The following is a 55484-nucleotide window of genomic DNA, read 5'->3' on the forward strand; positions in this document are numbered from 1 at the left end:
CCAAATTCACCTTGCCCGATGGCCAGATGGCGACCGTGCATCGAACCTCGTTGGACCCCGTCAAGCCGATGAAGGCGACCATCATCAGCAAGGACGGGGAGGTATTGCCCGCCAAGCGCAATGACGTGTCGGCGTTGCCGCTCGCCGGCGGCGCGGTGCGGCTGATGACGCCTCGTAACGGTGAGATCGGGATCGCGGAAGGGCTGGAGACTTCCTACGCTGCCTACATGCTCTTCGGTGTGCCGATGTGGTATTGCCTCAATCGCGTGCTGGTCAGCCAGTTCGTTGTGCCAGAAGGTCTTGGCATCCACACCGTGCACATCTTTGCCGACTTTGATGCAGTGGATCCAAAGACGGGAAAGTCGCCGGGAATGTCCGATGCCTTGACGCTCGCCAAGCGCTTGCGTGCGGAAGGCTTCACGGTTGTCATCCATCGGCCGAAGCTGCGCGGTACAGATTTCTGTGACGAGTGGTGTGCTGAATATCAGTCGCGCGCTGTGCATCACGAGGCGGTTGCCGCCTAAGTTCGTTGCCGCCTTCGGGTGGCATTTTCTCTTTACTTCTGCCCTGTGGGTTCGTCCCACAGGGCGAATTCCCTGGGCGCATTCTGGAGTTCGCTATGCCCATGAAGGGATTCATTCAAGTGGTCGGAAAACTGCAGATCCACGCGATGCGCATTGTCGATTCGCTGGAGGTTCCAGCGGGCAAGTCTGATGCGCAGTGCTACCACGTCTTTCGCCGCAGCGACGGCGGCAGCATGGAGTTCGTTGGCAAGGACAGCGATCTCGATTTCGTCGAGACGTTCTGTCTGCAACGTGCATCGCTGCACTGATTGAAGTACCCAACCCTAACGAAAAACGCCCGGCACTGCCGGGCGTTTTTTTTCGCCTTCGATTCGTGATTCGCCGGGCCGTTACTCGTGGCCGACGGGCCGCTGGGCAAACCGGCCGAGCACGACGCGCGCGGCTTCCAGAATTGCCATGCCGGTGCCGGCGATCAACCAGAATTTGGCGGTATTGACGTAGTTGAGGTGAGCGAAGAAGTCAGCCATTTCAATGCCTCCTGAAGGGTGTGAGGTTACACGAACGCGGTTGCCTTTGACCGCTTGATGTCTTCAGGATACCCGGGCTGTCGCCATGTCAACCTTTGGCGCCGCTACGCTGCAGGGTTAGTTTGGAAAGAATCGCGCCATGGCTTCACCGAGGTGCTCGGCCATCGCCGTTGGCAGTCCATCAGGCGAAGGCGAGTCGGACTCGGACAAGGCGGCCGGATCGAAAGCGGGGGCGGGCGAAGGATTTGGCCGTGCCACAGACTCCGCGAGAGCGAACGGCGCTGGTGCTGCAGACACGAGTGTGGCGACAGCCGGTGCAATGGCCTGTGCCGGCACCAGATTTGTCTGCACCGCTTGCCTAGCCAGGAACGCGGTGTAGCCGAGTTCTGCCATGTGCCGCAGCGCGTGCGCGCGTTGTTTGGAATCCAGGATGCCGGCCAGATAGGGGAAGAGAGTCGGCGCGGTGACGGGCGTCAGCGTGACCTTGATCGAGAGCTTGTCCATGGTGGAATGGCGCCCCCGATTACTTCTGCTTCACCGGGCGCGTGCTACCAATGTCGTAGAAGCCGCTCACATTAGCGAAGCACGGGGAGGAAAGGGCATGGATGGGGGTGCGCGGGAACGCGGCACGAATGGCAGGCACATAGAGTGCGCTGCCGCCGCCGGCGAGGATGATCGCGCGGATGTCTTCGGTTCGGCCGACGCGGGTCTGGATTTCCTTGACGGCGAGCTGGCAGACGCTGCGCGCTTTTTCCAGATACGGCGTGAGATCGATCTCCTTGTCGAAGAACAGCATCGGCTTTTTGTCGCGCAGGCACTTGTCGATGCGCTCAATGCCGGTGACAGGCTCACCCTCGTCCTGCTCAATCAGCGATGCGATCTGCTGATAGATCTTGGACGAGCCGCCCGGTACGCCGCCGCTGCGATTGTCGTCCATCGTGAAGCCCTGGGCGACCACCCAATCGGTGGTGAAGTAGCCGACATCGATGACCAGGTGCGCGTTGTCGGCATCGAACTTGGTGTTCTGTTGGCGCATAAACGTCACCAGCGCGCCGAGCGGTTGCGGCAAGCAGATGACCGATCCGATCTCAACGGGTTCGCCCCCGAAATCAAGCGTTCCTGTGAAGCGATCGCGCAAGTAGGAAGCGTATTTCTGGGTCGTGTGAACGGGCAGGCCTAGGATCAGTTGGCCCACCTCCGATACCTGGGCGAGGCGCAGGGCGCCACCCAGCAGCGCGGCGTACTCGTCTTTGGTCACAAAGTCCTCCGACAGCGTGCGGCCGGTCTGACCATATGCCGAGGAGAGCGACACACCGGGGCCGACTTCGTATTCCACGCCGTCAATGGCAATGGTGATTACGTCGCGCGCTTTGAAGAAGCCGTTCCCGTGGTTGGCAAGCGCGCGTGGCGCGGCTTGCGGCGCGAGGGACGGGAACATGTTCAGCTTGGTCTCGGAGCCCATCGGGAACGCGAACTTGGTGTTTCCGTATCCGACGTCGACGGCAACGGTGGCGGCTTTCATGGTGCAGACCTTGTGTTGGGGCGGAGCAGCTTCCGCCGGGGCAGTGGAATGACGCGTGAGGGCGACATGACACGTAGCTCCCCCTTGCGGGAGACGTAGATGTCACGACGAGCTGGGCGAGATTGGTCAGCCTCTGCTAGTGACACGTAGCTGCACCGTGCGGTGCACGTGAGTGTCACGTGGTTCAGCGCATAACCGATCGGTGCCCGCCGGTGACACGTAGCTTCCCCTTACGGGGTATGTACGTGTCACGTCGCCTTACGTTGGGACTGTACGAGGCTGCGCCGGCTGTTTGATGGAAGAAAGCCCGTCAATCTTGCGTAGCTTTCGTGCGGCGCAATTCACTGGGCTGCCCTATCCTTGAGTCACCACACGCGTCCCCCGACGCATCGATAGCTCCGCGAAGACCGCGGAAACTCAGGGTGAGCCGGCGACCAAGAGGTTGTTGGGCACCAATGTTCGTGCCGGATAGTCATCCGGCATTTTTTTCAAGCAAATCAAGTGGATGGGGCCGGAGAGTGAGGCCACCGGACACCGCGATACCAAAACGATCAGCGCGCTGGCTGTGAAGCTAGACCGCAGTGCGTACAAATCCGAAGCCGAACACCGAACAGTGTTTGTGGATGGAACGCGATAAGACGCACCCGTTCAGCCAGAGGGCTGGGCACGAATCACAAGGCCCGATACACAGCGGCGGAGATGGTTCGGCTTGTGGGTGGGATACGAGAGCGACCCGAGCAAGGGTGACCGCACGTATCTGAACGTGACGACCGGTAGGCGCAGCCGGCACCAGAAATGCGCAAGGAGAATCTCACACCAGGGCAAAAGCCTGTGGGCGAGTGAAGGCCGCGGAGTCGCGTGCCTTGCTCGTGTCGGCAGGAAGGCGTCGCAAGATGCCGGCCGGTGTGTAGGCCGCGAAGCGGTGAGTCAGCGCGCAAGCGCAGGCTCGCTGCAGGACGGACAGTCAGAACGCATTGCTTCCATGCGTCGGGCTGATCGATTGGAATCGCTAAAGGCGGGGAAGTTGGGCCTGGCCGGGGGAACCGGCAGCCGACCGTGGTGGGTCGGGTAAAGGGGAAGCCAGCACGGGGGTGCGGATTCCGTGAGTGCGGCGCGGTTGCCGGCGGGGAAACCTGCGTCGAGGACGTGCGCGCTGCGCAACCAATACTCGGAGTCACGGTGCAGACGCGCATCAATCTCAAGCCGATCCTGGCGAACTACTCGCTGCCGGAACGGTTCAAGTCGGAATTCGCGGTCTTGGCGGGCGAGAACCTGCACAAGCCGCACAGCCAGACCCGCGTCAGCGGTCGCGCGCTGTCGTCGATCTCGCAGAAACAGCGCGCGCAGATGTTGCTCAGTCTCGCAGTGGAGCTGCGTGAGGGCGGCTTCACCATCATGTCGCCCTACAACCTGGCGGAGAAGCACCTGCGATGGTTGGTGCAGCGTTGGGTGACAGAACGAAACCTCGCGGTGGGCAGCGTTGAACTGCGCCTCTCACACCTGCGCGCGCTGTGCTCGTGGATGGGCAAGACCAACATGGTGGGCGGCATCGATGACTACGTGGAGAGGCCGGCAGGCTACACGCGCAGCTACGCCGCCGAGACCGACCGTTCTTGGGACGGCAACAACATCGACGCGCTAGCCAAGATCGAGGAGATCGCCCAGACGGATGCCCACGTCGCAATTCAACTGAAGCTTGAGGCAGCGTTCGGGTTGCGCGCGAAGGAAAGCTGGCGACTGCGCCCAGCGCGCGACCTACTTCCATCGGGCTATCTGCACGTGCAGGACGGCACCAAGGGAGGCCGGCCGCGACAGGTGCTGATCGAGTTCGATTGGCAGTACGACCTGCTTGCGGAGGCGGCTGAGTTGGCCGCGTGCACGAATCCCGAACGGGGCTCCCTGATCCCGGCGACCTATACGCAGGTGCAGTGGCGCAGGCGCTTCTATACCGTGCTGGAAAAGCACGCCGTGACCAAGCGCGGCGACGGTGTCACCGCCCACGGTCTACGACACCAGTTCCTGCAGCAGATGTACCAACGGCTGACCGGTGAGCAAGCGGCCATCAAGGGGGGCGCACGCGTTCTCGACCGTGAAGCGCACAAGGACGCCATGACGCGGGTGGTGGAAGCCGCCGGCCACAGCCGCAAGGAGAAGGCCAACGCCTACCTGTCGACGCATTCCGCGATCGCAGCCCGGAGCCGGCCCGTCGTCACACGTGAGATGGCCGTCGCGGCGGTTGCCGCGGCCAATGGGGTCAAGCTGAAGGCGGCAGAGGCCCTGGGCATTTCGCGCCCCGCACTGTATCGCCTGCTTGCCAAGCCCGCCGAGGCGGGTACTGCGGCCGGCCATCGGCACTTCACGGGATGAGGTCGTGCGATGACTGAAGATGACGCAATGGCCGATGGCGATTGGGATACCTACCTGTTTCCAGAGCCAGAGCTGCGGGCGTGCACAGACGAAGAACTGTACACACTCATCCGAGAGAACCTGCCAAACGCGACCGCGGAGACTGACGGCACCGACCTGTTGACGGACGTGGCCATCGATCACGCTCAAGACCTGATCGAGCAGGCCCGCGATTTGCTGCTGGCTCGTGGGGCTGCTATCTCGCCGCAATGGCGCGCAGCGCTCCGCTTCCTGCGGTGGCCGCTGAGCCCAGCGGAAGTCACGGCCAACCAAGCTCGGCGGCTTCGCGAGATCGAGGAGGATCGGCTTCGGCGGGCGCACGCCGCGAAACTCGGGGTGGACATCCTCCAGGCAATTCGGACGGTGATGGACGGCGGCCGGCTACCGCTCTCCCTCTCGTTAGAGGGGGTGACTGTCAGCATTGGCTGGGGCCTGCGGACATCGGATGGTGAGCGCAGGAGCATCAGCCCCAGTGGGGCCGAAGTTGTGCGTATGCGGGACGCACTTGCCGCAGCGGGGTGCTGCCACTGTCAGATCCACGGCGCGTCCCAAGATGGGATTCCATTCGAGGAGGCGCCTACGCCGGAGTGGTCTCTCAACTTCAGTGTGCCGACGAATCGTGCCGGGTGGGATCTGCTGAAGCAATGGTGGAAGGAAGGGCGGTTCAGCCACGCGCCACACGTCTGGATGTACCGGCCAGAACTTGGCGACCCCGAGTTCTTCTGGCACTGGCCACTCGATGCGTGTTGGCCGGGCAGCGCACCTGCGTGGCGGCGCCTGTATGGGCATCTTGGTTACGTCGACCTCCCTTGGGTGCGCTTTCATCGTCGGGTGCACGGCAATTGCTGGGAGCGCGACGAAGTGAGAGTGGAATGGGCTGCAGGAGAGCTCCGGTACATCGAGTGCGCCGAAGAGGCTGACCGAGAGGCTCAGCGGTTGATCACGTCGGGCGAGATACTCGCCTACAAGATCTCGGCCAGAGCTGCTATGGACGCACATGCCGGTGCCGGTGCCGGTGCCGGCCCGGCCCCGGTTGTGCGATCGCGACTCGCAGAGCTGCTCGCCCGGGTTTGCGGAATGCTTGGGCGTTCGTGCTCATCGGGCGCGGCCGACCCAACGAAGAACTGATCGCGCGCTAGACGCGTTCAGGACAAATAACGCAAAAGCCGCCAACGGTGTGGCGGCTTTTGCGGGATTGGTCGGCGGGTTAGAACGGCGGGCTGGTCCCGGCGATGTAGGAAAGGTACAGCGCGACGGCCACAGCGATCAGCCAGAAGCTGACACGACGGCCCAGGGTTTGGGGAGATCCGTACGGTTGTTGGGCTTTCATGGGATGCCTCCATTTAGATTCCATCTTAGCGAACGGCGGCGCTGATTGCGCGGGCCAGCCGCCATACGTTGGGAACGCGGGCCACGGCAGTCGGTCCGACATCTTCCACCTCCGCTGCCGGCGCGCGGCTCAAGAGATCGTTGAGGGTGGTCTGCCGACCAGCCTTCTCGTGCGGATGCGGGGTGGGCGGCGGCAACTCCATCGCCTGATCGCGCGTCGCGGCCGGCAGCCGGGGGAACGGGTCGACGCCGGTGAATTGTGCGAGTTTGGCGATGCTGACCACCGCATATTTCGGCGTGGCATCGTTGGGTGCGATGTAGGCTGCTGCGCCGACGCCCGGGACGTAGATCGCTTTCCACAGATAGTCGGGTACCCGTACATGTTCGTTGAGGTAACGGGCCTTGCCGTCCGTGAATGCTGGGCCGGTCACCACGTAGGCTTCGCCGGTCTGCCGTACCAGGCGGCGGGTCGACGTCTCCAGGTGGCTCCACATGCGGCGGTTGCTGACCGAGTTCTGCGGGACGACGTTGGCCAAGCTGAAACTTTCCTGTTGCGATGCCAGGTCGCCGAAGTCCCCGCTTGGCGACATGTGGCCACGGTCAATCTGGACGTGCGAGCTACCGTGGTAGTCCTGCAGGGTGGCGCGGGCGGTTGCCGGCAAAGACGTCTCTTCGAAGAAATCGCTTTCGCGCGGCAGCTCACGCGCCTGGTTCACCGCCTGCGCGGTCAGGTGTTCGGCTGACCACAGCGGTGTCCGGGTCGCCGAGGACACGAGCACCGCGTAGGCGCGGTAGCAGAGCAGGTGGCTGGCGCCAGCGTGCTTGCTGGACAGCACCTTCGGTTGCGCGCCGTCCGCGACCGATGCGCCGCAGTGATCGGGAGAGGCGCCGGCGACCTGGAGGAATGCAGAGAGGGCAACGAAGAGCAGGGTTTTTTTGAGCACGGCAGTTGGGATCCGGGTTGACCTAGATCCATCGTGCCTTGTAACGGGCAATGTCAAGTACCCGAAAGCGAGAGCTTCTGCGGGCCGATTTGCGTGAAGGGTTTGGGAGTGCTGGGCACGGAACGAGATCCGGCCGGCCAAAGCATGGCCGTTACCGCACGGTCATCTACCGCGCGTCGACGCCATCGTCAGTTGGAAGGTCAGCGCCTCGCCGATCGCGCGATCATGGTGGCGAGGGGCGCTAGTCGAGCTGAGGCTCCAGGGCATCCACCGCACGCGCGACGAATACGTCCATGCGCGCGAAGGCATTTTCTTCGCCTTCAACCAGTTCGGCGTCGAACGCGTCGAGTGGTTCGAAGCGGATCCAGGGACGGCCATCGACGTAGATGACCTTGGCCAATCGCACGAGCTTGCGATACCGGCCGGCGTCTTCAAGGACGGTGGCCATTGGTACTTCCGCGGCGGCGGGGGAAGCGGGCCTGCTGAGCTGGGCGGCCATTGCCGCGAATATCGGTCCGCGGGTTTCCCAATCCATGGCATTGCGGGCGATCGCGTCCAGCAGCATTGGGATGTCCACCGGCGTCAATTGGCGACGCGCGATCGAGGCCAGCTCGTGTTGATCGGTTGGGCGATACTCGACGCGTCGGTTCCAGATCAAAGCCAGCTCGTCGTAGGCCGCTTCTTTGGAGGTTCCGATTTGCACGGGCGGCGTGCCAATGCCGCACTGTGTACACACAATGACGGCCTCCTTTCGGCCAGCGAAGAACCTGGCCCGTCCGCCGCAGTGACCACAGCCGATCAGATCGTCAAACATACCGTTGGGTCTCGATGATTGGATTTTAAGTCCGGATTATGCCTGTCGCCGAGTTTGTTGAACCACCACTGCAGACGGGTTTATGTTGCAGCGGCTCCAAAATATGCGTGAGACGTCGCCAAAATCCTGATGGCGGCGCTTTCCATGAAGCCTTGGATGATGGCTTCAGCCTCGGCGCGGGCGCGGCCGAACGCCCAGAACTCGTGCAGCCAGTGGCCTCCTGGGCTGTCTGGCCCCTGCTGGAGGCCGATGGACAGGGCGCCGCGCACGGCGATGATCGTTTCAGGGTGGGGAAATTCGGAGGAGAGATCTGCTGGGGGCATGTACTACGTTATTTGGTAAAGGCCAACTTCCTCACTGCGCTTTTGAGGAATGGCTGGAGATAATGCGGAGAATAGCTGGGCGGCACCAGAATGTATGTTCATTGTGCGTGCCGATTGTTGCTGTTGTGCGGGATCAAGTCAGCGAGGCGACGTGGACGGCGCCGCGGGTTTGAGCAACTGGTCGAGCATCCGGCAGCGAAGCTCGCAGGCTGCTTTGCCCCAGGCGCTACCGCTCTACCTGTGGCGTTCGGCGAAGGGAAGGCCGGTCGTCGGGCTGCGACCACTGAAGATGCTGCGGAGGTTGACGTGCTCACGCATGGCCGCCGCCGCCCACCGGGGCGCTGGCATGTGGCTGGCCGGGAAGGCTGGGCCACATGCTGCTATCCGCTCCGGAAATGTTCGTGTGCCAGTTGGCGAGTGCCGCAGCGGTCGTGATCGTGTGATGCAGCGCCTTGTCAACGTTGCCGGCCTGCAGGTACATCATGGAGCGGGTTTCGAGGTGGCCAACGAGAAAGACCCAGTCCGCTGGCGACTTGTCGGCGTCCTTGGCAGTTCCCCAACGCTGGCGCTGGTGGGCGGCTTCTTGCACGACCCCGCGGGCAAAGTCATGCAGCTCGGGGCTGTTGAGCAGTTGCTCTGCATTCAGTGCCCGGGCTCGCCAGTGGTCGAGCTCTGCGATCTGAGGGCGCGTGATGTCGAGAGAATGGCGCAGTGCATGCCAAACATGCGAATCCAGAGATCCCCGCTTGTGCGCGTAGACCGACTGGGCGAGCACCTTGCGATCCGAAGTGCAGCGGCGCAGTGTCACCCAGGTGGAGCCGTCGTCATCGGCCACACTGATTTCCCAGCCGGGAGGTAGCCATGGCGCGGCATTGTTGGATTTCTGGCATGCCCGGCAGGGAACCTTGCCTTTGTACACCGTCAGCTCGCTACCGAAGCCGTGGCAACTCGCACATGGCGCCTCGGGCATTGCCGTTGCCGCCGGCGTGGTGGTCGATTCCCCTTGTGGCCAGCCAAGAGCCTTCTGAGCCCGGTCAAAGGCGGGGCGGACGGTATCCGGAATGCCGTCTTCCTGGCCCGCCCACCATTGCACTGAAAGAACGAGGTCGGCAAGCAGCGTCATGGCTTCGTGTTGAGTTGTTGCCGGGGAAGCGTTCTCATTCGTCTGCTGCATCGTTGACCTCCGTCGTCGTTGCTGTGCTGTGTGGAGCGGCCTTGCCATTGCCTCGTTGGTAGCCTGGACACCCACCGCCCGAATAGTCGAAGCCGGAGCAACCATCGGTTGCGTGTGGGCACAGCGCGGCGCCGCATTCCTTGCTCATCGGGAGTACCTTGTGGCCCCTTGCCTTGTCGATCGTCAGCTTGGTGCGCGCCTCGGCTGGCGTGAGCGAGCGCCCGGTGGCATCACGGAAGAGGCCAATGTAGTCGTCCGGGTACGTGCTGCTCCGCACGAAGCCCTCGATGTCCAGGTGTATATGGAACCCCCACATCAGCGTGGGCCCTCGTCTGCGTCAATCGACGCAGCACCGGGCGTATCGCGCAAAACTGTGTGGCCATCGGCGTCAGCGTTGGCCGTGCCGACTCCGTCAGCGCACAATCGCAGCTCCTGGGGTCCTGGGTAGAACTCGACCACGTCGTAGCCATGCTCCTTCCAGTCGTCGGCGATCGCCTTGCTGTCGGTGATGGGCACGCACACAGCGGGATGCGTCGTTTTCCAGATCGCGGGCCGTGACGTGTCCGGCCGGCCCTTGTCGGCCAGCTCGTCATCCACCGCCGTTGGCCCCAGCCACTGAGAGCCCTCGCCGGGGCACTCGACGTCCCAGGCGAGCAGTCCGTCCTTGTAGGGCACAACGGCGACCTCTGCGTCGTGACCACCGAAGAACTGCTGCAGGCTCTCGGCCTGGCGGAGGGTGATGAGCAGCATGGGGCGCCGCGCCGGTGTAATGCCCGCAGTTTGATGATCGCGGATTCGCTGCAGCACAGCGCGGGTGCGGGGTCCGCAATGGCCTTCGTCGAGACACCAGTCGATCTCGGCAGCCAGCGCGGCATTGTCAACCTCCAGCGTCGCCGGAACGACAGGGGCGCCACTCAACGCCGGTGGCCACGGCTCCGGCATTAGGTGCGTGACGTTGCGTGCCGGCTCGGTACCGGGCTCGCCGTTGCGGTCCGGATCAAGCTCGTAGAAGTCGGTGGCCTTCAAGGTATGGAACCGCTGGCCACCGTACAAGGGGTACACCTCGACTTCACAGCCACGGCCTCGGAAATGCTTCGCGGTGTCGTCTGCTTCACTGCGCGTGCGTACCAGCAATACTTTGTATCCGCTCACAGCCACGTCGAACGCCCTCGGCTCGCCCTGCTGTAGGTCGGAGTGGTGGGGGCAATCATCGTTCGTGCACTGAAACTCCTCGCCCATCTCGGCCAGTGCGCTTTCGATCGTCGGATATGCCGCTGTGTCCCAGCAGCCCGGGTAGTGGATCGCCGCCGCCAGACTACTGCCCAGGACTTTGCGGACGGCGGCCAATGCTCCGTTCCAGCCTTCGTTGTGGTGCTCGGTTGCAAGATAGGCTTCCGTGCCGCTCCTATGCGGGTTGTGATGTTTTTCGCTCAGCATTGCGCTTGTTCGCTGTGGTTTTCTTGAGGTCCGGCCGAACGGCTGGTCCCCATTCTGAAATGGGCTGTCAGGAGGCAAGGCACCGCAACCGTCCTCATGGACAAACAGCTCGTGAACGCCGCGCAGCGCGTCCATGACGCCTTTCGCATGCGCATCGGACAAGGCGATGGCGCCAGCTGGCGCCTCTTCCTCGGCTGCGCGCCTCTCGCGGTCCACAAGGTCCAGCATGGACAGGCGACGTATCACATCGTGGCCGTCAATCTGGCCGACGACCCTGATGGCGGCCAACATGTTGCGAAGGGTGGAGGGTTCACCGGCACCGGCACAGTCCGCGGGAACTGCTGCCGCGGGTGGCATGCTGGCTTGCGGGGCGTCGGCACGCCGCCATTTGTCGAACTCTCGAAGGAAGACCGTGTCGGCGAGCAGGCCAGCGATTGCGTTGGCAATCAGCCCGCGTTCCCGTGGAGTCGGGACATGGGACCCCAGCGTGCCGTGTAGCTGGTATCCGGACACAAACTGGTCGACCACCGCTTGCACCGGCGCGTACGCTGGTTCCTGTCGGTCAGCATCATCTACGGCGGTCACCGCATTCAGCGCGGAGTGGTAGCCGCAACGAAAGCCTGGCACAACGAGTGCGCCATCTGGCACGCATTCGACGCAAGCATGATCGAGGGTGCGGTCTCTGCTGAGCAGAATCCATTTCGCCATGGTGAGCGTGGCGTTCGCGCGGGCGCGGCCATCGGGACCGCATGCGACTGCAGGGCTGGAGGATGCGGAGGTGTTCATCGTCAATTGTGTGCGAGGCGGCTGGCCTCGGGTGGCAATGGATTCAGATCAGCGTAGCCAGCCCAGTACAAAGTCAAGGGATGGCACCAGCCGCTCGGTGGTCATGCCGTCGCGAGTTGCGCGTCAAGCGTGTCGAGTGCCGGAACAGGCAAACGTGGCGAGCCAGTGGTCGGCCCAGCGCGAGGGCGTTCGGTCGACGCGTCGAAGGCCGCCGATTTGTCGCGCGTCAGAAGCTCCCCCAAACGAGAGGGAAGTTCTGCCAACACGAACGCGCATAGGTTCGTGTCTTGATCATCCAATGCACTGGCCGCGCGGCGCCGACCGTCGGTGCCGGCGTTCGAGCGCCGGCAATGTCGATCCCCAGCGCCAGCCATCCGAGCCAGTAGCGGCTGCGCTTCGGAGGGAACCGGTGCGGCGCGATCCTGCACCACCTGGAGCACCCGCAGAAGGTCTGACGCTTGCTCACGTGCGCGTTCCAAGTCAGTGAGGTAGGCCCGCAGGTGGGCAATTTCAGCGTCGAATTCCTTCAATTCCTGGTAGCGGATCTGACTGAGATACGCCGTAAGCGCGTATTGGAGGATCGACAGCGACTCACGGGTTTGCTTGCGGGGAAACACCGCAAGGAATTTGCGCCCGCGGTGGAATTCCGCGATGACGTCGGAGGTCATGAATGCGGGGAGCCTGACCTGAAGCGAACGAACAACCGACCGAGAGACGGCCGGCACCAATATGCCGACCTGCGCGGCGAGATAGGCCGTGCGAATACGCTGCGCAGCACAGAGCTGTGAGTGCACCCGGTCGGCACGACGGCTCAGTGCCGACAGCGCCTTGGCCAGCGTGCTTTGCGCTGCGTCGATCAATTGCTCTGCCATTCCATCCTCCGATGTCGTGTACGCCCGGGAGTCAGTCGTTCAGGCCACCTGCAGGTCGCCGGCGGCCAGCGCTGGCACGCGTGTCACCATGAAGCGGCGCACCGCGCGCAACCCCTGAGCCGAGTAGAAGGCCTCATTGGCCACGGATATCGGAAGCGCAATTACGTAGCAGGGATTGCCGTTGGCAAACTGGATCTGGGTCGACCCGTTGGGCAGCGCCACGTTGTGCTCGCGCCCACGCAAAAAGACGACTGCCACGGTGGGTTTGCCGGGCTCCTGAAACAGTGCATAGGTGGGTTGAGTCGCCAGCACATCGGCCGGCAGGCCCGGCTCCTCGGGATCGCCTGGGAGGAAAACGCGCCGCTCGTCGGACCAGACGTAGATGCGAAGCGCGCCGGCGTGGCGCATGCCGTCGGGTGCCGCGCCGTTCCACCAATCGCATAGAACGCGCACGGCCGGGTCAGCCTCGTAGTCGCTGCCACGACTGGGCATCTCGCCGCCGGCGGCTGTGAGTGCCTTCACCAGTGCGTCATAGTCACCCGTGACCGTCTGGTTGTCGCAGGCCTGCTCGAGGTCAGCGCGCCGGCGCTTCTTGGCCAGTGAGACCGGAATGCCGTGGAAATCAGCCAGGCTCGTCAGGTTGATGCGCTCGACGATGGGCCGATCTGCATTCCAGATGCCGGACAGCCATTCGTCCGTGCGATACAGCAAAACGAATTTTTGGCCTGCATCCGTTTGCGGAGTGGCCGCGAGCGCCTGTTCGAGGTCGCTTGCCGCAATCTCTGACTCCTTGAACCAGCCCAGGAACGCATCGTCGGGCTGCATGAGCATCAAGAGATCCAGGATCAGCCCTACCTCTTCCGGGTCGCAATAGAGCGACGCAAAACGAAGAGCATTGCTTTCGAGGTTGGGCGAGCGCATGACGACCCCGTACACGCTCTTGTCGTCCCGCTCGCTCAGCACCAGCACCGGCCAGTTCGAGAGGCTGTCCTTGGCAGTCAGGCCCCACTTGACCGGCCAGCTGTCCTTGAGCACGTCGTGCTCTGCAAGGTGCAATTCGGCGGACCGGAAAGGCGATTGGGCCAGCAGCTCGCGCACGATGTCGTCGGGCTCGGCAGCGAACGTGCCGGTAATCGGAACCGGGCGCGCCAATGCATAGTGGACCGTCGCGCTTTTGACATCGCTGTCGTTCGGAACAACGGCCACGTAACGGAACAGGCGTGCGGTGCCGGTCACCCTGTCATGCTGGTCAAACAGCCAATCACGAATTGCCAAGCATTGCGTGTCTTGCATGGGGGGTTCCTTGTTGACGATGTTACCGGTCATCGCCGGCGACTTGAGTGAGCTGAGCGGGGCGCCTGGTTGCATGCGTGCGCCATCGGCAGAGCGGTTCAGTGGAGTCTTCATCACCGGTCTCGATGTGTCGGCGGGAGGCGGGTGTCCGCTACGGGGTGTTTGTTCGGGTTCCATTCGACCAACCGGATACCGTTGGTCGCGTAGTACTCGCGCTTTTCCTGCATCCGCCGGTCGTACTCGCGGTTGCCGGTCATGCCGAGCACTTCGATAACGGTGCGCTGGTCGACATCCTTTAACTCGAAGTCCGGGTGGACTGCGGCGGCGCCCACATGGCGCAGTGGCTTCTCGAACCTGCGCTGCAGGCGAATCAGGTGGTCGGCCATGACTGCCTCGTGCGACGAGTCGCATGGCAGGAAGGACGAGTTGGTCAACATGGCTGCCATGTCGGCGACGTGCAAGTAGCCATTGGCGGTCTTCTCGACGGCCAGGACCGCCACGCTCCGCAAATCCTTGCGGCCGAGACCGGCCAGCGCAGTCGCGTAGGAGCGTGAGACCTTCTGAAACAGCGCATTGGACATGAAATACCGCTGGTGGCTTTGGCGCAGCACCAGCATGCCGCCGTGAGCGCTCGGTTTGAACTCGCCGACCTCGCCGATGATCAGCCCCCGGTGCGTCGTGGTGCCAGCAGTGGTCAGCCGCGCGACGAATGCATCGAACTCGGCAAGGATCTCGGCCTTATGTTCCGGGTCCCACCTGCGCATGATGTGCAGCACATCGGCTGCCGGGCGGCCGTTGATTTTCGCGTCGGCGAACTCGGCACTGAGCATGGACCAGCATGCATTCCAACCGCGGTATCCCTGATCGGCCCACGCGTGCAATCCAGCCGCCTCCCAGGCGTATTCGAGAAATGCGAGGAGAGGTGCCGATCGGCGATGCGCTCGCGGCGCACTGGAGGCCTGGGGTGATCGCGGGCCAGGCTGGCCGGTGCCGGGCTGTGTAACCTCCAAGGACAGATCAAGCTGAATGAGGTGCTTGCCGTTCCGGGTTTGGAATGGGCCCTTGGTTCTTGCCGTCGCCGTGGCGTGGCCTTTGCGTTCCTGAAACGGGCACCCCTGACGATGCTTGTAGTTGGCATCTGGCCAGCGCGCCAGGATGAACGCCGACCGGAGGCGCCGGATGACGAGCTTCGGCCGAGGGGCATGCTCTGTGCAGCCGCACTCGGCGAACCCTTGAATTCGCTTGGCGCGCTCGAGCTGGGTTGTGTAGCGGCCCGGGTTCTCCAGCACCTCAGCAAGGTCGAAGTCGGACGGGCCGATCCGGATCTTGATCATGGTGTGCCCCTTTACACCCCGGCATCCCGGAACATTCTGTGCATGTCAACTTGGATGGCAGTGATGTCCAGGTTGCGCTTGGCGCGCGTGAGTGCGACATAGAGGAGGCGCTTCTCTTCCGTGTCCATCGTGTACTTGCCGTCGTCGTCCGTCTTGAACCTGAAGTCGCCGGCAATGCGGACCGAGTCGTACTCAAGGCCCTTGACCTGATGGATGGTCGAGACCACGTAATCGGCTTCGGACTCTGGGCTGACAGTGCTAAGCAGCTGGCGGACGTAGGGGATGCCTTCATCGTCGATCAGCTTGACGAACGGCTTCAGGTCTCGCCCGGCAAACGAGTCGGCGTAGTCCTGCACCTCCGACCAGTTGGCGAACAGGGATAGCGCGGTCGGATAGTCGGTCCGCTGGCCGCACATCAGCCGTTCGGCGCCGTCCAGGAAGGCCATGATGTCGCGGATATTGGCGCGGATCGCGACCTTTTCGCCGCGTTGGAGACCATCGGCGACATAGGACAGCACCGTTGCATTCTTGCGGCAAAGCACGGCGTTGACCTTCAGCTCGCTCGGCGAGATGTCCTTGTGGATACGCGATGCAATGCTGGCCTGGCCCCTGACGGGCACTTCCTCGTCCATCGTGCGCAGGATGCGGGTCGCCAGCGCAGCGATCGGCTCGCCAAAGCGGAAGGACAGCGTCAGCGCACGCTTCTGCGCCTTGATGTGGTCCATCGCGTTGACGGCACCGCGCCACTCGTAGATCTGTTGGTACGGGTCGCCGACATAGATCACCTGGGCCGATTGGCGTCGAAGCACCGAAAGCATCAGGCCGTTTGCGTCTTGCGACTCATCGAATAGGATGTAGTCGGCAGGGATGGTCGGCCGGCTCAACTGCCACAGCTTGACGTACACGTCGTGGGAGATAGCGCCCGGGGATTGGGGGTTTTGTGATTCCTCCCAGAGCTTGACGACCGAAGGCAGCAGCGCATGGCGTAGCGCTTCAGCCGCTTGCTCGGTGATCAGCGGATCGACCGGGATGTGCCAATCGAGCGGCGTCGGCTTGGCAGAGCCACAGAACCTGGCCAAGCCGTCTCGCACCATCCGGCCAAGCTTGGCGGAGGTCAGTTCAAGGTTCTTCCCGATCGTTGTCGGGACCTTGATAGGCTGTAGGCCGAATCGCTCTGCGAGGAGGTAGTTGGGCTCCAACGGATTACGGAGCTTCCGGGTGATGTCGGCCGATACGGATCTGTATGCCTGGGAGTTGACCGTTCCGCACCGCACGGACAAAGGGAACTTGCGCTTGGCCTCCTCCGCAATGAGGCGATTGAAGGCCAAATAGACACCACGAGCCCGCCCTTTGGCGGTCGAGACGAGGCCTAGGGTGGAGGTCTTGCCGGCGCCCGCACGAGCGTCAACCTTCAACGGTTCGCCATCCAAGGACGCATCAACGACAGCGGTTTGCTCTTCGGTAGGCTGCATGTCAGGCGAGGGTCAGTTGTGTGTCAACGAGAGACGCGCGAAACGCCGCATCCCTCTCCCGGATCGCCGCACGGCGGCGCTCGCCCTCGCCGGTTTGCTGCTCAACTACATAGATGAAGTTGTTGGGAGTGGTGGGGCCACGCCATGCTCGCCACGCTTCCTGGATGTGGGCACGAACGGCCGCCGGTTGGGCGAAGTACATGCTGCGACCTTTGCGCCAGTGTTTGGCCTGGAGCGCGCGCATACGCAGCTCCAGACTGTCGGAACGACGCTGGCGCAGGGCGATTTCGTCAGCGACGGTGCGTTGTGACTCGGCTATGTGCTCGGGAAACAGGGGATAGCGCGCACGCTCGCGGGCCTGCTTGCGAGCGAAAGCGGCCTCGCGGCGCGAGGTAAAATCGATCGGGTAGTAACGGAGATAACGTGTGAAGCGCATGTCGGAAAACCATCGGGATATGGTTCCAAGTTACCGGCATGGCTGCGAAGTCAATGGCGCCGGTTGAGCGAACTGGCCGGTACGATTTTGGGGCGGGCAACGACGATCGAATCAAGCAAAAGCTCGATATTCGCGTGGGCTTTCGCCGCATTCCCACACCACAGCACACGACATGCGAGAAGTTGAAATAGGCGGCCGCCCAAAGGCCGAACCCTGCTCCCAGTTTGGGGAGGCTGAAGACCAGGCACTGGCCAGCATTGAGGCGCAGGCCTTCGCGCGCATGCTGGATCGCGTCTTCTGGTTCCCGGAGCCGCATGTGCTGCGGTTCGAGGCGCGCGTGCATTCGGATTCGCAAGGCATACACCACACTGTGGTGGGGGTTGTTGGGCACGGCGGCGAAGCGTGGTTCAGCGAGGACCTCATTCCAGCTCGTTGGGACTATGTGGCGTTCAAGGAGATTGGCTGGAGCGTCTCCAAGCTACTACGCAACAAGCTCATCGCTGACGGCGTGCTTCGTGAGGACGCACCGGGCCTGCTGGCGGGGTTGATGCCAGACTTCTCAGGGATGCAAGAACCAGAGGAGAAGGACCACTATCGCTGGGCCGTCGTCAATCGCTTGCGGAGCGCTGCAATGACGCGGCCGATGCCAGGAAGGTGGTAGCGGGCTGGGCGCGCGTGCGCGCAGCTGCTGGAAAATGCAGAGCAACTGCGATATTCTGAAACGGTTTGCCGCGTCTACGACGCATCGATTTTGACCGCCATCTGGGCGGCCTACATCTTGTTTCCCCCACAGCTGTAGGGTCCGGTTTCATCTCCGACACTGCACGTGTCGGCCTATCGTTCGCATTCTGCGGCCGGTCTTTCCCTTGAACACCTGAGCGAACTTCGCTACGTCGCGGTGTGCCTACGCACGCCGATTCGTTAGCGCTGGTCGGTCAGGTCGTTCCATCTTCTTCCCCGCTGGGAGCCGTCCCAGCAGGGACGTCTCTCGTCCATTTTCTGGAGACGTTCCATGTTCAACGCCGTTATTCAGCGTTTCAAAGAAGCACAGCTCAAAGCCTTCGAAAGCTACCTGGTGGTGGCTCGTTTCGAACAGGAGGCCTTGCCAATCCTCGATCCATCGTTGCGTGCAACGCGGATCAGGAAAGAAGCTGAGGTAACACACGAGTTCGAGCTGTTCTGTGTGCGAATTGCACGTGCTGTTGTGGAGACTGTGCGCAGCAATGCTTCGACTAGTGTGGCATCGACTATCGATGTGGAATCGGAACTCCGGGTCGCTGAAGCCGACATCAAAGCCGCTCTGGCTATTGGCGCGGTCCCCGACATGGATGCCTTTTGCGCATCGCTGAACCAGCGCTTCAATGTGCGAGTTGGGGCTCTGCAATGAGCAGGGCAGCACAACGCCGGCACCTGGAGACCGCCGACGAACACCAAAAGGCCTTGGTCGATTTGATCAAGGCCTTCGGGTACCGTCACCGCGCAAGCGATGTGTTCTCCGACTTCGTTGAGATGTCCGCACTGAGCCTCAGCAATGCGGTCGATCTCGCTCAGCGAGACGGCCGAGAGGCTCGGTACATGGAGATCGTCAAGAAGTACACCAAAGAAGAAGTGGACCAGTTCCCGAAGATGCTTGGCCACCTCGTGCTCACTTACGAGCGCCGGATGACTGATGTCCTTCCCGGGTCGCCGGCGCCGGTCAGAGTCGCCGGTGGCTTTGGCGATGTGCTTGGTCACACCTACATGCTGCTTGAGCTGGGCAACGATAGGGCGGGGCAGTTTTTCACGCCCTATTCGGTATCCAGCATGATGGCTGCGATGCAGGTCAATGACCATGATCCGGACGTCGCGGAACATGGCTTCATCACCGTGATGGAGCCAACCTGCGGCGCTGGTGGCATGGTGATCGCAATGGCGGAGGCTATGCATCAGGCGGGCCACAACTACCAGACGGCCATGCATGCAACGTGCATCGATATCGATCCACGGTGCGTACACATGACGTATGTGCAGCTGGCCTTGCTCCATATCCCTGCGGTTGTCATCCTTGGCAACTCATTGATGCTTGAGGAGCGCGAGGTTTGGTACACACCAGCGCACGTGCTTGGCGGGTGGAACCGGAAACTGGCTGCGCGTGAGCGTAGCCAGGAAACCTCCCCGCCCGTTGATTCCGAACGCAATTTCGTGCCCGCAGAAATGGGTACGGTCCTGTCGATTCTGGAGGCGATTGAACCGCCGCAAGCGCCGGCCATCATTGAAGCGGTGCCGCAACAGCACGCTGAAATTGCCCGGCAACGTGAGCAATTGTCGTTGTTCTAGGTTGGCCACTGGCCGGCCTCGCGCAAGAGCGGGTCCCCATCTGCGGAGGGGGATCCGCTGTCTGGCACCGCAGACGTGTTTCCGGTATTCTCAAAGCTCACTCCGCGTCTTTGACGCATCGATCTCCTGATCGCAGGACGCGCAGCGTCTCGCGGTTGTCCGAGGGCCAGCGGTTCGGTGGCCCTCGCTTTCATTTTCCATCCCATCGGGAACCTGTTCCCGGTGCGGCAACGGGTTCCCCTTTTCCATCCCTGGAGAACCCACAAATGCAAGAAAACCAACAGAGCGTCACCGTCAAACTCGGCCAAATCCGGCCGGGCAAGAACCCCCGGAAGTACTTCGATCCCGCGAAAATGGCGGAGATCACGGAGTCCATCCGTGAGGATGGCGTAATTCAACCTGTACTGGTGCGCCCTCTTGAGGACGGCACCTACGAACTGGTCGCTGGCGAGCGCCGGTACCGTGGGGCGAAAGCTGCCTGCGGTGACGATTACGACATGCCCGTTGTCATCCGTGAGATGACGGAAGGGGAAGCGCGCCGGCTGGCGCTCATCGAGAACGTTCAGCGCGCCGACATGGCGCCGTCTGAAGAAGCCGTTGCGGCCGCGGACATCGTTGGGGACCTGAAAGGTGACCGCGATGAAGCTGCCCGCCAACTCGGCTGGCCGCGATCGACCCTCGACCGCCGGCTGGCGCTAATGAACTGCAGTCCTGCGGTGCTGGACGCGCTGAACACGCGTTCCATCCAGCTTGGGCATGCCGAGCTGCTTGCGACCCTGACGAAGGAAAAGCAGGACCTGTTCTTGCCGATCATTCTGCAAGAGAAAAAGACGGTGGCGGACCTCAAGAAGGCCATCGAACAAGCTGCCTGCAACCTGAAGGACGCGATCTTCGACAAGAGCGAGTGTGCGACATGCGCGCACAACTCGGAATTGCAGTCGGTGATGTTTTCCGAGGCGATTTCCTCCGGTAGCTGTACCAACCCGACCTGCTACAAGGGCAAGACCGAGACGCAGCTGGAAGGTATCTCGTACGGCCTGAAGGACGAATACCCGGTTATCCGTATCGTCCGCGCTGGCGACAACCACACGCGCGTGCAATTGCAGGTGGAGGGACCGACGGGAGTCGGTGCCGAACAGGCGAAAGCATGTCACGGCTGCCAGAATTTCGGCGCCGCGGTGAGTGGTCTGCCGGACAGCCTGGGCAAGGTCTTCCGTGGTCAGTGTTTTGATCCGTCCTGCAATGCCAAGAAGGTTGCAGCGAGGATCAAGGCCGAGCGCGCTGAAGCGCCGTCTACTGTTAAGGGCCCCAAAGCCGCGCCGGCCAAGGAGGGCGCGGACAAGGGCGGAAAGGCCGAACACGCGGCCACGTCGATTGCCGAGTCGGACAAGGTGAAGACCTACCGACAAGGGGTGTGGCGCAAGGCGCTACGCCGGGAGGTGGCGGCCAACGAAGCAACGGCCAACCACTATCTCCTCGCACTTTCGCTGTCCGGTCATGCACGCACCATCACCAGCGACAAGATGGGGACGCTCTTTGAACGGATCGCGGACGAGACCAGCTCTCCCACCGATCTCTCGAAGAACCTTATCTCTGTGGCCGGCCTGGCTACTGACAAGCGGCTCAATCTGACGATCTCGCTCGCGCTTGCCGCGATCGAAGGAATCGATGTGCCTGTCTTGACGTCGCTCTGCAAGTACCACGCGCTCGACCTGACCAAGCACTGGAACCTTCAGAAATCCAAGGATTTTCTGGAACTCCTGACCAAATCGGAGTTGAAGGCTCTCGCCGACGAGCTGGGCATGCGCAACGCGCTCGGCGATCGCTTTTCCAAGCTGTTCAACCAATCGAAGCTCGAAGTCATTGAGGCCCTCCTCAAGGTAGACGGGTTTGACTACACGGGCAAGGTGCCCAAGGTCTTGAAGTTCTGACCACGCCTCGCTTCCCCATCCCATTCATTTTCAAGGAAATCCCTATGTTTCAAGAACTGGTGCCGCTCGTGAAGGCGAGCGACAAGGTTGTTATCACCCTTTCAATGCAGGGTGACGAGATGACCGTGGTCGTCGCGCCGACCGTCAGCAAGCCGGACGACGCAGCCCTGGTTGCGCCGATTGCTCTGACGGCCACGCCGGCGGAGTTGGATGCTGAGTTTGCCAATGCGATCGGTGGTGTGACGCAGGCCCGCCAGGGTCTCGCCGAACAGGTCGAGTCCACGAAGGCGGTGATTCAAGCGGCTACCGCTGCTCAGTCGAACAAGGCGACCAAGGCCCTCGCGACATCCAATCGCGCCAATCCGAAGTTGCCGGCGCCCAAGTCGAAAGGCATGGACGACGACGATGACGATGGTGTGGTCGATGTTGAGGTCACTGAAACGACGTCCGGTAGCACGAGTTCGTCAGCTAAAGATGCGCAAGGCGACAAAAAATCGTCTGGCACCTCCCTCGCTGATCTGCTCGGTTAAGGAGAAGCCATGGCTATCACCATCAACACGGTCAAGCGCGAGTTTTCCTACAACGGCATGACGCTTGCCGATCCGGGAACGCAGTTCACTCCGGACCAAGTGCGCGACATGTACACCGCCCAGTATCCCGAACTCACCACGGCAGCCGTGGAGGGTCCGGAGTACAAGGGGGAAAACGCTGTGTACAAGTTCGTGCGTGCCGCGGGCGCAAAGGGCAACCATGCGTAAGCGCGATCTGATGAATGCGTTGGCCGATCCGGTCAGCATCAATGGAACTGAGAAACCGCCCGATAGGGCGGTTTTTCTACATGATGAGGAGGTGGAATCGTGTTGTTCGATTCTTGCCAAGGTTTATCAGGCTTCAGTGAAAGCCTCACCGGCGGGGCGGCATGTCGATTCGATTCCCCTGCCGGACATAGAGCTGCCGATGGTTTTCTAACACTCCCGGCCATTTCACAATGCGTTCCAGCGATTGCACGCCTTCGGCATACCGACGAGGGAGACCTTACCGGTCTGATACGGGCGCATTTCGAGGCTGGTCCGCTCTCGCCGCGCGACGCTCGCTCCAGCGGCAATGCTGGTGACATGTTCGCAGAGGCGATGTTCGCGTGGCTGCGGCGACGCACACCGACGTGCAAGCGGCTTCTGTTTGGGTTCGCTTTGCTCGACCAGGCGGCAGCACGCGATCAGGTCGATCAGTTTGGATGGGAGACGGACCTCTCGGCGCCGTTGTACTTGGCGATCGAGTTGCCTCATGAGCAGATCTTCGAGATTGGCGCACGGATGCACCCACTGCAGCGCGCCCACCCCGGGCTCTTGTGCTCTGTGATGGCGCTGATCAACGAAGCGTCCTGCAACTCGCTCTTCTTGCGCACACCGAGTTACTTCCTGGAGATGTTCGCCAGGTGGTGGTGGGATTGGGATGAGGGTGTGTCCGACGAGAACGCGAGGGAGAGTCTTGCTGATCGCCTTGGGGCTGACAGTGAGGACATCGAGCGCTACCTGCCTTCCAATGTTCGTCCGGTCCTGGCGCCGGAAGAAATGTTCCCCGAGCGCGGCAAGCGCAAGGGCCGGAAAGGCCCTCGGCGGTCCGTTCTCAAGAGGTCGGAGGTGCTGGAGCTGGCGCGTTCGTCAAGTCGCTGGATTCAGCGGGTATGCCGCGCGATGCTGCAGCTGGAAGATGCACTGCAGCGCGCCAAGGGCTCGAAGCTCTTCGAACATTCGCAATGGGCCGAACCTGCATATTCGGCCGCTTCCATTGCGGTGTTTTCCGAAGAGTGGATCGGCGAACTGCTGGATGACCATTTCGAATGCATTAGCAATAGCGGAGAGGCGACGATGTACCAGGTGCTGATTCCGCTGGCGAGCGACCCGCAACAGGTGCCCAAGCAGTATGAGGACCTGTCGCGCATGTTCGAGATCGTAAAGGCTCTCGACCAATTACTGACCATCATTTCACGATAGGAGGCCCCATGGCCAAGATCTTGACCGCCAGTCGGTCTCATGACGTGGCCCTGCAAGGGGCCATTTTGCTGTATGGGCCGGCCGAGGGGCAGTTCACATACTCGACGGCACACCGCATCACTCACGAGGCGGGGACTCGAAAGCCTGCAATCGGCCCGGGTGTTCCGCTCAATCGGCGAGCACTCATTCACGCTGTGACCCAGGTTGCTTTGTCAGCGTTGCCGAAGGGCGAGTTCCTGACGCCGAACGTACTGTCCGTGAGCACGCGCGCCGTAACGTGGTGGTGCCCGCCGGCGATTCGCCGGGTGTTCTTTCAATGCAAAGAATTGGGTACGCGCAGTGCGGTAGTGCCGCACCCGGGCTTGGTGTTCCAGGCGGCCAATGACGGGTTCAGCGTGTTTGCCTTGATGGAGGACGTCAGGCCGACGCCGGAATCCATGCTGCACGAGCCGCCGTACTTCAATACGTGGGACGTGGGAAGGATTTGCATCGGCTCTGCGCAGGTTCCGAAGCAGATCGATGTCGCTTCGATTGCCGGTTGGGAAGAAGCCTTCTTCTCGTCGGCCTTCACGCATCCAAACCGCGGCGCCCAACGCGTCAAGTTCGAAAGAGGTGTGTACGCCTTCTGGAAGGAGATGCTCGATGGCAACTTTGCCGAGTACCCGAAGGAAGTGCTCATTCCGTTGAAGAAATCGCTCGGTGATCTCATCGCCGGCAAAGTTGGAGGTTGAAATGCATCCGATGGACATGACGCTGCAAGCGTCTTTCCCGACGATCATGGTGCCGAAATTCGGTAGCCTGACACCATTGTCTGGTAGTGGTGAACGCCTGCTGGTGGGAACCAACGGCGTGTTCCTCGAAGTGGTTCGCCCGTGGCTGCGGGTAGTTCGCAAGATCGCAAGCTACGAAGTCGAAACTGCCGTCCCCTACGGGACTGTCAATGAGGAGACCGAGTTGCCATGCGGTCAACTTCCAGCTGAACTGGTTGGCCAGTTTGGCGAGATGGCGCGTGCGTCGATGCCGAACGAAACCGGTGCTTGGATCGTCTGGAATGGCGTCTCGTGCGAGTTCCGGCTCGTCCCTGTCGCAATCTTGGATCACGGCTCCGGACATCTGCGTTACGACCGGCCGGTGCTGCAGGAAAACGAGCACTTGGTCATGGACTGCCATTCCCATGGCACGTTTGAAGCCTTCTTCTCGGGAACCGACAATCAGGACGACAGGCACGACGTGAAATTTGCGTTCGTGCTGGGCAACTGCGCAAGCATTCGCCCGTCCATGGCGTTAAGGTTGTGCGTCAAGGGCATCTTCGAACGTGTCCACGACATACCGGCCGCCTGGAGGCAGAAGTTCGGCATTCGGGAGGTTGTGTGACCAAAATGACGCATAGCATCCCTCGCGCGATGACAGAGCGGGCATGGCGCATTGCTGTAGTAGGCGCCGGCGGAACGGGGAGTGCGGTTATCCCAAGTCTGGCGCGGCTCCATCACGCCATGCTCGAACTTGGCCATCCCGGTGGTATCGACTGTGTCGTCTATGACGATGACACGGTCAGTGAGAGCAACGTCGGCCGCCAGGGCTTCTATCCAGCGGATGTCGGTCGGCACAAGGCTGCTCTTCTGGTCAATCGGTTGAATGTGCTCATGGGCACCAACTGGCAGGCGGAAGTGCAGCGTATCAATGCCAATGATCGGTTCTGCTGTGATTTGGTCGTTGGATGTGTGGATACGAGGGCGGCGCGAAAGGCCATCCTCAAGGCCATGCAACGCGGCACGGGCGGCTACTATCTCGATTGCGGCAATGAGACCGATCGTGGTCAAGTCATCCTTGGCCAAGTTCGCGGCCGGGCTGAACATCGCCTACCTCACGTCGGCGACCTGTTTCCTGAGCTGATTGATCCGAAGCGCGATGCAAAGGACACGGCGCCGTCTTGTTCGATGGAGGATGCGCTGCGCAAGCAGTCGCTGGTCATCAACCAGGCGATTGCAGTGCAAGCCTTCAATTTGCTTTGGACATTGTTCCGCACCGGGACGCTGCAGTACAGCGGTGTGTTTGTAAATCTCGAAGCGGGGCGCACGAGTCCGCTCCCGGTAGACCCGGAGGCATGGGCGCGATTCGGGTACGTGCCGAGTATGCGCAAGGCGCAGAAGCCGCCGCGAATTGCTGCTTGATTGAACATGGCCATCCTCCGAAGGATGGCCTTTTTTCTTTCTGAGCGGCATTGAGAGTCGACCGGGATGTTGTGCTGCAGCCGCTGCGCGAGGTTGCCTAGGAGTGCGCAGAACGTGCCTCTGGTGCGTGTTCCTTTGCATCGAATATCCTGCCTTCTTATCTCGCGCTTCTCGCGCATCGATTCCGCGCCACACGGTGCTACCAACAGGCCTTGCCACGTTCTTCGGGGCATCTTGGCTTTCATCCCACCGGGAACTCATTCCCGGTGCGGGCATGGGTTGCCTCGCATTGACGCCGAGATAGAGCGCACCAACGCGGAGCTGGATGCGCACATTGCCCAGTCCACGGCTTCCGCCGAGCAGAGCGCGGATCTGCTCGCCCTGCTTGGGCAGGTGAAAGCCAAGAAGGTGCCGTTGCCCGCCCAGGCAGAGGCACAGATCAGGAAGATTGCCGATGTTGCTCGCGAGAGGACAGCATTGAATTCTCGTCGTCAGCAGACCAGTTCAATGCCTTCCAGACAGCAGTTCGTCGGAAGCGACAAGCTGTCCAGCGACAGCGATGATTTTGATCTCTGGCTGTACATGGCGACAGATGTTCCGACCAGCCTGAGAACGCTGCTACTCAGTGCGCTCAACTCGTATCATCATGGCATGCCGACTGATTCACATGGACAATTCTCGGGCGCTGGGACGTCCGGGAACTGGGGCGATGACGCTCCGGATCAGAGAGCCTCGGATGCTGCTGCAGCTGCCATGGGGCTCGAAGCGCTGGCTATCTCGACAGATGACAGTCTCGGGCGCTACTCCTGACACGTTCGAAATCTTGAGCAAGCGGGGACGCGAGATGATCGAAGAGGCGAAGAGCGAGAACGCACCGAGCTTCTTCCTGCCGCCTGGGGGGAGCAGCTACTGCCGGACGCGTCCTCGGTGAAGTGCTCGCAGTGCCAGTGTTCGGATAGTGGGCCGGCCAAGCCCATACCCGATGCCAGCCATTGAATCCGAAGAAAGGCGGCAGAAAAAACAGGGCTCTTGTCGATCATTCTGTTCTGCGCGACAGACATAATCGTGTTGCGGCGGTGCCAAGGTTTGCGCGCACAACGCCGTTGCCCCCAAAGGGTTTGCAACTCCTGACCAGGAACATGTTCCTGGCAGTGCAGAACACACAAGAACCTGGATTTCTCTATGGATTACCTCCTCGGTCATATTTGGCAGATTGTGGGTGCAATCGCAGTGATCAGTATCGCAGCAGCCTACCGCCAAGTGCTCTGGCTGTTTGGCGTCATCATCGTCCCCGATGACAGCATTGGCGTCGTGACGAAGAAATTCGTTCTCTTCGGCTCAAACCGCAGTCTCCCCGACGGGCGCATCTTGGCGCTGACCGGCGAAGCTGGTTACCAGGCGGACACGCTCGCCCCGGGCCTCCATTGGGCGCTCTGGCCGTGGCAGTACGCAGTTGAGCTGAAGAAGTTCGTGACGATCCCGGTGGGGAAGGTTGGGGTCGTCGAAGCCTGTGACGGCCATCCTCTGCCGAGCGGCCGCATTCTTGCGAAACGCATCAACTGCGACATGTTTCAGGACGCGCGGCAGTTCCTCGAGGGAGATGGCCAACGTGGCCCGCAGATCGATGTAATTCCGCCGGGCACGTATCGGGTCAATCCCCTGCTGTTCAAGGTCACGCTCGCGGATACCATCACGATCCCGCCCAGCCAGATCGGCGTCGTGGAAGCCCGTGACGGCTCACCGTTGCCGGCGGGCCGCGTAATCGCCAAGCAGGTAGTGTGTGACTCCTACCAGGATGGCGCTTCGTTCCTGGAAAACGGTGGTGAGCGTGGGCCGCAGAGTGGCATCATCGCCCCGGGTTCCTATCGCATCAACCCGGTACTCTTCGATGTCAATGTGGCCGAAGTGGTGGACATTCCCGACAACAAAGTCGGCATCGTGACTACGCGCGAAGGCAAGCCCTTGGGGCGGGGCGAAATCGCTGGCCCGGAAGTGCCTGACCACAACATGTTCCAGAATCCGCAGGCGTTCATCCAGAACGGGGGCTGCAAGGGTTTGCAGGAACAGGTGCTCCTCGCCGGCCGCTACTTCATCAACCCGCGCTTCGCCACCGTTGACGTCGTCGATATGACCGAGGTACCGATTGCCCACGTCGGCGTGGTGATCGCCTATGTCGGCAACGAGGGACGGGACGTTTCCGGCGATTCCTTCAAGCATGCCAACCTCGTCTCGCGTGGTGAGAAGGGAGTATGGGCCGAGCCGCTCGATCCGGGCAAGTATCCGATCAATCCCTACACCCACAAGATCCGCAATGTGCCGACCGCAAACGTCGTGCTGAACTGGGCGGCAGGGAAATCGGAGGCCCACAAGCTCGACGCCAATCTGTCGACCATCACGGTACGCTCGGCAGATGGCTTCAAGTTCAACCTCGATGTCAGCCAGATCATCCACATTCCGCGCAACGATGCTCCGAAGGTCATTGCCCGATTCGGTGATATGTCCGCGCTGGTGACGCAGGTCCTTGAACCGACCATTGGCAACTACTTCCGTAACAGCGCCCAGGCCTCCGACATCATCGACTTCCTGCGTGAGCGGTCGAAGCGTCAGGACGACGCCCGAAAGGCCATCGGTGACGCGCTGGCTGAGTACAACGTCGGCGCGGTTGACACGCTGATCGGCGACATCGTGCCACCCGAGCAGCTGATGCAGACCCTGACCGACCGGAAGCAGGCCGAGCAGGAGAGAGTCACGTTCGAAACCCAGAAGCAAGCCCAAGCCGTCCGTCAGGAGCTGGAGCAAGCGACGGCCCTGGCCAATACCCAGGCGAAGGTGGTCGACGCAGAGCGTCAGGTGTCCATCTCGGAGTTCAACGCTCGGGCGGCGGTGAAGCAGGCCGAGGGTGAAGCGCAAGCTAAGACGATCAACGCGGAAGCGGACGCCAAGGTGGTCAGGCTGGTGGGTGAAGCGGAGGCCGCGAAGGTCGAGGCCATCGGTACCGCGGAGGCCAGCGTCATCAAGCAGAAGATCGACTCGATGGAGAGCGGCAACTACGCCGTCGTCCAGGTCGCGGAGGCGCTTGCCGGCTCCGGGATGAAGCTGGTGCCGGATGTCGTTGCAACCGGCGGCAGCGGTAGTGGTGGCGGTACTCTCGTGGAAGTGCTGCTGGCCAATCTGATTCGCGATGGCATGCACAAGGGAAGTGGTCTGCCCTTGAATGGCGAGTCAGCGGTCAAGCCCGAAGCCCTCCCGGCCCCCTAAGCCAGCGCGATGAACGCGGGGAGACATAACATCGGGACGGAGCATTGGCGTGGTGCCGGGGCGCCTTTTCTGCGTCAGCGCGCGAAGCGGGGATTGGGCCGACTGTTACTGACGGCCCTGATGTCAGCTCCAAGCGTTGCGCTCGTGTTGGCGGATCAACTGGTTTCGGCCACGCACGAACTGGAGCTGGTGCTCTTCAATACGCTGCTTGCCAGCACGCCGGGCCCGATCGCGGAGGAGGTCTATCGAGCGATCGCCGGTGCCGAGAGCACCATTCGCGTGCTGCAGCGGTCGATGTTTGCGGCTCTTGTCGTGGCCACAGGCTTGGGGGCGGTGGGTGTCTTCCAGGTCTGGCGCGGTCCTCGCAAGCGAGCAGATGAGCCTCGCCGTGCTTAAGCTCCCGGTGATGGCGGCGCCGTGTCGAGTTGAGGTCGTGGGCGTGCCACCAGTGCGCCCACGGCCTTTGCCGTGCGAAGTCGCGCGTCTGCGTTGTGAGAGCGTACGAACGACCATTCGGAATGTCTGGTGCACACAATGAACCCCGAACCCAAGCCCAAAAAGCCACTCAGGTGGCGGATTCTCGCCCTCATGGTGCAATGCGCCGCCGTGGCGATCGCACTGAATGCGGTGCTGGTGCTATTTGGCGTCATCTCGAATCCCGCAGAGCAACGCCGCGAAGTTGATGCCGTGACGTACCGCATCCTGGCGGACGGCTATACGGCGGGCTCACCCGTGTACCGCGCAGCCGTTCGTGATGCGGTGAAAGAGCGTGGGGCGATCATGCTCGCTGATCGGGAGCGGCTGATGGGCATGTGGGCCAAGGCCGCGCCGGTTGGATATGGCGTGCCCGCTGCTATTGGGCCGCGCGAAACCGAGCGAGCGCGCCTTCTGCGCCTTGTGAAAGGCGAATCAAACTAACACTGCCAACAGTTTGCGACTACGTAGACCGGCTAGGAACTTCTTTCGGCGTGTGTGCGCTTCGCGCGTCGGCTACGCAGGTAGAAGGAAAGGGTGAATAAAACAAGGGCGCAGGCTATGCCAACAACACTACTTGGCCAAATCGGATTGGCACTCATCGGAGTGCTCTTCATGTCGGCTTTCAGCCTGGGGGTGATTGCACCATTCAATCGATCGGTTTCATTGGGCGTGATCGCCCTGTGCATTGCGGCGGCAGTCGCATCGTTCGTCATACCGGGATAGGAAAAACGCCGGCTGCGCCGGTAGAAGGAAACAGACCATGTCAATTGCGAACAACAGTACCGATCCGCAGCACCTGCTGGGGCACCTGGCCAGCCAGCCTGTCGCAGCACCGTTCAAAGTGGATTTGTCGAAGCCGACCGACTTGGTTGAAGCGATGTTCGGGCCAGGCGCCAAGATCGTGCATCCGTGCGATGCATTTGCGCGCCGGGCAGGGTGTGCGGACTGGGCGTCTGCGGTGCAGGCGATGAAGGCAGGCAAGGTGCTGGTCGCGCAGGGCCCCAAGGTTGGAAAGTCGATGATGGACCTGATGATGTTCATTGAACAGGTTCGTTCCGAAGGACTCCATTCCTACGCAGACGACCTTGGCCGGATCTGGCTGGGGCTGAAAGAGAACTTTCCGCAGTCCGTGCTCGACCGGCAAGAGCAGGAACAGCATCTGCGTGACCTTCTCATTGGGCGGTAGAAAGAAACATGCCGAGTCGCCGGCCGCCACACTGGGACGAACCACTCTCGCCGCTGTGTGAACACGGCAACGGCTATAGCTGCAAGCATTGCCGCGAAGTGCTTCCTTTCCCGACAGAGCCGTTGCCTCACCAGACCGGGCATCGCCCCAGCGGGAGCAAGCACATTCGCAAGGTGGCGGCCTACAGGACCAGTGATAAGTGCGAAGGAAAGACGCCGGCACCGCGCGGGCTGACGAAATAGGACAACGACGATGAATGCAAAATATGCGCTGCCGGGGTTAGTTGATGCGGTTGGTAGTCTTTTGTGGATGCAGGTTGATCGCTATTCGTTTAGTTCGTACTGGTGGGTTTCAACGCTGATCGCTTTGCTGGTTGCCATGGCCTGGATGGTGGCAGACGGTAAGGCGGAAGGTTGATCGGAAGAACGGATAATGCGTGAGCACGTTGAAATGCAGCTCGGCGAGTGGTTCGTGCGCTTGTTCTGCAAGCTGATCGCACTCGGCGCCGCGATATGCGGGGCTGGTGGCTTCGCGATTATCGGGATGCGGACCATCCTGCCGCTGCTGGATGATGGCAGGTACGTCGAGACCGCGTGCGCAGCCATCGCGTGTGTCGCAGTGCTGTACGGACTCACTCCACTCGCTTTGGCCGTGGACGGATCGCTTCTCCATGCCTTCGGCATGGAGCCGTTGAAAGGGCTTCGACAGGACCCGAATCAAGAGCGATAGAGGGAAAGCCTCGGACGCCTGATCTGATCGTTGCCGCTGTGAAGGCAACAGTCGGACCCGAAAGGGGGTAGCCGGCCGGTGCCTTTTCGGGGATGCTGCGAGTTTTTCAAAATGCGTGTCGACGGCCCCTTTCCGGCGCCAAAGCAAGCTGCTACGATGCCCTTGCTTTCCGCGTCTTAGGCGCATCGATTCACACCAGTCTTTGGCTGGTATCTCTTCTCCCCCCCTTACGGGCCCTCACGCCCGTAGGTGTGATGGGCCCGTTTTTTTCGAGGCCCATCATGTTCAAGTCCTTTTTCTCCGCTGCTCTCGTCGCCTTCTGCGTTCTAGCATCTGGATGCGCTCTTCAATAGAGCTCGCCCGACGTCTACCGCGGCATGGAAGTCATGCGCCGCGGTGATGCCGAGCAGGTCACTGTTGTTCGCGTTCGCAATGTCACGATCACTGGTGACGATGGCTACATGTCCGCATCAAGCGGCATGCCCGGTCTCATCGGGGCAGGCATCAGCGCATTCCTCGGTGGCCGTTCCATCGGTAACGGCAATGGCCGCTATGTCGCCGGCGCAGTCTCCGGCGCCGTGGGCGGTGTGATCACGCAGCAAGTCTCCCAGGTGCTGAACAAGCGCCCGGGCGTAGAAGTCATCGTTCGCACGGATGCTGGGCGAACGTTGGTCGTTACCCAGGATGCCACGCAGCAGTTTGTGGCTCGGGAGCGTCTGTACATGATCTCCAGCGCGGCGGGCTTTCGCCTGACCCGCTGATCCTCTTGGTGGCCGCCGCAAGGCGGTCACCGCCCTGTTGGCGCTGCCAACGCTGCTCCCCCTCCACTCAATGGCCACCCCAACCACAGACGATCTGGCTGTCTATCGTCGGGATCACCGGACGCTGGAAGTCTTCAGCCACCTGACGCGTGGCCGCTGTTCCACCGTCTTCTTCTTCGAATTCAGTTCGCATCCCTCGATCGTTCCGTTCCTGATTCCCAGCTACATGCAGGGCATCACGACGGAGTTGATCCGGGAGGCGGGCCAACAATTCTTGCAACGCGAGGCGGCAGTACTGCCCGTCTAGCCGACCCATCATGAGCGAACAAAATCTCATCCGCTGCACTTCCTCGAAGTACCCAAATCCCGGCGAGGCGAGCGACGCTCTCTCGGGTTCCAGCTGCGTCCCGGGCTTTCGCTTCGGGTATGTCGATCAGGATCACCGAGTGGTGGTGTTCTTCGATGACGCACACCCGGAGAAACCTCTGCCCGAACGCAAGGGGCTGTTGCGCGTCACCGCGCGTGTTCCGCTGCCGCAGCTCCAGCGCTAGTCCGCGGCGCTCCATCCCATAGCAAGCCCGAGAGGGCTTGCCCAACTGCCAACAGTTGGGCAAGCGCTTTTGATCGCGTCACCGACGCATCGAGCTTTGTCTGGCATGCCCAGACCATACCCATCGCGGGACACCGTCCCGCTGGGGTTGGTGTACCGCACTCTTTCATAGGACACCAACGATGAAGATTCCTCAATCCTTTACCCGAAGCCGCTGCCCGTCGAACACGGCCGCCGGCGCAATCCTGCAACGTGATGCTTCACGCGTTCTGCGTCGCGTCGCCAATGACCTGGCGCTGCGTCAACGGGAATATTCGATCCGCACGCGTCGCCAGCGTCGCCGCCTGGTCGACGTCTTCGCGCTGCACACCGACGCGCTGTACTTCGAAATCTCGCACGCGCCGGCGGACCCGAAGGTGTTGGTCCGCTATCGCACCTGCGCCGGCCGTCACGATCTTGGCGGCGGCCGCAACAACGCCGTCTGCCTGGAGTCGCTGGCATCGCCGGAAGGTTACAGCCAGCTTCTGGCCAACCTGCGATTCGTTGCCGGCCGCCGTGGCTAAAGCGAGGCCGCCATGTCCAAACTCATCAAGGTCATTCTGCGCTCGACCAGCGGGGACGAGACATCTGGAAGGGCAGCCATCCAGGCTGACACCGATGTTGTCGTGTTGCCCAACCGGTTGGTGCAGCAGATCGAGTCGGCCAAGGCCGCAGGCGAGGCGTACGTCCTCGTTGCTGCCGAGGATGGCTACGAAATGCCGCTCGTGCACGTCGAAGCGGCGACGTTTCGCTTGAACCGCAAGGGCCGGGCGCGCAAGTCGTTGTGGAGCGTGGTGCGAAGCGCACTTCTCGCGCCAACGCGCGATCAGCGCCAGCAGTACGGTCGTTTCGCTCATACGCTGTCGGCCGCGGCGCTGATCGGTGCTGCCAGCTATTTCAGTGGCAGTCGCGCTTGGACGCTGGGTGCCGTGTCCGATGTCGCTACGTTGATCGCCGTCACTGTTGTACTATTTGTAGTAGGCGCTGTTTTGTCCAAAGGAGACTGACCATGACGCTCGGAATGTTCGCCGCTGTCGTCACGACATTGATCGCGGCATATCTGCTGTGGGCCGACCGACGTGGTCGTCAGCTCAACAACGACTAGCGATTGCTCGACGCTGGCCCAGCCAGCCACACCAAATGACGCACCCATTCGTGGGTGCGTTTTTTTGTCCGTTTCGGCTTTGGCCGAAGCGGCAAAAGCCCTCTTAAGGAGGCTCAACCATGATTTCAATCCGTTCACCCGAATGCCAGGCGTTGGCATACAACTGTAAGCTTGACCCCCTCGGGGCAAGCGTTCTCATGTCGCTCTCGCGCGTCTTGTCGTCGGTTGACCCGATCGGCAGCCGGGAGCTGCAGGAGCGTGCCGAATGGGCGGCAGAACTTGCAGGAATGCAGGCCATCGATAGCGACCGCATTCCGGTCTTTGTAGCCGATGGCGGCTCGCTTGAGATGCACTTTCGCGATGGCCGCCGGCAGGGAAAGGAAGATGACGAATACGCCGAGCGTCACCCACCGACCGTTTGGTTTGGCAGGTGGCGAATGGACTTTGACGGTCTGCGCGAAACACGCGCGAGCGTTGCGCAGTCGCCAGCAGGCTACCTCCCGGGGCTGGAAGTCTCGTACCAAGGCGGAGATTGCGACGTGCATTACGGTGAAGCCGTGCCGACGCTTGAAGAGGCTGTTGCAGTCGCAAAGGAGCGCGAGAGCAATTGGCACCAGGCTGACGATTAAATCTCCACCTCAAGTCGCAGGATGGTCGTCAGTCATTGACGCCGCCGCATCACCATTTCATCCAACAACCCACGCGGGGTGCGTCCCCGATGGGGCACTCCGCGTACAACAAGGAGTTCTCCATGGGCCATCAAGTCGTCGGTGCCGGCTTGGCATCATTCCCAGCGGGCGTGACGATCGCCGTGCAGCTCTACACGGATATGCACGTCGCAGTTCATCTGCACGCGGCGGACGACGGTCTGCGCTATGCCTCGTTGTCCACCAACATCCGGCACGCTCCGCTCGCAGACGACGAGTTTGCATTTTCTTCGGGGCTGGTGCCGCAGGATATGTGCCAAGCACTGCTGCACACGGGCGCGTTTGCTGATACCGGGCGCGTCATTCGCAGCGGCTATGCGACGTTCCCCATCTGGCGCATTGCCGACGAGCAACTGATCGGCCAAGTCGTCGCGATGCGTGTCGACGCTGCTGCCGCGACAAAGAGGCGCCGCAAGTCGCACTGACGCGCGGCCTTCAATTCCTTCCATCCCACCAGGGGCAATCGCCCCGGTGGGGCGCGTTGCCCCAGTCCTTATTGGAGCAACGTTCATGTACATCATCACCATCAACCATACGAAGACCGAGACCCGCACAACGATGGCCGGCGTCTTGGCCCTCCTGAACGCCGACAAATCGATTCCGCGCAAATTCACCGCGGACTCGTTCACTGTACATACCGTCGAAAATGGTCCAATCCCCGTCGTTGGTCTGCCACGCGGCCGAATCGGGCTGCGTCCCGACGGCACGGTGCACGAGATCCTCTTGCACGTGATCACCGAAGTCGAGCGGATCATCCTGAAACCGGACGGCAAGCTGCTGCGGCCCTACGAGGTCAGCTTTGAATCCTGGGAAGCTGTCCTTGCCGCAAGCGCGCTGGCCTACGAGAGCGAATACCTGATCGATCCTGAACGCCTGAAGGAGGGCTCGCTTTTCTCGGAGTTCCAAGTCGAGAGTCCGCAGCGCTTCATCACGGACGAGCTACTTCGCCGGTTTGGCTTCGGAACAGGCGGGCCACACGCCTATCCGGGCGGAGGGGCGTGCAAGGGGCATGAATGGCACGTCGCCTACGCGCTACAACGTGGCGAGCGCGTCAAGGATTGCATCCTCAACTTCTACCGTCACACGAGCACGGCGATCCCTCACGGCTTGGAATGGCTGAACGCTCTCATTGAGTTCCCAGTGCTACGCGGCGCGCTGCCGGCGGAGACGCTGCGGGACCTGTGTGATGTGCTCAGACGCGAGAAGATGGCGATGACCGAGCAAAACGTGTCGAAGCTGCTCGCCATCGTTCGGGCCTTGCCGGTCGGTAGCTCCTATATCGACATCGACGACGCGTTCTACGACGCGAAGATCCTCGGCCCACTCACGGCGCCGACACTTCAGCTCGCAGAGGGGCCTGACGCAGAGCCGCTTTCGCCGTTGGCCAAGCGCGTGACGGAGTGCGTCAACGAGAGCGTGTATGAGAAGACGGTGGCGCGGCTTCGGCAGGAGCGGGAGGACGGTAACCTTTCGAAGCGCCGTTTCGAGCTGCAGATGATGATGGCCGAGCGCCAACGCAATTGCAGAAACTACCACTACGGCAACATGATTGCCTCGCTGTTGTTGGAGCGTAATGTCGCTGGGCTGCTCGAGATTCTGGACCAGCCCAACAACAAATCGAGCAAGCGCGCCATTCGTGAAGTCATCGGGGTCAACCTGCTGACGGTAACGGGAGCAGCGCGCCGGCGCGCCATCTTCAGCATGTGCGGGTTCGCCCAGCAGGAGCAGGACGTGTGGGAGCAGCATGCGGCCGAGGCCAAGGCGGAGAAGCGCCGCATTGAGGCCATGGAGCAGGCAAAGAAGACTGCTGAGTCGGTACGCTATTCCGTCGGCGGTGGGCAGGTCATGACCGGCAAGCAGTACGTCGACCTGTGCATCGCGGAAGGCTTCTCGCAGATTGTTCCTTCGCGGCGCGGCAATGCTGTCAGCTACCTCTTCGTCGATCCGAAGCGCGACCTGGGCAGGCCACTGAAGGTGAAGGACGGCACCCTGGACTATGCACGCGCTTGCTTGAGTACACCGGCAGAGCGTGTGCCGGCGTACGCCTGACGCCAATCTCTTTCACGCGCCAGTCCCTGCCCCTCCATCACGGGGGCAGGGCGGCCGTTTCTACCCCCTTGCGCGTGTGGCGCCGCGCCGCGCAACCTGCTAACCTCTCCTTGCTGAAAAGCGCTGTTCGGACTGGCCTGAGCCAACCCAAACACTGTTTTTCCTCGCGTCTCCGACGCATCGATCCAACGCCGGCAGCATCGGCCGTTTCTTCAACCATCCCACAGGGGTCTACTCCCTGTGGGCGTGGATTCCGTGGGTTTTCGTCAAGTGATACCCCATGGACAATACCCTTACCGATCAAGTTACGCCCCTCACCAATCAGGTTTCCCCGTCGCAACTGGAGACCCTGTTGGCTGCCTACATTCCGGCACACCTGCCCGTGCTCGTGACTGGCGCGCCAGGTGTCGGGAAATCCGACATCGCAGCCGCGGCTGCAGAGCGCGCCGGCTACGACCTGCTGATCTCGCATCCGGTGGTCGAGGACCCGACAGACTCCAAGGGCCTGCCGTTCCCCGGCGCGGATGGCCAATCCGCCAGGTTCCTGCCGTTCGGGGATCTGGAGAGGGTGTTACACGCGAAAGAGCCGTTGGTCTGGTTCTTCGACGACCTCGGTCAAGCGTCTCAGGCGGTTCAAGCCGCCAAGATGCAACTGCTGCTCGCGCGCCGCATCGGCGAGCACAAGCTTCCCGAGCATGTGACGTTCTTGGCGGCGACGAATCGCCGGACCGACAACGCCGGCGTGTCTGGCATTCTCGATCCGGTGAAGTCGCGGTTTGCGACCATCGTCGAGCTTGTGCCAAACGTTGATGCCTGGGCGGCATGGGCTGTGAAGTCGCAGCTTCCCGCTGAACTGATCGCGTTCCTGCGCTTCAAGCCGGATCTGCTGGTGGCGAAGGAGCGCACGCGTGATATCGAGAACCTGCCGTCGCCGCGAGGCTGGGGCGCGGTTGGGAAGCAGATGCCCGTGGTGCCAGCTGGCTTGGAAGCAATCGTGTTCACCGGTGCTGTCGGCGCTGGTGCCGCGACCGAGTTCCAGGCGTTTCGCGAGACCTTTCGCAGTCTCCCCTCTGTGGCAAGCGTTCTGTTTGCGCCGGACACTGCCTCCATCCCGGAGGAGCCCTCGGCGCGCATCGGGATTGCGACGGCAGTTGCGAGTCAAACCACGGTCGCGAACATCGATCGCGTCCTCGTCTACGCCGACCGCATGCAAGCGGGCGGTGACGGTGACTGCGCAACGATGATGATCAGCGACGCGATCCGCCGTGACGAGTCTATCGTTTCCGTGCCGGCTTTCATTGCAGCGCAATCCGGCTGGATCGGTGCCGCGATGGACGGCCGGTAAACCGGTTCCCTTTCAAGCAGTACATCCCATGCGGCGAGCTTTGGCTCGCCGCTTTTCATTTCAAGAGGCTATTTCCATGAACATCCTCAACGTTCACGAGCGTGTCATGCTCGCATCCCTTGGCATCTCCGTTTGGCGCGCACGTCGCTTCGATACCCGCGCCACGGAAGAGGTGGAAAAGAACCACGCCACCAAAGACATCGGGCGCTTCAACAAGAAGCTCCTGACCGACGATGCCATTTCTTACAAGAGCGTGTGCAGCATCGCCACGCAAGCACGTGCCTTCTTCAATGCGCACACCCTCGAATACGACCAGCTTGGCGTGCGTTTGCTGCCCACGGCTGTTTACCTAAAGGTCGCTGACCGGCTGCGCGAGTTTCAAGACGAGTTCCGTGAAGCCACGTCAGCCTTTCTCGCCGAATACCCAGCGTTGAAGGAGCAGGCCAAGGGTGCTCTCAACGGGCTCTATACCGAGGCGGACTACCCGACCCTCGAAGCGCTGTCGACCAAGTTCGGTATACGCCTGTCTCCCTTGCCGTTTCCGGACGCAAGCCAGTTCGGCATCAACTTGCCGGCCAACGTGCTGGACGGCATCAAGGCGGATATGGACGAGCGGGTGTTCAGCGCGGTCAAGACGGCCAACGAAGACATCGTCGGCCGCCTCTACGACGCTGTGCAGCACTTCGCCAACCGTCTGTACGCGGGACGCAACGTCCGGCTGGGCGTTGTCGACAAGGTGCGCGAACTGTGTGACCTGCTTCCGACGTTGAACTTCACACAGGATCCGGCATTGACGGACATCCTGAACGAGACGCGCAATCACCTGGCTTGCTACACGGGCGCCGAATTGAAGGATTCGGCCGATCTTCGCCAGAAGGTGGCGGAGAAGGCGATGGAGATCGAGGCGCAGATGGCGGTGTACATGACCGGCGCGCTCAGCACGCCGGCAGCACCGGCACTTGGCGATTCGTCTGCGCTCAGTTTCCTCCTTGCCTCGTGAGGTGTGGCCATGCTCGAACGGATCATCAAGCAGCGTGGTCAACTGGTGCTGAACCACCCTTTCTTCGGGGCGCTGGCGCTTCGTCTGAAGCCTGTCGAAGACCCCACGTGCCACACGTTCTGGGTTGACGGCCGGGCGCTTGGCTACAACGCGCAGTTCGTGGCCACCTTGGACGATCTTGAACTGCGTGGGTGTCTCGCTCATGAGGTGCTGCACCCCGCCAGCGGGCATTGCTGGCGGCGTGGCAATCGCGATCAGAAGCTGTGGAACGCGGCCTGTGACTATGCGGTCAATCCGGTTGTGCTCGCTGCCAACTTGAAGCTCCCGAAAGGCGCACTGCTGGAGGAACGCTTCACTGGCAAGTCAGCAGAGGAGATTTATGCGGTGCTCCGCCAGGAACGGCCACCTGAGGCTCCCCAAGAGCCTCAGGCCCAGGGCGCTCGCGGTACGGGCGCTGGGCTGCCATCGCGCGACCCGAACGCATCCGATGCGGCACAAGGGCAGGGCGCTGCCGAAGGTGGCAACGCCGACGGCAGCCCGACGTATGAGCCCGGCGACATCCGCAAGGATCGCGGCAATGACCAGGCCTCGACGGAGACGCAGTGGAAAGTCGCGGCGATGAAGGCTGCGCAGGTGGCCAAGATGCGCGGCAAGTTCGGTGCGGATCTGCAGACCGTGGTTGACCAACTGGTTACGCCGGCGGTCGATTGGCGTGCGGCCCTCGCGCGCTTTGCAAGCGAGTCGGCCCAAGCCGACTACAGCTGGTCGATACCGAACCGCCGCTTCACGCACCTTGGTCTCTATTTGCCGGCGCTTCATAGCCGGCGGGTGGGGGACGCCGTGTTTGTGCGCGATTCGAGTGGCTCGGTGTTCGATGAAACGCAACGCCAGTTCGCATCCGAGATCCACCGCGTTTTCGATGAAGTGAAGCCATCGCGGCTGATCGTCATCGACTGTGACGCGCGTGTCACGCAGGTGCAGGTGTTCGAGCCCGGTGATGCGCTTGAACTGGCGCCTGTGAAAGGCGGCGGCGGTACCTGCTTCGCACCGCCGTTCGAGTGGGTGGAGGAACAGGGCTTTCGGCCGGCGTTTCTCGCCTATCTGACGGACATGTATGGCACGTTCCCCGAAGTGCCGCCGGAGTATCCGGTGCTGTGGGCCTCAACCACACCGTTGCGCAGAATCCATACCCCGCCATTCGGCGATTGCATCGAGGTCATCGTCTGACCATTGCCCCGGGCCATCCCGGGGCATTTCTTTGCTCCGGCATCGGTTGGTGGGTGTTCCGCCCAATTTGACCGCGTGCCGAAATCGATCAAAATTTTTGTGGCACTCGACATATCTAGTCCTGTGCCCGGAGGAGCAACATCATGATGGACAAAGAAGAGCCGATCGACATCGAGTCTCTTCCTCGCGCGGCCGACCTCGGGTGGATTGGCCGCTGGAAACAGGCTGTAGAAGAGGGTGGTACGGATCTCGGGTTTGACGACTGGTTCGAATCCGCACTGATCGGCGCGGCCGGTGGCCGCGATGGCCAGCCGGTGCAGTATCGACAGGGATCAGTGATCTTCGAACTGCAGCACGGCGCGGATTTCGAGATCGAGCAGGGCGGCAGCGCGAAGCGGCGCTTCCACTGCCTCATGGATGGACACGTACCGTTTGTGTCCTTCTATGGTGATGGCGACGCAGAGCGCCGGCCCTGGATCTCGATCAGCCGGCTGTTCACGGCTGAAGAGTTGCACACGCTCATCCTGGTGCCCGGACCAGCGGCCTGATTTGCGCTAGGCATGGCGAAAGGGCTGATGCGCGAAGCGGCTTTCTGTGGATTTATCCTGAACGCGGTAAACGCGTGTGTCAGAACCCACCCGATGGTGGGGGTGCAAACCAAGGGGGCCAAGTGCCCCCTTTTTCTTTTTCTATCCTGAAGAGCAAGTGCGGCAGCGCCCGCCTCAAAGGTACTCACGCCCTCGAGGGCCATAGGGTTTGGGGTCAGGGGAACCCAATACGTCAAGAACTTCACTGTAGTGCGTGACGACCATGGGTGCACCGGCAGGACCATACGGTAGCGGCATCCAGTCGTTGCGTTCACGGCTGAATTGCAGCAAGTACATGCCGCCGGCGGCATTCGGTAGCAACTGCACCACCCAGACCAGGTACTCCTTATAGGGTGTTTCAGGCGGGGAAGGCTTGCGTTCACGACAATCAATCCAGTCGATCAAGGTGCTCACGGGTTCCACGGCGTCTCCAATGATTTGTTCAACACGATATTCCGACTGGCCCTGTTTTCCGAGCAAAAAACGATGCACGGAGCGATGTACGGTGTGTCTTGTAGGACGAGTCCATCCGGCGCCAGGTTGCTACCCGGCCTTGAGCAGGCGTCGATCGCGCTGCCCGCCCGCTTGGCATGTGAGCACATAGGCCGCTGGCGCGCGCGGTTCCCAGACGATCACCGCAGCGGGTCCTTCCGTGCTGATGCGTGCCTCGGGCATGGTGCAACTCACCGGAATCGGATTCACAGGCGTCCCGTGCGCAGTCACGCGGATCGTAGACCCGCGACCGGTCATGAAATTGCCCTGCAGGCCGGCATACAGGAACGTGACAGTGGGTACGAGCGGGGGTTCGAGACCAGATTGGTCATCAGCCTCGTCGTCGGCGAGCGCGTCGATCTTGGCCTGCAGCCAGTGGCGGTCACTGTCGGAGAGATCGTGGCGGCTGAGCAGCGCCACCAGGAACGCGGTGCCAAGCCATCCCGGGCCGCTGCTTTCACGCTCGCGGATAACCTGCGCCAAATGAGCGGAGGGCTGTGCGCCACCTTCCAGCAGACTGCGGCGTGTGCCGCGCGCCCGCGCGCCTGGCGTGCTAGTCTGCGCAAGGCTGTTGGTCGCTGGTCGGTAGGTGCCGGGCTTGCTGGCGCCGGCAGACCGCGAAATGCCTCCGGCACTACGACTTGCTGTCGAGCTACCGCCAGCGCCACCGCGGCCGGCGTCTGCGACCTGTGCCGCGCTCAAAAGCACGAGGGCAACGGTCAGGGTCGAGATCTTGCGCATGGTGGTTCCCCTAGCGCCCAGCGAGAGACAGCACGGTGGGGTCGAGTGCCGCCTGTTCGGCCTGCCGGATCGCCGCCGTGGATAGGCGGCTGCGTAGCGATTCCGCGTTGACCGGGCGGTAGCCGTCATCAGGATGGCACTCGGCTCGGCAGCGTAACGCCCAAAGGTAGGCGTTGTTCAGGTCATGCAACGAATCGTAGAGCTGCGCGTTGTTCGCCGCTGCGGTCGGGTCGCCCGCCAACCAGGCGCGCGCGAACAACTCTGCCGCCTTGTCGGAGCTACGAATCACGTATTTTCCATCGCGCACGATCTGGCCAGCAACACGCAGGAGCCGACTATTGACTGCGGTACCCGTGGAAGCCTGGGCCGCCGCGAGAATGCGGGGCGCCATGTCGTCGCGTAGGGGCAGCATCGAGTCGCCCTCGAAGTATTCCGCCAGCTTTGCCGGCGTGAGCCGGTCCATCGCTTGCTTGATCCGCGCCGTGCGTGCGTCGTCCAGGTTGGCCATGGCTTGCACAATATCGCCACAGACGACTTCGCAACCAGTCAGGGCATCTCGACCACTACCCTGCAGCGGATCGAGCTTGGCCAGAGCAGAAACCGGGTCGGAGATGGTCTTGGTTGTCTCGATCTCCCGGTTGATCTGCTTGGCTGTATCGGTTGTCTTGTCGCTGCAGGCGGCCAAGCCAAGGCAGAGTGCGGCGACCGGAATGAGGGCGGCGTATCTGGATGCAAGGTGCATGATCGACCTGTCAGTTGGGTTTGTTGGTGCGGCTGGTCAGACAGCCAAAGAGCTGGAAGCGCGGCATCTCGTGTCGATCCATCACGCCGTCGGTGATTTTCATGGTGTTTGCGTCGTGTCGATTTCGCATTGCCGCCATGCTGTGGCGAGAGGCCAGCGTCAGGTACTCGATTCGAGCGCATCTTCGACAGGAGGCGCGGGCGCCGCCGCTGAAAGGCGCGGAATGCGCGTGATGCGACCCTCCAGGTTGGCGTGCGGGCCGAGCCGAATCGTGCCGGCGTAGCGGATCTCGCCTTTGACCGCACCTTCCACCTTGAGAGAGACCTGGGCATTGACGTCGCCTTCGACTGCGCCCTGGATCAATACGAACTGCCCGGTGACCGACCCCTTGATGACGGCGGCCGGGCCGATGTGGAGAAGGCCGCCTGACGAGACGACGTTGCCATTGACGAGACCCAGGATGGAGCCGCCATGGTCCATGTCGACATTGCCGTGAATCGCCATGCCCTCGTTGATGATGCTGATTTCCATCTGCTCTTTCATGGTTTGCTCCTCAGAACATCTTCACGTCGCCGGACGGACGATTCGCTTCCGTGGTGCGTGCCGGTGGTGTAGCGGCGCGCGGTGCCGTGGCGGTTGGTTGGGGTGCCGGCGCGGGCCGCGTAACAGGGGCTTGATCGGGTGCGGTGCGCTCGGTACGCCGAGCAGCGGGCTGAGCCGGGGCTGTTTCGACCTTCTCCGGCGCAGGAACGCGCTCGCGGGGCGCCACCTCGGCTGCGGAAAGGGCGGCTCGCTGTGGTTGAGCCACCGGTGCAGTGGGCGCGGCCGTGACAGATGCTGCAACCGGCGCTGAGGGCGTCGAGCTTCCGATGGCTGCCGGCGTGGCTTGGTTTGCGGCGACTGCAGGTTCCGGCGCCGAGGCAGGGGCGGCCGGCGCTTGCGTCTGTACTGCGTGCGTGACTTGCTCGGGCCCGGCCGCTGCCGCCGAACCCGCCCGGCCCTTCTTGGCGTACAGGTCCCCAAGCCCCAGGCCAGCAATCGTGGCCAGCACGATGAACGCGCAGCAGATCGCAGTAACCTTCAAGGCAGGCTTGTGCTGGTCCCACCGGCGCTTGCCGCCGGCGGCGTAGGTAAGGGCCGGTGCGGCCGCATGATCTTCCGCCGTGCCCATGTCGATCGTGACAGGGGAGTGCGAGTACTGCTGGTGCAATCGGTAGATTTCGCGAATATCCATGGCTCTCTCCAGCGGTTGGGGTGAGGGGGGCGCCTGAGAGGTCGTTTATTCGGTCCGCGATGCCTTCGCGCGGGACGACAATCCCCTCTGGCCTTCGTACCGGCCACTGTTTCGGGCGCCGTGTTGGCTGCTAGGTCGGATATGGCGCCATGCCGGCTGCCATCCCGATGGGTGCGTTGGGTGGTGTGGTTGGCTATCCCGCAGGGGTGTCGCCGTCTTGTGCGCCGTCAGCAGCGAAACGGTCGTTGTCGGGGATGCAGCTCTGGTGGATTGAAGCGATCTTGCTGCCGGCCACTTTCATCGTGCCCTCGAATTCGAGCGCCGATATGGAGTTGGCGACGCGGGCGAAGATGGCGAGCGCGAACAGCCTGTCGTGCTGGTTCAGGAGGCGAATGAGGCGCCCAGACAGCGGATGTGTGACCTGGACCTCAACGGTATCGGTCTCGATGGGGATGGGGGTTTGGCTTTTGTTCGCGTGCCACGCGATGGCTTTTTCGAACCAAAGCTCGGCTTCGCGGAATTTTTCGTCGAGCGCTCGGGTCTTGCCTGACCTGGCGACTGAGAACTTGGAAGAGCAGAAGTTGTACGCGGAGCGCAGGAAATCGCGAACGTACACAGAGGAATAGGTGACTTGAGCACTGGCGGCCGTCTCGGGGACGATCCGCTTAATCCTGTTTTCTCCGACCAGCCGCGCGATCGGCTTGAGTCCGGAGTTGGATGTACTCGGCTGTGGCGCGCCTAATGGCGCCTCAAGTTCCTGGGGGTGTTGGGCAGCGACCATGGTTCATGTGTGGTATCTCATCTCTCACTCGAAATTTTCCGGCACGTGAACACGGTGGCTGCTTACAAAAGCCACGCTATTTTGGCGAGCTTTCCGGGATTCCTAATGGATTGTCTGGTGCATACTGCAATCACTCCTCGCGTCATCGACGCATCGAACTGACTCCCTAGCGAGTCCATCTCCTTAAAAAAGTCGTGCCTTGCGCATGCGCCGACCAGTTGGCAACTGGTGTGGAAATCCCCCCTTGTGATGAGTGCTTAGCCAGACACTCCCCATCTATCAGCCGTAATACGCGTTCCCGTGTGTATGACCCTAGGTCATGCCTGTGAACACCGTCTGAGCCCCGGAAATGTGTGGTCTCTCTCTCCAGCGCCTCCGGGTGCAGGACGGTTGTCGTCGACTGATCCGTGAACCTGCGGTGGACGAAAGTCCTAAATGGGTTGTTGTGCGGCGTGAACATGCTGCACGAGAACGACTTTACGTTCTCCCCCCTGAGCGAAGTGCATTGGCACGACGCTCCCTGTGAGCCACGCCCCCGAAAGGGGCGTGGCAGCAGGTTTCTCACAAGAAGCCCGCTTCCGGTTACCGGAGCGGGCTTTTTTTGCTTTTAAGTGAGAGACCCCACACGGAGGAGCTGACCATGGCACTCGAAATGACGTTGCAATCCCAGATCAAGGCGCAGATCGCCGAACTGATCCACGCCCGTCGACCGAAGTACAAGGACCAGCCGTACAGCTGGAAAAATTTTTGCGAGGCGGCGCACGTTGCCAGCCTTTCCGACGCCGCGCGAGCGGCATATCTCAACGAAGTAACGACCCAACGCGGGGCCGACGCCGCCCTGCATCTTGGGGACCGTGCTGAGACCCTTCGTTCCAAAGTCGTTCAGTACCTGAACAACAGGAGCGTTTCATGCACGCAATCCCAACCCACCCAGGCTTCGCGACCCCGCGCAGCATAATTGAGGAGCGGCCCCTGCGGCCGCCCGTCATTGGAAAGATCCGCCCTGGCATCAAGGTCCTCACCAAGAAGGCCAGGGAGAATCCCCAAGCCGTCCAGATTCACGACGCGCTTCTCGCCCAAGGGCTCTCGTTCGAGGACATCGGTTCCGAGATCGAACGAAAAACCGGCCTGAGCTACGCCCTCATCCCCCGCAATACGCCGTACTTCACGTGTCGTGGCAGTGATTTCACGAATCCTGCCATCGCGGAAGAGATCCTGACCCGATACGGGGAGGATCGCGGTGACGGCCTCAAGCTCTGGCGCTTTCCGGTCGTCTTTGCGTTCGACGACTGGTTGCGCAACATCCCCAACGAGCTGGCGGTATTCAACGGCACGGGAAAGGTGTTCTGGTCGCAGTACGGGGCGGATGGTCTTCGTCAATGCAAGACGTACGCACCTGTCGAGCGCAGTGACCGCGCCAGGCGTGCAAAGCGCATCTTCGGCGGCCGCACCATCATCCTGCGCCAGGACGACGCCATTCCCGATGGCGTATGCGACCCGCAGGTCTGCCCGCAATACCAGGACCGACACTGCAACCTCACGGCCAGCTTCCTATTTGCGATCCTTGACATTCGAGGCCTTGGCTTGATTGAGTTGCCCACCAATTCGATCTACGTCCTGCAGAAGGCCCATGCGGCCATGCAGACTGTGGCGATTGCGCGCGGCGGCCGTCTGGTCGGCACCAGGTTCTGGCTCTCCAAGCAGGAAGTGGAGATTTCCCGCATCGACGATAACGGCTTGCCGGTACGCCAGAAACAATGGCTCACCACGCTGGATGCCGAAATCGACCTGGGCGCGCTGCTGGATGGCGCTGACCATATTGGTGCTGCGATCGAGGTGGGTACGCAGACGGTTGCCCTGCTGGAGCACCCGACGACCGAGCCGGCCGCCACTGCCACGCCAACGTCAGGCGAGGAGGGTGGTCAGCCAGGAGCGCAGAGCGAGCCGCCTGTCGGCGGCTCTATCGCCGAGCAGTTTGAACGTCTCATCGTGGCGCTGGGCATGGAGGGGCAGGAAACGCGCGAGCATTTGCGCGTGTACGCACACTCCAAGTTTGGCAAGGGCTGGACCAAGCGCGAGCAGGACATGCGAGCGCTGATCGATGAGATGGGTGTGGCTCTCGTGTCTCCTCCCGCCTTCCGCGAGAAGGTGAAAGCGGAGTTCGATGGCAGTCTGTTCTCAGCTTGACCTGCGCCGGCTTGGCGCCTGGTCGTAGCATCAACGTGCGGCGTCGAGAGTTCCCCCGACGCCGTTTTTCTTTTCTGTTGCTGTGACCGTTCTGGTTGCGGCTATTCCATAGGAGGTGAGCATGCCCAACGATGGCGAAAGCCTTCACGTGGGTCATTTTTCCGACCTGCACTATTCGACTGAGCGGTTGGTGGAAGCGGACCGATGCTTCGGTTTCGCCGTGGAAGATGCGGTCGCGCGTGGTTGCCATGTGGGTATCGTTTCCGGTGACGCAACCGATCATCGGCTCGACGCGCACACGCCGGCACTGCGGGTGCTTGCCGAGCGCATTCATGCGCTGTCGGGCCACATGCCGGTCCTCATGCTGCAGGGGACCTTCTCGCATGAGCCGCCGGGCACGCTGGACCTGTTCCGGCTGATCGGTAGCCGCCACCCCGTCTACGTCGCCGATCGCATTCACCAGGTTGCGCTCGTCGGATCGACGTTCCTGCCATCGGCCGGCCCGCTGTTCACCGTCGAAGAGCTGGAAACGCTGCTGCAGGAGGGCACACCCTCTGCTGTGTTCACCTGCGTTCCGACCGTCAACAAGGCTGTGCTGGCGGGCATCGTGGGCGCCATGGATGCGGCAACCGCGGTGGGCGAGCATCTGACGGTATTCCTGGGTGCCGCCGGCAAGGTGAATCGGCTGTTGCGGTCCAAAGGCATCCGAACCATCGGTGTGTCGCATGGAACGGTCAATGGCTGCTACACCGAGCACGGCGTACCGATGGCCGGGTTCGACCATGAGTTCTCGCTCGGCGCGCTGTTCGAAGCCGAGTGCGATGCCTTCATGCTGGGACATATCCATGCGATGCAGTTGTGGGAACGCGAAGGCCGGCTGGTCGGTTACGCCGGTTCCATCGGGTGCTTCCACTACGGCGAAAAGGGCAAGAAGGGCTACCTGAGCTGGCAGATCAAGCCGGGCCGGGCCGAAGCGGTGCAGGTGGAAACGCCGGCGCGCGAAACGGTCTGTGTCGATTTCGACGGCCCGCCGGATATGGAGCGCCTGGCCAACATCGCCGAGCAAACGCAGGACAAGTTCGTGCGCGTTCGCTGGACCATTGACGAGGAGCATCGCCAGCTGGTCGACCGCGAGGCCATCCGCACGCTGTTCGCCGGCGCCGCGGAGCTGAAGCTGGATCCGCGTGTGTTGCCTGCCGTCAGAAGCCGTGCGGAGGGCATCAGCCGCGCGGCGACTCTCGGTGAGAAGGTTCAGCGTTGGTGCGGTTTGACCGACGTGAAGCCGGACGCGTTGCTGGAGCGCCTGTCCATCCTGGAGGCACTGGAGCCGCAAGACATCGCGGATCGAGTGGTCGCCTCGTTGGAGAGCGGGTCTGCTGCCGACAACGGTGAAACGGTGGCGTCCGCCACGGCTGAGCCGGTGACAGTTCAGCCGGCCTGGCAGGACGCTGACCAAGTTCAGAACCAATCGTCGTTGGATTGGCTGACCGATGACCTTTTCGCGGCAGATGCCGCCCAACCCTTGAACGTGTGAGCCACGTTCCGACAGCCTTCGGGGCTGTCGAAACTCGGTTTTCCCCGCGTCTACGACGCATCGACCAGCAGTACCTATTCCTTTGAACCCGGACGGGCGCACAACCCGTTGGGGATGCGCTTCGCCCAATTTTTGGAGTGCATCATGATTCTCTATCCCGCAGGTTCCCAGTGGACCCGTTGCTTTGAAGCCGATCTGCCGGCCTCCGAGTTGGCCGCGCGGTTGGTGGGCAAGCACGAATTCACTCGTGCGATGCTGTTCCAGCCGTTCGGTCATGGTCGTGGCGCGGTGATCGCCACGCGCGGCCACATGCTCGTCATGGCTGTCGAAACGGACGGTGAGCGCACGGTTTTTACCGTGGCGCCCACGGTCCAGGTGCAGAACCTTCTGTGGTCCCTCTCCAACGGCTACACCAGCCAGTGGAGTGAGGCTGAACTCAAGGCCTTGACCGCATGCACCACCTTTCCGGAGGTGCTTGACCTGGCACGGACGCAATTTTTCGCGGCCGTGCGTTCGTTCGAGCGCGCACTAGCCGGCAAGCCGGAAGTCGACGTCGTCGTCACGTATGACGACTCGCGTGAGGTGCTGGAGATCCCCGGCGACTACTACATGACTGGCTTCAGCGGTGAGGGGGCACCATGCGACCTCTCAAACTGACCCTGTCTGGCTTTCGCGGCATCCTGGATGGGATGCACCGCGACAGTGTGACGGTCGACCTGCGCGAGCTGCCGACCGGACTGATCGCCGTGATGGGCCCTAACGGTGCCGGCAAAACGACGATCATGGACAACCTGCATCCGTATCCGCTGATGCCTAGCCATGCATCGAAGATGTCGGCCGATGCGTTTTCGTACTGGGACCACCTCACGGGTACCCGGGCCGAAAAGGATTTGGAATGGGAGCACGATGGCCAGCAATACCGGTCACAGTTCGCGTTTCGTAATTCTGGCAAGACGCGCAAGGCCGAGTACTACCTGTTTGTGCTTGGCTCGGACGGCGTATGGCAACCGGTTCAACTGGCAGACGGATCGCTGTCTGACGGTAAGGCGGAGACGTACAACCGCTGTGTGGAATCGGTCCTCGGATCATCGGAGGCGTTCTTCACCAGTGTCTTCTCTGCCCAGAACCGACGGCCGATTGCTGGCTACCAGACCTCTGAAATCAAGAAGTTGCTTGCTGAGCTGCTTGGTCTGGAGCGGATGCGTGAGCTGTCGGGCAAGGCTATGGACGTGGCGAAGTGCCTCGGCCGTGCTTTGGATGTCGTTCAGCACAACATCACCAGCCTGGTTGGTCGGCGCGATCGTGTTGCACGACTCTCCTTGGAGATCGAGCAGGCGGAGGCCTCGTTGGTTGAGACCCGCCAGGCGCGTGATCGTGAGCTGGAGGCCAATGCGCAGATGGTTCAGGAGCGTGCGACGCTTGCAGCCAAGCAGGCGAGCAGCACCGTAGCAGAAGCGCGCATGCGTGAGCTTGGCCAACAGAAGGTGGCCCAGGAAGCAAGGCGCCGAACGCTTGACAACGACGAACGGGCTGCCGTGCAACGTACCGAGGCGCAAGCCAAGGAACTGGGGGCCGTCATTTCAAGCCGCCGCGCAATCCTGGCCAGCAGCACCGCCATCCTGGCGGCCGCAACCTCGCGTGATGCTTTGCAATTGACCGTCACGCAGCGACAGTCGGAGGCAATTCGGCTGCAAGAGGGGATTGCTCAGCTCGAAAAGGTTGTGCCTGACCAATCGCGCATCATCGGCGAATTGCAAAACATGGCCGGTCAAGGTGAATCGAAGGCTGTCCTTGAAAAGTCGCTGAAGGGCCAGGCCGACGTCATTGAGTCTGTTCCGTGCCGGGACAATCCGATGCACTCGACGTGCCCATTGCTGGCTCAGGCGCGCAGGGCGAGCACGGATCTCACGGAAGTGCGGATCTCGTTGGCAGAGCTTCGAACCGGCTACCGGGACAAGCTCAAGCTCAAGACGGCGCTCGATGAGCAGCTCGCGCCGTTGGCGGGCCAACGTGCTTCACTTCGAGCACTGCAGGGGCAGGTGGCGGCCGACCAACGGGAGTTGCAACGGCTGACCGAACTTGCTGCGCAGAAGCCATTGCTTGACGACGCCCAAGAGGCGCTGGCGAAGGCCGAGCGTGATCTGGTCGAGCTGAACGCCGAAGCTGCCGCCCGAAAGGAGCGATACCAGCGCGACGTTGTTGCGACGGACGATCAGTTGGCCACGATCAACCGGGAGGTTACGTCACTGCAAAGTGCCGACGTTACCGGAAAGATCGCGGACTTTGATCGTCAGGTTGCCAGCTCGCGCGAGCGCATTGCCCAGTTCGAAGGCCGGATTGAAGCACTGATCCGGACTCAGACTGCGCTCAGCACCGAGCGGCAGGGCCTCCTGGTTGATCTGGAGGCACTACCCGTTGTGCAGCGTAAGGCAGAGCGGATCTCCGACGAGATTTCGTCGTGGAAGCTGCTCGGCAAGGCCTTGGGCAATGACGGTGTGATTGCGCTGTCGATCGACGATGCAGGCCCTGAAATCACGAAGAAGGTCAACGACCTGCTCCTGGCGTGCTATGGACCCCGATTCACAATCGGTATCCACACGCAAACGGAGCTGGCCAACGGCGATAAGCGTGAGGGGTTTGAGATTCGTGTCCACGACGCTCAGGCTGACAGCGAGAAGGAGTTCGCGGTCATGTCCGGCGGGCAGAAGGTGTGGATCAACGAATGCCTGACGCGTGGTATTGCGCTATATCGCGCGCAGGGCGCCGGCACCGCCTTCCAGACGTTGTTCACGGACGAGGCGGATGGCCCGCTTGATCCGGAGCGCAAGCGCGAGTTCATGAAAATGAAGCGCGAGGTGTTGCGCCAGGGAGGGTATGAGCGGGAGTTCTTCATCTCGCAAACACCCGATCTGGTCGACGAGGCCGATGCTGTCATCGATGTGGTCGCACTGGCCACTCAGTAGGTTCCACCAACCATATTGGTCCGCTCTCACCAGAGGCGGACCATTTTTTTTTTGAGATATCGAAATGACTACGATTCAAATCTCAGCCGTCGATGCTGAACGGCTTCTCCCACAGAAAAAAAGAAGTGCACACGTTCATTCGCAGTCTGGGCTGGATGGGGGCAGACGTGACGCGCGAGAAGGCGCTCGCAGCCTTCAAGGCCTCGGTCCGCGTTGATCTGTCGGATGAAGCGGACATGTTTGATCACCAACTGGTCGTCGCGATGGATGGCCTGCGCACGTTCGTCGAAACCGATCAGCAGGCGCTGGCCACGTTGTTTCCGCAGTTTGCGGGGTAATTGTCCTTTTCGTGCATTTTCTTACGGTTTCCCCGCAGAGCCTTTATTCATAAGGGCCCCAGGTCTCTGCCGACAATTGTCTGCTGCCCTCCAGTGACTTCGGGAGTACGATATTCGCCCGCGATTTCGGATCGCGCCACCTTGACGGGGGCACAAGATGCCGGGCTTGGAATTTCGCTATGTGGGAAGAGACTCCCTACCCACGCGTCTGCCGGAGTTCGACGTCGAGCATTACTTCGCGTTGACCGCTAGCGATGTCGCCGCGATCAACCAGAAGTTCCGACGCGCCAGCCGCCCTGGAGTCGCCATTCAGTTGGTCTTTCTGCGCGCCAGCGGCCGTACGCTGGACCAACTCAACACACTCCCCCGTCAGTTGCTGCGCTATATCGGCGAAAAACTCGCCGTCGAGACACCAACGATCGCCTCGCTGCGCACCATTTACCAGCGATACCCGACGCTGTATGAGCATCAGGTCTGGGCCCTCCAATATCTGGGCCTGACACGCCTCGATGACGAGCAATGGGCCGGACTCGAAGCCTGGATGCGTCAGGACGCCGCCGAATCGCTGACCGTTGAGGAACTGCTTCAGCACGCGCACTACTGGTTGTACGAACGGCGCATTCTGATCCCGTCGACGCGTGCGCTGCAGGATCTGGCCCGCTCCATCTGGGCGGGCATCGAGCGGGATCTGCTGGCCATGATCGACGTGGTGGTCTCGCGCGAGCAGATCCTGCGGGCCGAGGCTGCGGTGTTTGCCCAGCACGCCACATCGGGCACGACGGTGCTGGAATGGCTCAAGACCCCACCCGCGCGCCACAGCCCGTCAACGATGACCGAGATGCTGGCCAAGATCAGCTTCTTGAAGGACCTCGGCGCGCATACCTGGACATTTGACGCGGTCCCCATCGAGAAACAGCGGGCCTACGGCCAACGTATCCAGGCCCGCCGTCCCGCCAAAATCCGCGAACTCAAAGCGTCGACGCGCACGCTCGAACTGGTGTTCTTCCTGCGTGTCACCTTGCTGGAGTTGACTGACGCCATGGTGTACCAAAGCGGGCGCCGTATCTCAGACCTGGTCCGGCAGGCGTACAACAAGACCACGACGAAGCAAGCCCGCTCGGCGATCGAATACCGGCAGCAACTGGTGGAGATCAAGGCCCTGGTGGACGATACCCGCCGCTCGGCCGAGGACCGACTGGCCGACATCGGCAAGCTGCTTAAGGGTCTGTCCAGTCGGCCGCCGGCAAGTCACGCCGCAAGCGTGCGCGAAACCCTTACCGAAGACCACCACCGACTCCGCAACCTCCTGACACCCTTGCGGGCGTTGGAATTCGCCAGTCACGGTAACGATCCTGCCATGCGCCAACTCGATCTCGTTGGCGGTTTGCACGATCGGGGCATGACGGAGTTGCCGCCAGACTGCAATGTGCCAGTGAGCGCCAGTTGGCGCGACCTGGTCGACGGTGAGGACCGCCAGCGCGCGCTGCGTGCCTTGGAGGCCTCTGCTGTAATGAGTTTGCGCAAGGGGCTGCGCCGCGGCACGGTGTGGATCAACCATAGCCTGTCGTTTCGAGAACGAGACCAGTTGCTGATTCCGCCGGCACAGTGGGAGGTCGACCGCGACCGGCATCTGTCTTCGCTCGGCCTGCCAAGCCAAGCGAGGCTCTATCTTGATCGCCTGACCGAGCATTTGAAGGCGGGTCTCGCTGCGCTGGACGAGGCCCGTGAGGCTGGCCACTTTACGATCGACGCGGACGGCATCCTGCATTTGTCGCCATTGGAAGCGCAGACCACGGATACCACGCCTCAACGCACCCGAGATCTGCTGTTCAAGGACATCGGCAGCGCACAGTTTGCCGACATGATTCTGGAGATGGATGCGCGCACCAATTTCAGTGAAGTGCTGTTGGCGCGCAAGGCGCGGGATGCCCACGAACTCGTCTCCCTTTATGCAGCCCTGATCGCGCACGGCACCGAACTGGATGCCAAGGGCGTCGCGGCGATGATCCCGCAGTTGGACCTCGCGCACGTCTCCACCGCGATGCGCTCCCTGGAAATGCCCGGCCGGCTGCGCCGCGCCAACGAACGTGTGGTGGAGTTCCAGCGCACGCACCCGATCACCGATCTATGGGGCACCGGCCAACTCGCCTCCAGCGACTCCATGAGCCTGGACACGTCCCCACATCTGTTCTACGCGCGCGCTGATCCCCGCCGACGCACGCACGCCGCTGGCGTCTATACGCACGTGCTGGATCAGCATGGGATCGTCTACAACCAGCCGATGGTGCTCAACGAGCGCCAAACTGGCGCGGCGATCGAAGGCGTCATGCGTCACAACGAAACCCGCGCTGACGGTGGGCTGCTGCGGCTCGCCGTCGACACCCATGGCTACACGAACGTGGGGATGGCGGTGGCCAAGCTACTTGGCTTTGACCTCTGTCCCTGGCTGCGCAACCTGTCGGAGCGCAAGCTGTACCTGCCGCGTGCCCTGTCGGTGACGGAGGGATTGTCGGCTGCCGTGTCGCACGAGGTCTCCCTCAAGGCGATCCGCGACGGCTGGGATGGCTTGCTACGCCTGGTGGCGTCCATTCACGCGGGGCGCGTGAGCGCGATCGTTGCGCTGCAACGCTTCGGCAGTGCTGCCCAGGGTGACCCGATCCACCGGGCAGCGGATCACCTGGGCAAGCTGCTGCGCACGCTGTTCCTATGCGACTTTTTCAGCAACATCGAGTTTCGTCGCGAGTTGCGCACGCTCCTCAATCGGGGTGAATCCGTGCACCATCTCCAGCGGGCGATTTATATGAGTAAGGTCCAACACGAGCGCGGTCGCCGCCAGGACGAGATGATCGCGATTTCCGGGGCGCTCTCGCTGCTGACCAATCTGGTGATTGCCTGGAATACCGAGCGGATGCAAACGACGGTGGATACGTGGCAGCGCAAGGGGCAACGGATCGACGATGACTGGCTGCGCCGCATGGGGCCGGCACACTTCGCCCATGTGAATTTCCGGGGCGTTTTGAGCTTCAAGATCCACCAATTTCAGGATGCCCTGTTGGAGGCGGCACCTCGCCGGCGTGCGAGCCAAGCATGAAGTCCTGCTTGGCACGGGTCGGCCGCAATCGCGTTTATTAGAGGTTCATGCAAGGTTACTGCGTCAAAGCAATGGCAGAGGTCCGCCAGACCGGACCTGTCAGACTGCAATGCCCGGCCGGGGTGCGACCGACAGCGCTGTTTCGATCCGATGCTGGGCAAATGGGTCGGCCGCGTCGATATAGCGCATGGCCGAGCGTACGTCCTTCCAGCCGACGTATTCCATCAGCATCTTGAGATCCCACTGGTTCGAGTTCGCCCAGGTTGCAAAGCCCCGTCGTAGTGAGTGGCTGCTGTAGCGGTCCGATTGCGGCAGTCCTGCGCGATGGAGCAGCGCGCGCAACAAAGGCACGATGCTGCTGGCCTGCAGTCCATCGGCTGCGATTCGGCTCCAGCGGTCAATCCTGCGGAACGCGGGGCCCTCGGTCAGGCCGGACGCCGCCAACCAGGCCTCGTAGGCGGCGACTGGGCACAAGCGCGACAACGCGGGCGCCTTGTGGGTCGTACCGACATGGTTGCGGTCCGTCTTGGTGCGCGGCAGGAAAATCGTCATGCCCCGGCCGGGCTCCACCGTGATGTGCTCGATCTGCAGCCGACTCAGTTCGTCCGACCGGAAGCCCCGCCAGAAGCCGATCAGCACCAGCGCCTTGTTGCGGGTATGCACCTGGAGTTGATGGGCGTTGCCCTCAGACGAGGCGGTCGCGATCTGCGCATCCAGCGAGGCAACCAGTTGCTCCAACTGGGCGAGCTGCAATGG

63 protein-coding genes (2 of these 63 running past the window's edge) are annotated in these 55484 nt (G+C 61.9%); 41 read left to right on the forward strand and 22 right to left on the reverse strand.

The window, feature by feature from the left end; translation table 11 throughout:
- Positions 1 to 524: the end of a primase-helicase zinc-binding domain-containing protein gene (locus BEK68_RS21080; RefSeq protein ID WP_012435651.1), read on the forward strand. 553 nt of this gene lie to the left of the window's left edge; only the last 524 of its 1077 coding nucleotides appear in the window; its start codon lies off the left edge, out of view; it ends in the stop codon at positions 522 to 524.
- 101 nt (positions 525 to 625) lie between these two features.
- Positions 626 to 832 (forward strand): hypothetical protein, encoded by a 207-nt coding sequence (locus tag BEK68_RS21085; RefSeq protein ID WP_225694718.1) that lies wholly within the window; start codon positions 626 to 628, stop codon positions 830 to 832.
- Positions 833 to 913: 81 nt separating this feature from the next.
- On the opposite strand, the gene BEK68_RS25855 is transcribed toward BEK68_RS21085, so the two are convergent.
- The 3 genes from BEK68_RS25855 to BEK68_RS21095 form a co-directional block, all read right to left on the reverse strand.
- Positions 914 to 1051, reverse strand: coding sequence for a hypothetical protein (locus BEK68_RS25855; RefSeq protein WP_012435653.1), 138 nt, complete (start codon positions 1049 to 1051; stop codon positions 914 to 916).
- 117 nt (positions 1052 to 1168) lie between these two features.
- Positions 1169 to 1555 carry a hypothetical protein gene (locus BEK68_RS21090; protein ID WP_012435654.1) on the reverse strand — a complete coding sequence of 129 codons (387 nt, stop codon included), beginning with the start codon at positions 1553 to 1555 and terminating at the stop codon, positions 1169 to 1171.
- A 19-nt stretch (positions 1556 to 1574) separates the two neighbouring features.
- On the reverse strand, positions 1575 to 2573 hold the full coding sequence (locus BEK68_RS21095; protein ID WP_012435655.1) for a PRTRC system protein D: 999 nt from the start codon (positions 2571 to 2573) through the stop codon (positions 1575 to 1577).
- A gap of 1179 nt (positions 2574 to 3752) precedes the next feature.
- On the opposite strand from BEK68_RS21095, the gene BEK68_RS21100 reads away from it, so the two are divergent.
- Both BEK68_RS21100 and BEK68_RS21105 read left to right on the forward strand, forming a co-directional pair.
- On the forward strand, positions 3753 to 4940 hold the full coding sequence (locus tag BEK68_RS21100) for an integrase domain-containing protein (protein WP_012435657.1): 1188 nt from the start codon (positions 3753 to 3755) through the stop codon (positions 4938 to 4940).
- Positions 4941 to 4949: 9 nt separating this feature from the next.
- Positions 4950 to 6107 carry a hypothetical protein gene (locus BEK68_RS21105; RefSeq protein WP_012435658.1) on the forward strand — a complete coding sequence of 386 codons (1158 nt, stop codon included), beginning with the start codon at positions 4950 to 4952 and terminating at the stop codon, positions 6105 to 6107.
- A gap of 79 nt (positions 6108 to 6186) precedes the next feature.
- On the opposite strand, the gene BEK68_RS26410 is transcribed toward BEK68_RS21105, so the two are convergent.
- The 12 genes from BEK68_RS26410 to BEK68_RS21160 form a co-directional block, all read right to left on the reverse strand.
- Complete coding sequence (locus tag BEK68_RS26410) at positions 6187 to 6309, reverse strand: hypothetical protein (protein WP_012435659.1); 123 nt, start codon at positions 6307 to 6309, stop codon at positions 6187 to 6189.
- Positions 6310 to 6334: 25 nt separating this feature from the next.
- Positions 6335 to 7252, reverse strand: a complete 918-nt coding sequence (locus BEK68_RS21110) for a DNA/RNA non-specific endonuclease (RefSeq protein ID WP_012435660.1) — start codon at positions 7250 to 7252, stop codon at positions 6335 to 6337.
- Between the two features lie 241 nt (positions 7253 to 7493).
- The gene (locus tag BEK68_RS21115) at positions 7494 to 8066 is read right to left on the reverse strand and encodes a Lar family restriction alleviation protein (RefSeq protein ID WP_021197366.1); all 573 of its coding nucleotides are present in this window, start codon (positions 8064 to 8066) and stop codon (positions 7494 to 7496) included.
- 80 nt (positions 8067 to 8146) lie between these two features.
- The gene (locus tag BEK68_RS21120) at positions 8147 to 8389 is read right to left on the reverse strand and encodes a hypothetical protein (RefSeq protein WP_012435662.1); all 243 of its coding nucleotides are present in this window, start codon (positions 8387 to 8389) and stop codon (positions 8147 to 8149) included.
- 310 nt (positions 8390 to 8699) lie between these two features.
- Positions 8700 to 9563 carry a hypothetical protein gene (locus BEK68_RS21125; protein ID WP_012435663.1) on the reverse strand — a complete coding sequence of 288 codons (864 nt, stop codon included), beginning with the start codon at positions 9561 to 9563 and terminating at the stop codon, positions 8700 to 8702.
- Positions 9547 to 9840 carry a hypothetical protein gene (locus tag BEK68_RS21130; RefSeq protein WP_225694719.1) on the reverse strand — a complete coding sequence of 98 codons (294 nt, stop codon included), beginning with the start codon at positions 9838 to 9840 and terminating at the stop codon, positions 9547 to 9549. The genes BEK68_RS21125 and BEK68_RS21130 overlap by 17 nt, the downstream gene beginning before the upstream one ends.
- A gap of 38 nt (positions 9841 to 9878) precedes the next feature.
- Positions 9879 to 11708, reverse strand: a complete 1830-nt coding sequence (locus tag BEK68_RS21135) for a hypothetical protein (protein WP_021197368.1) — start codon at positions 11706 to 11708, stop codon at positions 9879 to 9881.
- Between the two features lie 179 nt (positions 11709 to 11887).
- The gene (locus tag BEK68_RS21140) at positions 11888 to 12658 is read right to left on the reverse strand and encodes a hypothetical protein (protein ID WP_012435666.1); all 771 of its coding nucleotides are present in this window, start codon (positions 12656 to 12658) and stop codon (positions 11888 to 11890) included.
- Between the two features lie 39 nt (positions 12659 to 12697).
- Positions 12698 to 14065: a hypothetical protein gene (locus BEK68_RS21145; RefSeq protein ID WP_012755744.1), complete on the reverse strand. Its 1368-nt coding sequence runs from the start codon at positions 14063 to 14065 to the stop codon at positions 12698 to 12700.
- Positions 14065 to 15285, reverse strand: coding sequence for a DUF1173 family protein (locus BEK68_RS21150; protein WP_012435668.1), 1221 nt, complete (start codon positions 15283 to 15285; stop codon positions 14065 to 14067). Before BEK68_RS21150 ends, BEK68_RS21145 begins: the two co-directional genes overlap by 1 nt.
- An 11-nt stretch (positions 15286 to 15296) precedes the next feature.
- Positions 15297 to 16757: a 3'-5' exonuclease gene (locus BEK68_RS21155; protein ID WP_012435669.1), complete on the reverse strand. Its 1461-nt coding sequence runs from the start codon at positions 16755 to 16757 to the stop codon at positions 15297 to 15299.
- Between the two features lies 1 nt (position 16758).
- On the reverse strand, positions 16759 to 17193 hold the full coding sequence (locus BEK68_RS21160; RefSeq protein ID WP_012435670.1) for a hypothetical protein: 435 nt from the start codon (positions 17191 to 17193) through the stop codon (positions 16759 to 16761).
- A gap of 172 nt (positions 17194 to 17365) precedes the next feature.
- On the opposite strand from BEK68_RS21160, the gene BEK68_RS21165 reads away from it, so the two are divergent.
- From BEK68_RS21165 to BEK68_RS21300, 30 genes are all read left to right on the forward strand, one after another.
- On the forward strand, positions 17366 to 17854 hold the full coding sequence (locus BEK68_RS21165) for a hypothetical protein (protein WP_012435671.1): 489 nt from the start codon (positions 17366 to 17368) through the stop codon (positions 17852 to 17854).
- 351 nt (positions 17855 to 18205) lie between these two features.
- Positions 18206 to 18580, forward strand: coding sequence for a hypothetical protein (locus BEK68_RS21170; protein ID WP_012435674.1), 375 nt, complete (start codon positions 18206 to 18208; stop codon positions 18578 to 18580).
- Positions 18577 to 19509 (forward strand): N-6 DNA methylase, encoded by a 933-nt coding sequence (locus BEK68_RS21175; RefSeq protein WP_012435675.1) that lies wholly within the window; start codon positions 18577 to 18579, stop codon positions 19507 to 19509. The genes BEK68_RS21170 and BEK68_RS21175 overlap by 4 nt, the downstream gene beginning before the upstream one ends.
- Positions 19510 to 19775: 266 nt before the next feature.
- Positions 19776 to 21440 (forward strand): PRTRC system ParB family protein, encoded by a 1665-nt coding sequence (locus tag BEK68_RS21180; RefSeq protein ID WP_012435676.1) that lies wholly within the window; start codon positions 19776 to 19778, stop codon positions 21438 to 21440.
- Positions 21441 to 21484: 44 nt separating this feature from the next.
- Entirely contained in the window at positions 21485 to 21970 is a 486-nt protein-coding gene (locus tag BEK68_RS21185) for a PRTRC system protein E (protein WP_012435677.1), read from the forward strand.
- Between the two features lie 9 nt (positions 21971 to 21979).
- On the forward strand, positions 21980 to 22198 hold the full coding sequence (locus BEK68_RS21190) for a PRTRC system protein C (protein WP_012435678.1): 219 nt from the start codon (positions 21980 to 21982) through the stop codon (positions 22196 to 22198).
- Complete coding sequence (locus BEK68_RS26290) at positions 22191 to 22409, forward strand: hypothetical protein (protein WP_012435679.1); 219 nt, start codon at positions 22191 to 22193, stop codon at positions 22407 to 22409. The genes BEK68_RS21190 and BEK68_RS26290 overlap by 8 nt, the downstream gene beginning before the upstream one ends.
- A gap of 32 nt (positions 22410 to 22441) precedes the next feature.
- Positions 22442 to 23434 carry a PRTRC system protein F gene (locus BEK68_RS21195; protein WP_235180687.1) on the forward strand — a complete coding sequence of 331 codons (993 nt, stop codon included), beginning with the start codon at positions 22442 to 22444 and terminating at the stop codon, positions 23432 to 23434.
- Between the two features lie 8 nt (positions 23435 to 23442).
- A complete protein-coding gene (locus tag BEK68_RS21200) occupies positions 23443 to 24165 on the forward strand; it encodes a PRTRC system protein B (RefSeq protein WP_012435681.1) in 723 nt (240 codons plus the stop codon).
- 1 nt (position 24166) lies between these two features.
- Complete coding sequence (locus BEK68_RS21205; protein WP_012435682.1) at positions 24167 to 24808, forward strand: PRTRC system protein A; 642 nt, start codon at positions 24167 to 24169, stop codon at positions 24806 to 24808.
- Between the two features lie 5 nt (positions 24809 to 24813).
- Positions 24814 to 25605 (forward strand): PRTRC system ThiF family protein, encoded by a 792-nt coding sequence (locus tag BEK68_RS21210; protein ID WP_029674028.1) that lies wholly within the window; start codon positions 24814 to 24816, stop codon positions 25603 to 25605.
- Between the two features lie 279 nt (positions 25606 to 25884).
- A complete protein-coding gene (locus BEK68_RS25610; protein WP_021197371.1) occupies positions 25885 to 26415 on the forward strand; it encodes a hypothetical protein in 531 nt (176 codons plus the stop codon).
- 372 nt (positions 26416 to 26787) lie between these two features.
- Positions 26788 to 28863 (forward strand): SPFH domain-containing protein, encoded by a 2076-nt coding sequence (locus BEK68_RS21220; RefSeq protein WP_012435685.1) that lies wholly within the window; start codon positions 26788 to 26790, stop codon positions 28861 to 28863.
- A gap of 120 nt (positions 28864 to 28983) precedes the next feature.
- Entirely contained in the window at positions 28984 to 29259 is a 276-nt protein-coding gene (locus BEK68_RS21225; protein ID WP_225694722.1) for a hypothetical protein, read from the forward strand.
- A gap of 138 nt (positions 29260 to 29397) precedes the next feature.
- Positions 29398 to 29781, forward strand: coding sequence for a hypothetical protein (locus BEK68_RS21230; RefSeq protein WP_012435687.1), 384 nt, complete (start codon positions 29398 to 29400; stop codon positions 29779 to 29781).
- Between the two features lie 319 nt (positions 29782 to 30100).
- Positions 30101 to 30526, forward strand: coding sequence for a hypothetical protein (locus BEK68_RS21235; protein ID WP_012435688.1), 426 nt, complete (start codon positions 30101 to 30103; stop codon positions 30524 to 30526).
- A gap of 252 nt (positions 30527 to 30778) precedes the next feature.
- Positions 30779 to 30943, forward strand: coding sequence for a hypothetical protein (locus tag BEK68_RS25860; RefSeq protein ID WP_012435690.1), 165 nt, complete (start codon positions 30779 to 30781; stop codon positions 30941 to 30943).
- Between the two features lie 15 nt (positions 30944 to 30958).
- Positions 30959 to 31255, forward strand: a complete 297-nt coding sequence (locus BEK68_RS21240; protein ID WP_012435691.1) for a hypothetical protein — start codon at positions 30959 to 30961, stop codon at positions 31253 to 31255.
- 461 nt (positions 31256 to 31716) lie between these two features.
- Positions 31717 to 32016, forward strand: coding sequence for a glycine zipper 2TM domain-containing protein (locus tag BEK68_RS21245; RefSeq protein ID WP_225694730.1), 300 nt, complete (start codon positions 31717 to 31719; stop codon positions 32014 to 32016).
- Between the two features lie 70 nt (positions 32017 to 32086).
- On the forward strand, positions 32087 to 32323 hold the full coding sequence (locus BEK68_RS21250) for a hypothetical protein (protein WP_012435693.1): 237 nt from the start codon (positions 32087 to 32089) through the stop codon (positions 32321 to 32323).
- Positions 32324 to 32333: 10 nt separating this feature from the next.
- Positions 32334 to 32567, forward strand: coding sequence for a hypothetical protein (locus tag BEK68_RS21255; RefSeq protein WP_012435694.1), 234 nt, complete (start codon positions 32334 to 32336; stop codon positions 32565 to 32567).
- Positions 32568 to 32748: 181 nt separating this feature from the next.
- Positions 32749 to 33129: a hypothetical protein gene (locus BEK68_RS21260; RefSeq protein ID WP_012435695.1), complete on the forward strand. Its 381-nt coding sequence runs from the start codon at positions 32749 to 32751 to the stop codon at positions 33127 to 33129.
- A 12-nt stretch (positions 33130 to 33141) separates the two neighbouring features.
- Positions 33142 to 33612, forward strand: a complete 471-nt coding sequence (locus tag BEK68_RS21265; protein ID WP_012435696.1) for a hypothetical protein — start codon at positions 33142 to 33144, stop codon at positions 33610 to 33612.
- A 295-nt stretch (positions 33613 to 33907) separates the two neighbouring features.
- Positions 33908 to 34339 (forward strand): hypothetical protein, encoded by a 432-nt coding sequence (locus BEK68_RS21270; protein ID WP_021197375.1) that lies wholly within the window; start codon positions 33908 to 33910, stop codon positions 34337 to 34339.
- Between the two features lie 122 nt (positions 34340 to 34461).
- Positions 34462 to 34842: a hypothetical protein gene (locus tag BEK68_RS21275; RefSeq protein WP_012435699.1), complete on the forward strand. Its 381-nt coding sequence runs from the start codon at positions 34462 to 34464 to the stop codon at positions 34840 to 34842.
- 85 nt (positions 34843 to 34927) lie between these two features.
- Positions 34928 to 36466, forward strand: a complete 1539-nt coding sequence (locus tag BEK68_RS21280) for a hypothetical protein (RefSeq protein WP_012435700.1) — start codon at positions 34928 to 34930, stop codon at positions 36464 to 36466.
- A 280-nt stretch (positions 36467 to 36746) separates the two neighbouring features.
- Positions 36747 to 37811: an ATP-binding protein gene (locus tag BEK68_RS21285; protein ID WP_012435701.1), complete on the forward strand. Its 1065-nt coding sequence runs from the start codon at positions 36747 to 36749 to the stop codon at positions 37809 to 37811.
- Between the two features lie 76 nt (positions 37812 to 37887).
- Entirely contained in the window at positions 37888 to 38811 is a 924-nt protein-coding gene (locus BEK68_RS21290; protein WP_012435702.1) for a hypothetical protein, read from the forward strand.
- Between the two features lie 9 nt (positions 38812 to 38820).
- The gene (locus BEK68_RS21295; protein WP_012435703.1) at positions 38821 to 40038 is read left to right on the forward strand and encodes a vWA domain-containing protein; all 1218 of its coding nucleotides are present in this window, start codon (positions 38821 to 38823) and stop codon (positions 40036 to 40038) included.
- 143 nt (positions 40039 to 40181) lie between these two features.
- Complete coding sequence (locus BEK68_RS21300; protein ID WP_021197377.1) at positions 40182 to 40586, forward strand: hypothetical protein; 405 nt, start codon at positions 40182 to 40184, stop codon at positions 40584 to 40586.
- A 174-nt stretch (positions 40587 to 40760) separates the two neighbouring features.
- On the opposite strand, the gene BEK68_RS25205 is transcribed toward BEK68_RS21300, so the two are convergent.
- From BEK68_RS25205 to BEK68_RS21325, 6 genes are all read right to left on the reverse strand, one after another.
- Positions 40761 to 41039, reverse strand: coding sequence for a hypothetical protein (locus tag BEK68_RS25205; RefSeq protein WP_231887671.1), 279 nt, complete (start codon positions 41037 to 41039; stop codon positions 40761 to 40763).
- 129 nt (positions 41040 to 41168) lie between these two features.
- Positions 41169 to 41858, reverse strand: a complete 690-nt coding sequence (locus tag BEK68_RS21305; RefSeq protein ID WP_012435707.1) for a hypothetical protein — start codon at positions 41856 to 41858, stop codon at positions 41169 to 41171.
- 10 nt (positions 41859 to 41868) lie between these two features.
- On the reverse strand, positions 41869 to 42600 hold the full coding sequence (locus tag BEK68_RS21310; protein ID WP_012435708.1) for a hypothetical protein: 732 nt from the start codon (positions 42598 to 42600) through the stop codon (positions 41869 to 41871).
- 159 nt (positions 42601 to 42759) lie between these two features.
- On the reverse strand, positions 42760 to 43143 hold the full coding sequence (locus BEK68_RS21315) for a bactofilin family protein (RefSeq protein ID WP_012435710.1): 384 nt from the start codon (positions 43141 to 43143) through the stop codon (positions 42760 to 42762).
- A 10-nt stretch (positions 43144 to 43153) separates the two neighbouring features.
- Entirely contained in the window at positions 43154 to 43834 is a 681-nt protein-coding gene (locus tag BEK68_RS21320) for a hypothetical protein (RefSeq protein ID WP_012435711.1), read from the reverse strand.
- A 193-nt stretch (positions 43835 to 44027) separates the two neighbouring features.
- The gene (locus BEK68_RS21325) at positions 44028 to 44615 is read right to left on the reverse strand and encodes a hypothetical protein (RefSeq protein ID WP_012435712.1); all 588 of its coding nucleotides are present in this window, start codon (positions 44613 to 44615) and stop codon (positions 44028 to 44030) included.
- Positions 44616 to 45255: 640 nt separating this feature from the next.
- Here BEK68_RS21325 and BEK68_RS21330 point away from each other — a divergent pair.
- The 7 genes from BEK68_RS21330 (at position 45256) to BEK68_RS21360 (ending at position 54728) form a co-directional block, all read left to right on the forward strand.
- Positions 45256 to 45573, forward strand: a complete 318-nt coding sequence (locus BEK68_RS21330) for a DUF7696 family protein (protein ID WP_012435713.1) — start codon at positions 45256 to 45258, stop codon at positions 45571 to 45573.
- Positions 45525 to 46802 carry a hypothetical protein gene (locus BEK68_RS21335; protein ID WP_012435714.1) on the forward strand — a complete coding sequence of 426 codons (1278 nt, stop codon included), beginning with the start codon at positions 45525 to 45527 and terminating at the stop codon, positions 46800 to 46802. The genes BEK68_RS21330 and BEK68_RS21335 overlap by 49 nt, the downstream gene beginning before the upstream one ends.
- 121 nt (positions 46803 to 46923) lie before the next feature.
- Positions 46924 to 48336 (forward strand): metallophosphoesterase family protein, encoded by a 1413-nt coding sequence (locus tag BEK68_RS21340; protein WP_012435715.1) that lies wholly within the window; start codon positions 46924 to 46926, stop codon positions 48334 to 48336.
- Positions 48337 to 48480: 144 nt separating this feature from the next.
- Positions 48481 to 48993 (forward strand): hypothetical protein, encoded by a 513-nt coding sequence (locus BEK68_RS21345; RefSeq protein ID WP_012435716.1) that lies wholly within the window; start codon positions 48481 to 48483, stop codon positions 48991 to 48993.
- Entirely contained in the window at positions 48975 to 51299 is a 2325-nt protein-coding gene (locus BEK68_RS21350; RefSeq protein WP_012435717.1) for an AAA family ATPase, read from the forward strand. Before BEK68_RS21345 ends, BEK68_RS21350 begins: the two co-directional genes overlap by 19 nt.
- 125 nt (positions 51300 to 51424) lie before the next feature.
- Positions 51425 to 51637, forward strand: a complete 213-nt coding sequence (locus tag BEK68_RS21355; protein WP_068768265.1) for a hypothetical protein — start codon at positions 51425 to 51427, stop codon at positions 51635 to 51637.
- Positions 51638 to 51794: 157 nt separating this feature from the next.
- Positions 51795 to 54728, forward strand: coding sequence for a Tn3 family transposase (locus BEK68_RS21360; RefSeq protein ID WP_012435719.1), 2934 nt, complete (start codon positions 51795 to 51797; stop codon positions 54726 to 54728).
- Positions 54729 to 54827: 99 nt separating this feature from the next.
- On the opposite strand, the gene BEK68_RS21365 is transcribed toward BEK68_RS21360, so the two are convergent.
- On the reverse strand, positions 54828 to 55484 hold the 3' portion of the coding sequence (locus tag BEK68_RS21365; protein WP_012435720.1) for a site-specific integrase. It continues 306 nt past the right edge of the window; the window shows 657 of its 963 coding nt (coding positions 307-963); its start codon lies off the right edge, out of view — the gene reads right to left on this strand; it ends in the stop codon at positions 54828 to 54830.

The sequence above is a fragment of the Ralstonia pickettii genome (genome assembly GCF_001699815.1).
In the GTDB taxonomy this organism is placed as follows: Bacteria; Pseudomonadota; Gammaproteobacteria; order Burkholderiales; family Burkholderiaceae; genus Ralstonia; species Ralstonia thomasii.

Coding starts and splice junctions, on each gene's coding strand:
- BEK68_RS21085 (WP_225694718.1), top strand. CDS start 626: ATGAAGGGATTCATTCAAGTGGTCGGAAAACTGCAGATCCACGCGATG.
- BEK68_RS25855 (WP_012435653.1), bottom strand. CDS start 1,051: ATGGCTGACTTCTTCGCTCACCTCAACTACGTCAATACCGCCAAATTC.
- BEK68_RS21090 (WP_012435654.1), bottom strand. CDS start 1,555: ATGGACAAGCTCTCGATCAAGGTCACGCTGACGCCCGTCACCGCGCCG.
- BEK68_RS21095 (WP_012435655.1), bottom strand. CDS start 2,573: ATGAAAGCCGCCACCGTTGCCGTCGACGTCGGATACGGAAACACCAAG.
- BEK68_RS21105 (WP_012435658.1), top strand. CDS start 4,950: ATGACTGAAGATGACGCAATGGCCGATGGCGATTGGGATACCTACCTG.
- BEK68_RS26410 (WP_012435659.1), bottom strand. CDS start 6,309: ATGAAAGCCCAACAACCGTACGGATCTCCCCAAACCCTGGGCCGTCGT.
- BEK68_RS21115 (WP_021197366.1), bottom strand. CDS start 8,066: ATGTTTGACGATCTGATCGGCTGTGGTCACTGCGGCGGACGGGCCAGG.
- BEK68_RS21120 (WP_012435662.1), bottom strand. CDS start 8,389: ATGCCCCCAGCAGATCTCTCCTCCGAATTTCCCCACCCTGAAACGATC.
- BEK68_RS21125 (WP_012435663.1), bottom strand. CDS start 9,563: ATGCAGCAGACGAATGAGAACGCTTCCCCGGCAACAACTCAACACGAA.
- BEK68_RS21135 (WP_021197368.1), bottom strand. CDS start 11,708: ATGGCGAAATGGATTCTGCTCAGCAGAGACCGCACCCTCGATCATGCT.
- BEK68_RS21140 (WP_012435666.1), bottom strand. CDS start 12,658: ATGGCAGAGCAATTGATCGACGCAGCGCAAAGCACGCTGGCCAAGGCG.
- BEK68_RS21145 (WP_012755744.1), bottom strand. CDS start 14,065: ATGAAGACTCCACTGAACCGCTCTGCCGATGGCGCACGCATGCAACCA.
- BEK68_RS21150 (WP_012435668.1), bottom strand. CDS start 15,285: ATGATCAAGATCCGGATCGGCCCGTCCGACTTCGACCTTGCTGAGGTG.
- BEK68_RS21155 (WP_012435669.1), bottom strand. CDS start 16,757: ATGCAGCCTACCGAAGAGCAAACCGCTGTCGTTGATGCGTCCTTGGAT.
- BEK68_RS21160 (WP_012435670.1), bottom strand. CDS start 17,193: ATGCGCTTCACACGTTATCTCCGTTACTACCCGATCGATTTTACCTCG.
- BEK68_RS21165 (WP_012435671.1), top strand. CDS start 17,366: ATGCGAGAAGTTGAAATAGGCGGCCGCCCAAAGGCCGAACCCTGCTCC.
- BEK68_RS21170 (WP_012435674.1), top strand. CDS start 18,206: ATGTTCAACGCCGTTATTCAGCGTTTCAAAGAAGCACAGCTCAAAGCC.
- BEK68_RS21175 (WP_012435675.1), top strand. CDS start 18,577: ATGAGCAGGGCAGCACAACGCCGGCACCTGGAGACCGCCGACGAACAC.
- BEK68_RS21180 (WP_012435676.1), top strand. CDS start 19,776: ATGCAAGAAAACCAACAGAGCGTCACCGTCAAACTCGGCCAAATCCGG.
- BEK68_RS21185 (WP_012435677.1), top strand. CDS start 21,485: ATGTTTCAAGAACTGGTGCCGCTCGTGAAGGCGAGCGACAAGGTTGTT.
- BEK68_RS21190 (WP_012435678.1), top strand. CDS start 21,980: ATGGCTATCACCATCAACACGGTCAAGCGCGAGTTTTCCTACAACGGC.
- BEK68_RS26290 (WP_012435679.1), top strand. CDS start 22,191: ATGCGTAAGCGCGATCTGATGAATGCGTTGGCCGATCCGGTCAGCATC.
- BEK68_RS21200 (WP_012435681.1), top strand. CDS start 23,443: ATGGCCAAGATCTTGACCGCCAGTCGGTCTCATGACGTGGCCCTGCAA.
- BEK68_RS21205 (WP_012435682.1), top strand. CDS start 24,167: ATGCATCCGATGGACATGACGCTGCAAGCGTCTTTCCCGACGATCATG.
- BEK68_RS21210 (WP_029674028.1), top strand. CDS start 24,814: ATGACGCATAGCATCCCTCGCGCGATGACAGAGCGGGCATGGCGCATT.
- BEK68_RS21220 (WP_012435685.1), top strand. CDS start 26,788: ATGGATTACCTCCTCGGTCATATTTGGCAGATTGTGGGTGCAATCGCA.
- BEK68_RS21225 (WP_225694722.1), top strand. CDS start 28,984: ATGTCAGCTCCAAGCGTTGCGCTCGTGTTGGCGGATCAACTGGTTTCG.
- BEK68_RS21230 (WP_012435687.1), top strand. CDS start 29,398: ATGAACCCCGAACCCAAGCCCAAAAAGCCACTCAGGTGGCGGATTCTC.
- BEK68_RS21235 (WP_012435688.1), top strand. CDS start 30,101: ATGTCAATTGCGAACAACAGTACCGATCCGCAGCACCTGCTGGGGCAC.
- BEK68_RS25860 (WP_012435690.1), top strand. CDS start 30,779: ATGAATGCAAAATATGCGCTGCCGGGGTTAGTTGATGCGGTTGGTAGT.
- BEK68_RS21240 (WP_012435691.1), top strand. CDS start 30,959: ATGCGTGAGCACGTTGAAATGCAGCTCGGCGAGTGGTTCGTGCGCTTG.
- BEK68_RS21245 (WP_225694730.1), top strand. CDS start 31,717: ATGTCCGCATCAAGCGGCATGCCCGGTCTCATCGGGGCAGGCATCAGC.
- BEK68_RS21250 (WP_012435693.1), top strand. CDS start 32,087: ATGGCCACCCCAACCACAGACGATCTGGCTGTCTATCGTCGGGATCAC.
- BEK68_RS21255 (WP_012435694.1), top strand. CDS start 32,334: ATGAGCGAACAAAATCTCATCCGCTGCACTTCCTCGAAGTACCCAAAT.
- BEK68_RS21260 (WP_012435695.1), top strand. CDS start 32,749: ATGAAGATTCCTCAATCCTTTACCCGAAGCCGCTGCCCGTCGAACACG.
- BEK68_RS21265 (WP_012435696.1), top strand. CDS start 33,142: ATGTCCAAACTCATCAAGGTCATTCTGCGCTCGACCAGCGGGGACGAG.
- BEK68_RS21270 (WP_021197375.1), top strand. CDS start 33,908: ATGTCGCTCTCGCGCGTCTTGTCGTCGGTTGACCCGATCGGCAGCCGG.
- BEK68_RS21275 (WP_012435699.1), top strand. CDS start 34,462: ATGGGCCATCAAGTCGTCGGTGCCGGCTTGGCATCATTCCCAGCGGGC.
- BEK68_RS21280 (WP_012435700.1), top strand. CDS start 34,928: ATGTACATCATCACCATCAACCATACGAAGACCGAGACCCGCACAACG.
- BEK68_RS21285 (WP_012435701.1), top strand. CDS start 36,747: ATGGACAATACCCTTACCGATCAAGTTACGCCCCTCACCAATCAGGTT.
- BEK68_RS21290 (WP_012435702.1), top strand. CDS start 37,888: ATGAACATCCTCAACGTTCACGAGCGTGTCATGCTCGCATCCCTTGGC.
- BEK68_RS21295 (WP_012435703.1), top strand. CDS start 38,821: ATGCTCGAACGGATCATCAAGCAGCGTGGTCAACTGGTGCTGAACCAC.
- BEK68_RS21300 (WP_021197377.1), top strand. CDS start 40,182: ATGATGGACAAAGAAGAGCCGATCGACATCGAGTCTCTTCCTCGCGCG.
- BEK68_RS21305 (WP_012435707.1), bottom strand. CDS start 41,858: ATGCGCAAGATCTCGACCCTGACCGTTGCCCTCGTGCTTTTGAGCGCG.
- BEK68_RS21310 (WP_012435708.1), bottom strand. CDS start 42,600: ATGCACCTTGCATCCAGATACGCCGCCCTCATTCCGGTCGCCGCACTC.
- BEK68_RS21315 (WP_012435710.1), bottom strand. CDS start 43,143: ATGAAAGAGCAGATGGAAATCAGCATCATCAACGAGGGCATGGCGATT.
- BEK68_RS21320 (WP_012435711.1), bottom strand. CDS start 43,834: ATGGATATTCGCGAAATCTACCGATTGCACCAGCAGTACTCGCACTCC.
- BEK68_RS21325 (WP_012435712.1), bottom strand. CDS start 44,615: ATGGTCGCTGCCCAACACCCCCAGGAACTTGAGGCGCCATTAGGCGCG.
- BEK68_RS21330 (WP_012435713.1), top strand. CDS start 45,256: ATGGCACTCGAAATGACGTTGCAATCCCAGATCAAGGCGCAGATCGCC.
- BEK68_RS21335 (WP_012435714.1), top strand. CDS start 45,525: ATGCACGCAATCCCAACCCACCCAGGCTTCGCGACCCCGCGCAGCATA.
- BEK68_RS21340 (WP_012435715.1), top strand. CDS start 46,924: ATGCCCAACGATGGCGAAAGCCTTCACGTGGGTCATTTTTCCGACCTG.
- BEK68_RS21345 (WP_012435716.1), top strand. CDS start 48,481: ATGATTCTCTATCCCGCAGGTTCCCAGTGGACCCGTTGCTTTGAAGCC.
- BEK68_RS21350 (WP_012435717.1), top strand. CDS start 48,975: ATGCGACCTCTCAAACTGACCCTGTCTGGCTTTCGCGGCATCCTGGAT.
- BEK68_RS21360 (WP_012435719.1), top strand. CDS start 51,795: ATGCCGGGCTTGGAATTTCGCTATGTGGGAAGAGACTCCCTACCCACG.